The organism is Pseudomonas sp. CAN1 (assembly GCF_030462585.1).
Classification (GTDB): Bacteria; Pseudomonadota; Gammaproteobacteria; order Pseudomonadales; family Pseudomonadaceae; genus Pseudomonas.
On record NZ_JASMRU010000002.1, the window covers coordinates 341649 to 395289 of the forward strand.

General features: G+C 65.3%; 61 protein-coding genes, 1 tRNA gene and 1 pseudogene (2 of these 63 only partly in view). 27 read left to right on the forward strand and 36 right to left on the reverse strand.

What is annotated here, in order from left to right; all coding sequences use genetic code 11:
* The 7 genes from QO207_RS04460 to QO207_RS04490 form a co-directional block, all read right to left on the reverse strand.
* Nucleotides 1–269, reverse strand: the 5' end (the start) of a protein-coding gene (locus tag QO207_RS04460) for a hypothetical protein (protein ID WP_301531364.1). The gene continues 340 nt to the left of window position 1, outside the view; only the first 269 of its 609 coding nucleotides appear in the window; its start codon is at nt 267–269; its stop codon lies off the left edge, out of view.
* A gap of 96 nt (nt 270–365) precedes the next feature.
* Nucleotides 366–821, reverse strand: a complete 456-nt coding sequence (locus QO207_RS04465) for a DUF2214 family protein (RefSeq protein WP_301531365.1) — start codon at nt 819–821, stop codon at nt 366–368.
* Nucleotides 822–858: 37 nt separating this feature from the next.
* On the reverse strand, nt 859–1896 hold the full coding sequence (locus tag QO207_RS04470) for a sensor domain-containing diguanylate cyclase (RefSeq protein ID WP_301531366.1): 1038 nt from the start codon (nt 1894–1896) through the stop codon (nt 859–861).
* 17 nt (nt 1897–1913) lie between these two features.
* The gene (locus QO207_RS04475) at nt 1914–3263 is read right to left on the reverse strand and encodes an MATE family efflux transporter (protein ID WP_301531367.1); all 1350 of its coding nucleotides are present in this window, start codon (nt 3261–3263) and stop codon (nt 1914–1916) included.
* A 65-nt stretch (nt 3264–3328) separates the two neighbouring features.
* Nucleotides 3329–3730, reverse strand: a complete 402-nt coding sequence (locus QO207_RS04480; RefSeq protein WP_081515642.1) for a YkgJ family cysteine cluster protein — start codon at nt 3728–3730, stop codon at nt 3329–3331.
* 113 nt (nt 3731–3843) lie between these two features.
* Nucleotides 3844–4392, reverse strand: a complete 549-nt coding sequence (gene idi / locus QO207_RS04485; RefSeq protein ID WP_301531368.1) for an isopentenyl-diphosphate Delta-isomerase — start codon at nt 4390–4392, stop codon at nt 3844–3846.
* A 46-nt stretch (nt 4393–4438) separates the two neighbouring features.
* Nucleotides 4439–4888 (reverse strand): DMT family transporter, encoded by a 450-nt coding sequence (locus QO207_RS04490; protein WP_081515646.1) that lies wholly within the window; start codon nt 4886–4888, stop codon nt 4439–4441.
* A 96-nt stretch (nt 4889–4984) separates the two neighbouring features.
* Here QO207_RS04490 and QO207_RS04495 point away from each other — a divergent pair, with 96 nt between their 5' ends.
* Entirely contained in the window at nt 4985–5416 is a 432-nt protein-coding gene (locus QO207_RS04495; protein ID WP_301531369.1) for an SRPBCC family protein, read from the forward strand.
* Between the two features lie 9 nt (nt 5417–5425).
* Here the strand turns inward: QO207_RS04495 and QO207_RS04500 are convergent, their stop codons facing one another.
* The 3 genes from QO207_RS04500 to QO207_RS04510 all read right to left on the reverse strand — a co-directional run bounded on the left by QO207_RS04500 (nt 5426) and on the right by QO207_RS04510 (nt 8274).
* Nucleotides 5426–5713 (reverse strand): HigA family addiction module antitoxin, encoded by a 288-nt coding sequence (locus tag QO207_RS04500; RefSeq protein WP_301531370.1) that lies wholly within the window; start codon nt 5711–5713, stop codon nt 5426–5428.
* Nucleotides 5714–5746: 33 nt separating this feature from the next.
* A complete protein-coding gene (locus tag QO207_RS04505) occupies nt 5747–6025 on the reverse strand; it encodes a type II toxin-antitoxin system RelE/ParE family toxin (RefSeq protein ID WP_301531371.1) in 279 nt (92 codons plus the stop codon).
* A 224-nt stretch (nt 6026–6249) separates the two neighbouring features.
* The gene (locus tag QO207_RS04510; RefSeq protein ID WP_301531372.1) at nt 6250–8274 is read right to left on the reverse strand and encodes an NADPH-dependent 2,4-dienoyl-CoA reductase; all 2025 of its coding nucleotides are present in this window, start codon (nt 8272–8274) and stop codon (nt 6250–6252) included.
* 191 nt (nt 8275–8465) lie between these two features.
* On the opposite strand from QO207_RS04510, the gene QO207_RS04515 reads away from it, so the two are divergent.
* The 10 genes from QO207_RS04515 to QO207_RS04560 all read left to right on the forward strand — a co-directional run bounded on the left by QO207_RS04515 (nt 8466) and on the right by QO207_RS04560 (nt 19544).
* Complete coding sequence (locus QO207_RS04515; protein ID WP_301531373.1) at nt 8466–8654, forward strand: hypothetical protein; 189 nt, start codon at nt 8466–8468, stop codon at nt 8652–8654.
* 153 nt (nt 8655–8807) lie between these two features.
* Nucleotides 8808–11885 (forward strand): formate dehydrogenase-N subunit alpha, encoded by a 3078-nt coding sequence (fdnG, locus tag QO207_RS04520; RefSeq protein ID WP_301531374.1) that lies wholly within the window; start codon nt 8808–8810, stop codon nt 11883–11885.
* Nucleotides 11886–11893: 8 nt separating this feature from the next.
* Nucleotides 11894–12826, forward strand: a complete 933-nt coding sequence (gene fdxH, locus QO207_RS04525; RefSeq protein WP_192434313.1) for a formate dehydrogenase subunit beta — start codon at nt 11894–11896, stop codon at nt 12824–12826.
* A gap of 84 nt (nt 12827–12910) precedes the next feature.
* The gene (locus QO207_RS04530) at nt 12911–13537 is read left to right on the forward strand and encodes a formate dehydrogenase subunit gamma (protein WP_301531375.1); all 627 of its coding nucleotides are present in this window, start codon (nt 12911–12913) and stop codon (nt 13535–13537) included.
* A 125-nt stretch (nt 13538–13662) separates the two neighbouring features.
* Nucleotides 13663–14595, forward strand: coding sequence for a formate dehydrogenase accessory protein FdhE (gene fdhE, locus QO207_RS04535; RefSeq protein WP_301531376.1), 933 nt, complete (start codon nt 13663–13665; stop codon nt 14593–14595).
* Nucleotides 14596–14782: 187 nt separating this feature from the next.
* On the forward strand, nt 14783–16189 hold the full coding sequence (selA, locus tag QO207_RS04540; RefSeq protein WP_301531377.1) for an L-seryl-tRNA(Sec) selenium transferase: 1407 nt from the start codon (nt 14783–14785) through the stop codon (nt 16187–16189).
* Nucleotides 16186–18108, forward strand: coding sequence for a selenocysteine-specific translation elongation factor (selB, locus tag QO207_RS04545; RefSeq protein ID WP_301531378.1), 1923 nt, complete (start codon nt 16186–16188; stop codon nt 18106–18108). The genes selA and selB overlap by 4 nt, the downstream gene beginning before the upstream one ends.
* Nucleotides 18109–18206: 98 nt before the next feature.
* Nucleotides 18207–18485 (forward strand): antitoxin of toxin-antitoxin stability system, encoded by a 279-nt coding sequence (locus QO207_RS04550; RefSeq protein WP_301531379.1) that lies wholly within the window; start codon nt 18207–18209, stop codon nt 18483–18485.
* Complete coding sequence (locus QO207_RS04555; protein ID WP_301531380.1) at nt 18482–18769, forward strand: type II toxin-antitoxin system RelE/ParE family toxin; 288 nt, start codon at nt 18482–18484, stop codon at nt 18767–18769. The genes QO207_RS04550 and QO207_RS04555 overlap by 4 nt, the downstream gene beginning before the upstream one ends.
* A 139-nt stretch (nt 18770–18908) precedes the next feature.
* A complete protein-coding gene (locus tag QO207_RS04560; RefSeq protein WP_301531381.1) occupies nt 18909–19544 on the forward strand; it encodes a DUF4124 domain-containing protein in 636 nt (211 codons plus the stop codon).
* Nucleotides 19545–19553: 9 nt separating this feature from the next.
* On the opposite strand, the gene QO207_RS04565 is transcribed toward QO207_RS04560, so the two are convergent.
* The 5 genes from QO207_RS04565 to QO207_RS04585 all read right to left on the reverse strand — a co-directional run bounded on the left by QO207_RS04565 (nt 19554) and on the right by QO207_RS04585 (nt 24796).
* Nucleotides 19554–21005, reverse strand: a complete 1452-nt coding sequence (locus tag QO207_RS04565; protein WP_301531382.1) for a carboxylesterase — start codon at nt 21003–21005, stop codon at nt 19554–19556.
* A gap of 65 nt (nt 21006–21070) precedes the next feature.
* Nucleotides 21071–21541, reverse strand: coding sequence for a hypothetical protein (locus QO207_RS04570; RefSeq protein ID WP_301531383.1), 471 nt, complete (start codon nt 21539–21541; stop codon nt 21071–21073).
* A 566-nt stretch (nt 21542–22107) separates the two neighbouring features.
* Nucleotides 22108–23208 carry a hypothetical protein gene (locus tag QO207_RS04575; RefSeq protein ID WP_301531384.1) on the reverse strand — a complete coding sequence of 367 codons (1101 nt, stop codon included), beginning with the start codon at nt 23206–23208 and terminating at the stop codon, nt 22108–22110.
* A 23-nt stretch (nt 23209–23231) separates the two neighbouring features.
* Nucleotides 23232–23969, reverse strand: a complete 738-nt coding sequence (locus QO207_RS04580) for a hypothetical protein (RefSeq protein ID WP_301531385.1) — start codon at nt 23967–23969, stop codon at nt 23232–23234.
* Nucleotides 23970–24550: 581 nt separating this feature from the next.
* Entirely contained in the window at nt 24551–24796 is a 246-nt protein-coding gene (locus tag QO207_RS04585; RefSeq protein WP_301531386.1) for a carbon storage regulator, read from the reverse strand.
* A gap of 146 nt (nt 24797–24942) precedes the next feature.
* Between QO207_RS04585 and QO207_RS04590 the strand changes: the two genes are divergently transcribed.
* Nucleotides 24943–25038: transfer RNA gene (locus QO207_RS04590), tRNA-Sec, on the forward strand.
* A 133-nt stretch (nt 25039–25171) separates the two neighbouring features.
* On the opposite strand, the gene QO207_RS04595 is transcribed toward QO207_RS04590, so the two are convergent.
* Together QO207_RS04595 and QO207_RS04600 are read right to left on the reverse strand one after the other, a co-directional pair.
* Nucleotides 25172–25468 (reverse strand): hypothetical protein, encoded by a 297-nt coding sequence (locus QO207_RS04595; RefSeq protein ID WP_301531387.1) that lies wholly within the window; start codon nt 25466–25468, stop codon nt 25172–25174.
* A gap of 54 nt (nt 25469–25522) precedes the next feature.
* Nucleotides 25523–25738: a DNA-binding protein gene (locus QO207_RS04600; RefSeq protein ID WP_301531388.1), complete on the reverse strand. Its 216-nt coding sequence runs from the start codon at nt 25736–25738 to the stop codon at nt 25523–25525.
* A 103-nt stretch (nt 25739–25841) separates the two neighbouring features.
* Between QO207_RS04600 and QO207_RS04605 the strand changes: the two genes are divergently transcribed.
* Together QO207_RS04605 and QO207_RS04610 are read left to right on the forward strand one after the other, a co-directional pair.
* Nucleotides 25842–26264, forward strand: coding sequence for an Arc family DNA-binding protein (locus QO207_RS04605; protein ID WP_301531389.1), 423 nt, complete (start codon nt 25842–25844; stop codon nt 26262–26264).
* A 274-nt stretch (nt 26265–26538) separates the two neighbouring features.
* Nucleotides 26539–26976, forward strand: coding sequence for a hypothetical protein (locus QO207_RS04610; protein WP_301531390.1), 438 nt, complete (start codon nt 26539–26541; stop codon nt 26974–26976).
* Here QO207_RS04610 and QO207_RS04615 read toward each other — a convergent pair.
* The 14 genes and pseudogenes from QO207_RS04615 to QO207_RS04680 all read right to left on the reverse strand — a co-directional run bounded on the left by QO207_RS04615 (nt 26938) and on the right by QO207_RS04680 (nt 34309).
* The gene (locus QO207_RS04615; RefSeq protein WP_301531391.1) at nt 26938–27360 is read right to left on the reverse strand and encodes a hypothetical protein; all 423 of its coding nucleotides are present in this window, start codon (nt 27358–27360) and stop codon (nt 26938–26940) included. The genes QO207_RS04610 and QO207_RS04615 overlap by 39 nt on opposite strands.
* Nucleotides 27361–27576 carry a DUF6434 domain-containing protein gene (locus tag QO207_RS04620; protein WP_301531392.1) on the reverse strand — a complete coding sequence of 72 codons (216 nt, stop codon included), beginning with the start codon at nt 27574–27576 and terminating at the stop codon, nt 27361–27363.
* 80 nt (nt 27577–27656) lie between these two features.
* Nucleotides 27657–27860, reverse strand: coding sequence for a hypothetical protein (locus QO207_RS04625; RefSeq protein WP_301531393.1), 204 nt, complete (start codon nt 27858–27860; stop codon nt 27657–27659).
* Between the two features lie 72 nt (nt 27861–27932).
* Complete coding sequence (locus QO207_RS04630) at nt 27933–28565, reverse strand: GrpB family protein (protein WP_301531394.1); 633 nt, start codon at nt 28563–28565, stop codon at nt 27933–27935.
* Nucleotides 28566–28751: 186 nt separating this feature from the next.
* Nucleotides 28752–28910 (reverse strand): annotated as a pseudogene (locus QO207_RS04635) (M15 family metallopeptidase); the annotation flags it as partial.
* 108 nt (nt 28911–29018) lie between these two features.
* A complete protein-coding gene (locus QO207_RS04640; RefSeq protein ID WP_301531395.1) occupies nt 29019–29702 on the reverse strand; it encodes a M15 family metallopeptidase in 684 nt (227 codons plus the stop codon).
* Nucleotides 29699–30160, reverse strand: a complete 462-nt coding sequence (locus tag QO207_RS04645; protein ID WP_301531396.1) for a glycine cleavage system protein H — start codon at nt 30158–30160, stop codon at nt 29699–29701. Before QO207_RS04645 ends, QO207_RS04640 begins: the two co-directional genes overlap by 4 nt.
* A complete protein-coding gene (locus QO207_RS04650; protein ID WP_138524658.1) occupies nt 30157–30531 on the reverse strand; it encodes a DsrE family protein in 375 nt (124 codons plus the stop codon). The genes QO207_RS04645 and QO207_RS04650 overlap by 4 nt, the downstream gene beginning before the upstream one ends.
* Nucleotides 30518–30997, reverse strand: coding sequence for a GNAT family N-acetyltransferase (locus QO207_RS04655; RefSeq protein ID WP_301531533.1), 480 nt, complete (start codon nt 30995–30997; stop codon nt 30518–30520). Before QO207_RS04655 ends, QO207_RS04650 begins: the two co-directional genes overlap by 14 nt.
* A gap of 30 nt (nt 30998–31027) precedes the next feature.
* Nucleotides 31028–31588 carry a DUF4136 domain-containing protein gene (locus tag QO207_RS04660; RefSeq protein ID WP_301531397.1) on the reverse strand — a complete coding sequence of 187 codons (561 nt, stop codon included), beginning with the start codon at nt 31586–31588 and terminating at the stop codon, nt 31028–31030.
* A gap of 97 nt (nt 31589–31685) precedes the next feature.
* A complete protein-coding gene (locus QO207_RS04665) occupies nt 31686–32267 on the reverse strand; it encodes a DUF4136 domain-containing protein (protein WP_301531398.1) in 582 nt (193 codons plus the stop codon).
* Between the two features lie 53 nt (nt 32268–32320).
* A complete protein-coding gene (locus tag QO207_RS04670) occupies nt 32321–33091 on the reverse strand; it encodes a methyltransferase domain-containing protein (RefSeq protein ID WP_301531399.1) in 771 nt (256 codons plus the stop codon).
* Nucleotides 33088–33405, reverse strand: coding sequence for a nucleotide pyrophosphohydrolase (locus QO207_RS04675; protein ID WP_024766201.1), 318 nt, complete (start codon nt 33403–33405; stop codon nt 33088–33090). The genes QO207_RS04670 and QO207_RS04675 overlap by 4 nt, the downstream gene beginning before the upstream one ends.
* 46 nt (nt 33406–33451) lie before the next feature.
* The gene (locus QO207_RS04680; RefSeq protein ID WP_301531400.1) at nt 33452–34309 is read right to left on the reverse strand and encodes a MaoC family dehydratase; all 858 of its coding nucleotides are present in this window, start codon (nt 34307–34309) and stop codon (nt 33452–33454) included.
* A 205-nt stretch (nt 34310–34514) separates the two neighbouring features.
* Between QO207_RS04680 and QO207_RS04685 the strand changes: the two genes are divergently transcribed.
* Both QO207_RS04685 and QO207_RS04690 read left to right on the forward strand, forming a co-directional pair.
* Nucleotides 34515–35522 (forward strand): AraC family transcriptional regulator, encoded by a 1008-nt coding sequence (locus QO207_RS04685; protein ID WP_301531401.1) that lies wholly within the window; start codon nt 34515–34517, stop codon nt 35520–35522.
* A 64-nt stretch (nt 35523–35586) separates the two neighbouring features.
* The gene (locus QO207_RS04690; protein ID WP_301531402.1) at nt 35587–35991 is read left to right on the forward strand and encodes an EF-hand domain-containing protein; all 405 of its coding nucleotides are present in this window, start codon (nt 35587–35589) and stop codon (nt 35989–35991) included.
* A 282-nt stretch (nt 35992–36273) separates the two neighbouring features.
* Here the strand turns inward: QO207_RS04690 and QO207_RS04695 are convergent, their stop codons facing one another.
* Entirely contained in the window at nt 36274–37629 is a 1356-nt protein-coding gene (locus QO207_RS04695) for a 3-oxoacyl-ACP reductase (RefSeq protein ID WP_301531403.1), read from the reverse strand.
* Between the two features lie 166 nt (nt 37630–37795).
* Between QO207_RS04695 and QO207_RS04700 the strand changes: the two genes are divergently transcribed.
* Nucleotides 37796–39073 (forward strand): acetyl-CoA C-acetyltransferase, encoded by a 1278-nt coding sequence (locus QO207_RS04700; protein ID WP_301531404.1) that lies wholly within the window; start codon nt 37796–37798, stop codon nt 39071–39073.
* 376 nt (nt 39074–39449) lie between these two features.
* Here the strand turns inward: QO207_RS04700 and QO207_RS04705 are convergent, their stop codons facing one another.
* Entirely contained in the window at nt 39450–39896 is a 447-nt protein-coding gene (locus QO207_RS04705) for an Lrp/AsnC family transcriptional regulator (RefSeq protein ID WP_301531405.1), read from the reverse strand.
* A gap of 165 nt (nt 39897–40061) precedes the next feature.
* On the opposite strand from QO207_RS04705, the gene yedA reads away from it, so the two are divergent.
* The 9 genes from yedA (at nt 40062) to QO207_RS04750 (ending at nt 49123) form a co-directional block, all read left to right on the forward strand.
* Nucleotides 40062–40949, forward strand: coding sequence for a drug/metabolite exporter YedA (yedA, locus tag QO207_RS04710; protein WP_301531534.1), 888 nt, complete (start codon nt 40062–40064; stop codon nt 40947–40949).
* A gap of 171 nt (nt 40950–41120) precedes the next feature.
* A complete protein-coding gene (locus QO207_RS04715) occupies nt 41121–42023 on the forward strand; it encodes an acyl-CoA dehydrogenase family protein (protein WP_301531406.1) in 903 nt (300 codons plus the stop codon).
* A gap of 218 nt (nt 42024–42241) precedes the next feature.
* On the forward strand, nt 42242–43261 hold the full coding sequence (gene tauA, locus QO207_RS04720) for a taurine ABC transporter substrate-binding protein (RefSeq protein WP_301531407.1): 1020 nt from the start codon (nt 42242–42244) through the stop codon (nt 43259–43261).
* A 131-nt stretch (nt 43262–43392) separates the two neighbouring features.
* Nucleotides 43393–44184 carry a taurine ABC transporter ATP-binding protein gene (locus tag QO207_RS04725; RefSeq protein ID WP_301531408.1) on the forward strand — a complete coding sequence of 264 codons (792 nt, stop codon included), beginning with the start codon at nt 43393–43395 and terminating at the stop codon, nt 44182–44184.
* On the forward strand, nt 44174–44992 hold the full coding sequence (locus QO207_RS04730) for an ABC transporter permease subunit (RefSeq protein ID WP_301531409.1): 819 nt from the start codon (nt 44174–44176) through the stop codon (nt 44990–44992). The genes QO207_RS04725 and QO207_RS04730 overlap by 11 nt, the downstream gene beginning before the upstream one ends.
* A gap of 215 nt (nt 44993–45207) precedes the next feature.
* The gene (gene tauD / locus QO207_RS04735; protein WP_301531410.1) at nt 45208–46044 is read left to right on the forward strand and encodes a taurine dioxygenase; all 837 of its coding nucleotides are present in this window, start codon (nt 45208–45210) and stop codon (nt 46042–46044) included.
* 331 nt (nt 46045–46375) lie between these two features.
* The gene (locus QO207_RS04740) at nt 46376–48415 is read left to right on the forward strand and encodes an OPT family oligopeptide transporter (RefSeq protein ID WP_301531411.1); all 2040 of its coding nucleotides are present in this window, start codon (nt 46376–46378) and stop codon (nt 48413–48415) included.
* A 133-nt stretch (nt 48416–48548) separates the two neighbouring features.
* The gene (locus QO207_RS04745) at nt 48549–48764 is read left to right on the forward strand and encodes a ribbon-helix-helix protein, CopG family (protein WP_301531412.1); all 216 of its coding nucleotides are present in this window, start codon (nt 48549–48551) and stop codon (nt 48762–48764) included.
* A complete protein-coding gene (locus QO207_RS04750) occupies nt 48758–49123 on the forward strand; it encodes a type II toxin-antitoxin system VapC family toxin (protein WP_301531413.1) in 366 nt (121 codons plus the stop codon). Before QO207_RS04745 ends, QO207_RS04750 begins: the two co-directional genes overlap by 7 nt.
* Nucleotides 49124–49223: 100 nt before the next feature.
* Here QO207_RS04750 and betT read toward each other — a convergent pair whose 3' ends face one another.
* On the reverse strand, nt 49224–51182 hold the full coding sequence (gene betT, locus QO207_RS04755; RefSeq protein WP_301531535.1) for a choline BCCT transporter BetT: 1959 nt from the start codon (nt 51180–51182) through the stop codon (nt 49224–49226).
* A 769-nt stretch (nt 51183–51951) separates the two neighbouring features.
* On the opposite strand from betT, the gene QO207_RS04760 reads away from it, so the two are divergent.
* A complete protein-coding gene (locus tag QO207_RS04760) occupies nt 51952–52287 on the forward strand; it encodes a hypothetical protein (protein WP_138214175.1) in 336 nt (111 codons plus the stop codon).
* 66 nt (nt 52288–52353) lie between these two features.
* On the opposite strand, the gene QO207_RS04765 is transcribed toward QO207_RS04760, so the two are convergent.
* Both QO207_RS04765 and QO207_RS04770 read right to left on the reverse strand, forming a co-directional pair.
* A complete protein-coding gene (locus QO207_RS04765) occupies nt 52354–53295 on the reverse strand; it encodes a sigma-54-dependent transcriptional regulator (protein WP_301531414.1) in 942 nt (313 codons plus the stop codon).
* Nucleotides 53296–53314: 19 nt separating this feature from the next.
* Nucleotides 53315–53641: the 3' end of a PLP-dependent aspartate aminotransferase family protein gene (locus QO207_RS04770; RefSeq protein ID WP_301531415.1), read on the reverse strand. Its footprint extends 864 nt past the window's final position; only the last 327 of its 1191 coding nucleotides appear in the window; its start codon lies off the right edge, out of view; its stop codon occupies nt 53315–53317.

Genomic DNA, 53641 nt, shown 5'->3' on the forward strand with positions numbered 1-53641 from the left:
TCGCAACCCTTGTCGAGCATGGCGACGGGCACCTGGAAGGTTACGCGGCGGGGCCGCTCGTTATGTCCGGCGGACTCACCGATGCGTCGCGTGGGGATGTCCGCTGTGCCGCTGCCACAGGTAGGGTTGGCCCAGGAATAGTGAGCGTCGCCATTCAGCGACACGTTGCCGGGCAGGTCGGCTTCAAGGGTGAAGTCGTTGCTCGCGCAGCCGGTCAGGGCAGCAGCCGCCAGGAGGGGAAGAAGTCGGTAGAGGGGGCGCGAAAGCATGGGGCGGTCCTGCGGCAGTCGAAACTGCGCAGAAGCATCCGCCGATCAGCAGGGCGCCTGAATCGGGCTCTTCCCGTCTACTTGTAGGAATGCGCCTCAGCCAATCATCCCGAAGCCGCGCGCCATCAGGGTCGCCAGCAGCGGCAGGATCAGCAGTGCCAGCAGCTCCACGCGGATAACCATGATCACCCGCTTCGCCTGGCCCTCGCTGGGTGTCGGCACGCGCCCGGCCTTCAGGTCGTTGCGCCAGTTGAGGAAGGTCATGGTCGGCAGGATCGACAGCAGTGCCACCAGTACGAACAGGCCGATCTTGGCGTGGAAGAGGCTGTTGTGCAGGTAGTAGTCGGCGCCCTTGGCGAACCAGACGACGCGCGCCGCGCCGGTCAGCAGCACCAGGCCGGCGCAGGCGCCGTAGGCCAGGTCGACGATGACCAGGCTGCGAGCCCGCGACAGGTCCAGCGGCAGGCGGAACAACTGGTGCTCCAGCACCAGCAGGGCGAACAGCATGAAGATCGACAGGTAGTGCAGGTACGCGGCGATGGCTTGGGCCATGAGTGGGTCCTCTGCTGGGGCCTTTTTCGGATCAGGCTCAGGCCGGCGGCGCGCTGAAACTCACCCGGTTGCGCCCGGCCTGCTTGGCACTGTAGAGCGCGCCGTCGGCGCGTTCCAGTGCTCGGTCGACATGTTCCTCGCCGGCCAGCAGGGTGCAGCCGATGCTCAGGCTGACCGGCAGAGGCCCGCCAGGAAGCTGCACCGGGTCCTGGCCGATCAGCTCGCGCACGCGCTCGGCCACGCGCTGCAACTCATCGCCATCCTTCACCTTGAGGAGGGCGACGAACTCCTCGCCACCCTGGCGCACCAGCAGGTCGTCCGGCCGCAGCGCAGCGCGCAGGCGGCGGGCGCATTCGCAGAGCACCAGGTCGCCGGCGGCGTGGCCGTGCTTGTCGTTGATCGCCTTGAAGTAGTCGAGGTCGGCGTAGAGCACGCCCAGTTGCACGTGGTTCTCCCGCGCCAGGCGGCATTCGCGGTCCTGGAAGGTGAGCAGGCCGCCACGGTTCCACAGTTGGGTCAGCGGGTCGAGCAGGGCCTTGCGCTGCTCGCGGTCCATCTCCACGCGCAGGTCGCGGTTGCTCTGGATCAGCGTGCGCAGTTGCAGGTAGCCCTCGGCAAGGGTGGCGAGGTCACGGAAGTTGGCCTGCTGCTCCTCGGTCATGATCCGTGGCCGGGGATCGACCATGCACAGTGTGCCGATGGCTTGGCCGTTACCGGCACGCAGCGGGCGCCCGGCGTAGAAGCGGATGTGGGGCGGGCCGAGCACCAGCGGGTTGTCGGCGAAGCGCTGGTCGAGGGTGGCGTCGGGCACCAGCAGGGTGTCCTCGCCGAGAATGGCATAGCCGCAGAAGGACACGTCGCGCTGCGTCTCGCTGGCGTCGAGGCCAACGCGGGCCTTGAACCATTGCCGATCCTGGTCGATCAGGCTGATCAGCACGGTATCGACCTTCACCAGGTCCTGGGTCAGTTGGACGAGGGTATCCAGGTAGTGCTCGGCCGGGGTGTCGAGCAGGTTCATCTCATCCAGGGTCTGCTGACGCAGGGATTCGTCAACGGGAATGGGACAAGCCGGCATGGCGTCTCCTCAACAGGTCAGGGGCTGGCAGGAGCCTGCCAGGCGTCTTGGCGTGTCAGCTTCCACGCGTAGCCGGCGAGGACCAGCGCGCGCAGCAACATGAAGCATAGGAAGGTTAGCCATAAACCGTGATTTCCCAAGCCCTGCAGTGCGAAACCCAGCGGCAGGGCGGCGGCGCAGGCCAGCAGCATGGCGTTGCGCATCTCGCGGGCGCGGGTGGCGCCGATGAACAGGCCGTCGAGCAGGTAGCTCCACATGCCGATCAGCGGCAGGCAGGCGAGGTAGGGCAGGTACTGGTCGGCGGTGGCGCGCACTTCCGGGATGTCGCTCTGCAGTGCGATGAACAGGTGCCCGAAGAAAGTGAAGAAGGCGACGAACAGCAGGCTGGCAATCAGCGACCAGCCGCAGGCGACCACCAGCGAGCGGCGCAGTGCGGTGCGGTCGCGGCCGCCGATGGCATGGCCGCACAGCGCCTCCACCGCGTGGGCGAGTCCGTCGAGGGCGTAGGCGGTGACCATCAGGCCGTTGAGCAGCAGTGCGTTGGCCGCCACGGTGGCGTCGCCCAGGCGCGTGCCCTGCACCGTGAGCAGGAAAAACACGCCCTGCAGCGCCAGGCTGCGGATGAAGATGTCGCGGTTGACCATCAGCAATGGCCGCCAGCTGGCCCAGGCGCGCAGACGCGACCAGTCCGGCAGGCCGGGGAAGCGCAACAGCGCGCCACGGGTCAGCGCCAGGCCGAGCAGCGCACCGCCCCATTCGGCAGTCACCGCGGCCTTCGCCGCGCCGGCTACGCCCCAGCCCAGGCCCAGCACGAACCACAGGCTGAGCACGATGTTGATGAGGTTGGTGGTCAGCAGGATCGCCAGCGGTGCACGGGCGTTCTGCGTACCGAGGAACCAGCCGACCAGCGCGTAGGTGGCCAAGGCTGCCGGCAGGCCGAACAGGCGGATGTGGAAGAACTCGCGGGCCAGCACATCCAGCTCGGGGGACGGGCGCATCAGTGCAAGCGCCGGTCCGGTCAGCGGCACCGCCAGCAGGCTGAGCAGCAGGGCCAGGCCGAGAGCCAGCAGCAGGCCCTGGCCGAGAATCCGCCGCAGCGCGCCGCCATCCTCACGCCCGGCAGCCTGGGCGGCGAAGCCGGTGGTGCCCATGCGCAGGAAGCCCAGTACGCCGACCAGCAAGGTGTAGAGGCCGCCGCCGACTGCCACGGCGCCCAACTGGTGCGCGTGCGGCAGGTGGCCGATCACCGCGCTGTCCACCAGGGTGACCAGCGGCACGGAGACGTTGGAAAGGATCATCGGCGCGGCGAGCGCCCAGACACGACGGTGGGTTGGCGAGTGCCGCCAGGCTTCGAGCAGGGAATTCATGAAGGGCTCCTGAGCTGGCGCGCAGTATAGCGAGCCGGGAGCCCCGTGCTTTCAGCCAGCCGTGATCAGGCGGTCTTCTTGCGGTAGGCGCAGTAGCCGGGGCGCGGGCCGACCTGCGGGTGGTTGCGGCAGGTGTCCGGGCGCTTGGCGTAGACGCTGCACAGGCGCGTCTTGCGGTCGAGGAAGTAGCAGTCGCCGTTGCTGGTGCGGGTCAGGGTGAAGATGCCGCTCTTCTGGTTGAAGCGCTCGACGACGCCTTCCTTGAGCAGGCGCTTGGCGATGTTCTTCGCCGGCTCGTCGCGCTCGAACTCGTCGACCACGCCGATGCGGATCAGGTCGTTGACGTTCACTTCCGCCGGCATGGTGCAGCAGGTGGCGTTGCAGTCCTTGCACAGGCCCGAGGTGTACTTCGCCCAGGTTTCCAGGCGGTCCAGTTCGGCGTTGGCAATCAGCGGTGGTTTTCTCATGGCGGCAGTTCGGTGCGGTGGCGCGAAGGCGCGCATCATAGTGGCCGGCGCGCAGAATTGCGCGGGCTTTCGCGAGCCTTGGGCGGGGAGCCGACGAACTGGAGCGCCGAGGTTCAGTGTGCGGCGAGCGCCTGCAGACCGCCGTGGTCGCTCAGGTAGTCCCGGAAGCTCGGGTAGCAGACGAGGAACCAGGGCGTGAAGCGCTCCGGGTGCGCGGCCATTTCCGCTTCCAGCTCCGGCAGGGCGATGTAGCGGAAGTCGTCGGCTTCCTGCGGATCGGGGTGCGGCGGCTGCTCGTCGATGGCGCCGAACAGGTGGCCGTACTCGTGCTCGGTCATGCCGTTGGCCAGGTCCAGGCGGTAGTTGAATTCGAACAGCTTGTGCAGCTCGACCTGTACACCCATCTCCTCGCGCAGCCGGCGCTCGGCGGCGTGCAGCGCGGATTCGTCCGGATAGGGGTGGCCGCAGCAGGTGTTGCTCCACAGCCCGCCGCAGTGGTACTTGCCCGCTGCGCGGCGTTGCAGCAGCAGTTCGCCGGCGCGGTTGAACAGGTAGACCGAGATGGCGCGGTGGCGCAGGCCCTGGTGATGGGCGGCGTGCTTCTCCATCGTGCCGGTCGGGTTGTCGTGCTCGTCGACCAGGATCACCTGGATATCGCTCATGGAAATCTCCTGCCGGTCGTCACTGTCCCAGTGTAACCGGCGGCGTTCAGCCCTTGCGGATCATCCAGATGCCGACGGCGATGGCGGCCATGCCGGCGATCTTCAGCGTGCTCACCGGTGCTTCCTTGAAGCCGGCCCAGCCGAAGTGGTCCAGCGCCAGCGCCATGCCCAGCTGGCCGGCGAGCACCAGCACCATGAACATCAGCGCACCGACGCGGGGCGCGGCGAAGGCGGCGATGAAGATGAAGAACATCCCCAGGAAGCCGCCGCACCACTGCCACCAGGGCATCCCGCGCATCGCCGCGAGGCTGGGGAATTCGCGGTTGGCCAGGGTCAGCGCGAGCAGGCCGAGCATGCCGACGAAGAAGGAAATCAGCGCGGCGGCCAGCACGCTGGATACCTGCTTGGCCAGTTGGCCGTTGATGCCGGCCTGCAGTGGCAGGCAGGCGCCGGCGATCAGCGGCAGGACGAACAACCACCAGGGTGGCGTAGGCATGGGAAACTCCGGAAATGGTCAGAAGGCAGGGCAGCGAAGGGCTGGCCTGCGGTCGATCGAGAATAGTTAGCCGCGTAGTATGCACCAGAGCGGAGCATGACTCCCGCGCCGATGGAGGCATCGATCATGGTCACCCGCGTTTCCCGCGTCCTCAGCGTGCGTATCGAGCGGCCTCGGGAGACCGCCTACGAGTTCCTCGCCGACCCGCAGAACTTCCCCTACTGGGCGTCCGGGCTGTGCAGCGCCATCGCGCCACTGGAAGGCGACCTCTGGCTGGCGCAGACGCCCCAGGGACCGCTGCGCGTGCGCTTCTCGCCGCGCAACGCGTTTGGCGTACTCGACCACGACGTACTACCCGAGCAGGCGCCAGCGATCCACATCCCGCTGCGACTGGTCGCCAATGGCGACGGCTGCGAGCTGCAACTCACCCTGCTGCGCCAGCCGCAGATGGACGACGCCACCTTCGAGCGCGATGCGCAGTGGGTGGAACGTGACCTGCAGGCAATCAAGGTGTTGCTGGAGGGGTGATCGAGTGAGTTACGCCACGGCCTGCAGGCGGGCAATCGGCGGGTGGGCCTGCTGGCTGACCTGCCAGAGGTCATAGGCCGCCTGCATTGCCAGCCAGTGACGGGCCGTGCCCAGGCCGGCCTGTTCCAGGCGCCAGGCCAGGTCAGCGCTGATAGGTGCGCGGCCGTGAAGCACCCTGGACAGGTGAGGGCGACTTACTCCGAGATGGGCCGCCAGCGCGGTGACGGAGAGGCGTAGTTCCGGCAATACATCCTCAAGGAGGATTTCGCCGGGGTGGGGCGGGTTGTGCATCGCCATGCTTTGCTCCTCCGGTCGGTGGCAATCGAGCCATCAGTGGTAATCGAGATAATCCAGAAGTTCCACGTCGCTGTCGACGAAGCGGAAGATCACTCGCCAGTTGCCTGAGACGCTGACGGACCAGTAGCCGGACAGCGAGCCCTTCAACCCGTGCAGGCGGTAACCGGGCAGGTCCATGTCCCTGGGACCGTTGGCGCTTTCCAGTGCGGCAAGGATGCGCTTGAGCCTGGGCACGTGATCGGCCCTGACTCCGCGCGGATCGCCCAGCTGATAAAGGGCACGTAGCCCCTTGTGGCGGAAGCTTCTGATCATCGCCGGACTGTAATCTAACAGATTACAGTCGCCCAAGCTGAGACGCTTGTCAGAAGGCTCTGTGCACGGGGCTCAATTGTAGGAGTGCCCCCAAGTTGGGATTCCAGCGCTGCTTCAAGCGATCGCGGATGAATCCGCTCCTACCCCCATGTTGAACCTGACGTAGGAGCGGACTTCGTCCGCGATGGGCTCCCGGCCACGCCTGAGCATCATGGATAACGTCGTTACAGCCGCGCCGCCAGCTCCGCACCCTCGCGGATCGCCCGCTTGGCGTCCAGTTCCCGCGCTACGCTGGCGCCGCCGATGACGTGGTAGCGCAGGCTCTGCGCCGCCAGCGTTGGTTGCAGTTCCAGCAGCGGCTCCTGGCCGGCGCAGATCACCACGTTGTCCACCGCCAGGCATTGCACCTGGTCGTCGATGCGCAGGTGCAGGCCGTCATCGTCGATGCGCAGGTACTCCACGCCGCCGAGCATGCGCACGCCGTGGTGCTTGAGGTGCGCGCGGTGCACCCAGCCGCTGGTCTTGCCCAGCCCGGCGCCGGGTTGGCCGACCTTGCGTTGCAGCAGCCAGAGCTGCCGGCCGGGCGCTGCGGCGACCGGCGGGATCAGTCCGCCACCCGTGGCATTGTCCAGGTCGATGCCCCACTGGCCGAGCCATTCGCCCAGCGGTTGTGGCCCGTCGCGCTCGGTCAGCAGGAAGCTGGCGACGTCGAAGCCGATGCCGCCGGCGCCGATCAGCGCGACCTTCTCGCCCACGGCTGCGCCGCGCAGCACATCGAGATAGCTGAGCACCTTGGTGTGGCCGATGCCCGCAATCGACGGCGTGCGCGGCTGGATGCCGGTGGCGACTATCACCTCGTCGTACTCGCCGCTCAGTTCGCCACGCTGGATGCGCCGGCCCAGTTGCACCTCGACGCCCAGCTCGCCCAGGCGCACGGCGAAGTAGCGCAGGGTTTCGTGGAATTCCTCCTTGCCCGGCACGCGCTTGGCCAGGTTGAACTGCCCGCCGATCTCCGCGGCGGCCTCGAACAGCGTCACCCGGTGGCCACGCTCGGCGGCGACGCAGGCAGCGGACAGCCCGGCCGGCCCTGCGCCGATCACCGCGATGCGCTTGTGCACTCGTGCCTTGCGGTAGCGCAGTTCGGTCTCGAAGGCCGCCCGCGGGTTGACCAGGCAGCTGGCGCGGCGGTTGGCGAAGGCGTGGTCGAGGCAGGCCTGGTTGCAGGCGATGCAGGTGTTGATCGACTCCGCACGGCCAGCTGCGGCCTTTTCCACGAATTGCGGATCGGCCAGCAGCGGTCGGGCCATGGACACCAGGTCGGCGTGGCCCGCGGCGAGAAGCTGCTCGGCGACTTCCGGCGTGTTGATGCGGTTGCTGGCGATCACCGGCACGCGCAGTTCGCGGCGCAGGCGCGCGGTGACTTCGGCAAAGGCCGCGCGCGGCACCGAGGTGACGATGGTCGGCACCCGCGATTCGTGCCAGCCGACGCCGGTATTGAGCAGGTCGATGCCAGCGCCTTCCAGGGCTCGCGCAACGGTGCGCACCTCGTCCCAGCTGTTGCCGCCTTCCACCAGGTCCAGCAGCGACAGGCGGTAGCTGATGACGAAGCGCTCGCCCAGCGCGCGGCGGATGCGGCGGACGATCTCCAGCGGCAGGCGCATGCGGTTGCCCAGGTCGCCGCCCCAGCGGTCTTCGCGCTGATTGGTGCGCGGGCAGAGGAACTGGTTCAGCAGGTAGCCTTCGCTGCCCATGACTTCCACACCGTCGTAGCCGGCGGCGTGGGCGAGCTTCGCGCAGCGCACGAAGGCGGCGATGGTGCGCAGGATGCCGCGCTCGGACAGCTCGCGCGGGGCGAACCAGCTGATCGGCGACTTCACCGGCGAGGCCGAGACCACCAGCGGGTGATAGCCGTAGCGCCCGGCGTGGAGAATCTGCAGCAGAATGCGCCCGCCCTCGCGGTGCACCGCCTGGGTCAGGCGCCGGTGCGCCGGCACTTGCAGTCCGCTGGTGAGGCTGCTGCCCAGCGGCAGCAGCCAGCCTTCGCGGTTCGGCGCAAAGCCGCCGGTGATGATCAGCCCGACGCCGCCGCGCGCCCGTTCACGGTAGTAGGCGGCGAGCTTGCCGAAGTCCCACAGGCGGTCTTCCAGCCCGGTGTGCATCGAGCCCATCACCACGCGGTTGCGCAGCTGGATGGCGCCCAGGTCGAGCGGGGCGAGCAGGTGAGGGTAGGGCGAGGCGGCAGACGACATGGAGGCGCTCTTGGGCAATCAGGTCCTGCCACCCTACTGGGCCGGACAGGTGCCGGTTAACGGCCCGGCTGCCGTGCCGTTCGGGCATTTCGGTCAAGCGCTTCGGTTGACAGGCTGGCCACAGGTTCCAGACTGAAACCTATGGCAGGGCCACCAGGCCCCGTTCGCAGGCTGAAGTGACGGAGGTCGTCATGAAAGCGATAAGAAGAAGACACGCGCGCCATTACCTGCTCGCTGCCCTCATCGGCGTGGCCCTGCTCGGGCTGCACGAAACCCTCCAGCCGGATCGACAGCAATCTTCCTGCCGACCCGACGGCGACAGTATCTCCTGCGCCTACCCTCCCATTGCCCATTTAGGGGTACTCGGCAGTCTGTTCTGAGTGACGGACTGACGCGCGTCAATGCGCCGCTGATCCCCCGCGTGCATGGTCTGCCCCGCTCAAAGCTGGCGCATCGCGCCCGCTTGGCTATCTTTTAAGCAGCAAGGGTCCGGCCATGCACCGGACGTACGCTGCCTGATCAGGAGACGCACGATGGATATGAACCGTCGGCAATTTTTCAAGGTCTGCGCCGTGGGCCTTGGAGGATCGAGCCTGGCGGCACTCGGGATGGCACCCCCGGATGCATTCGCCGACCAGATCCGCCATTTCAAGCTTGCGCGCACCGTCGAGACCCGCAACACCTGCCCGTACTGCTCGGTAGGTTGCGGCATCCTGCTGTACAGCCAGGGTGATGCGGCAAAGAACGTCGCGCAGAACATCATCCACATCGAGGGTGATTCCGATCACCCGGTCAACCGCGGCACGCTCTGCCCCAAAGGCGCCGGCCTGCTGGACTTCGTCCACAGCCCGAACCGCCTGAAGTACCCGCAGATTCGCGAAGCGGGCTCTTCCGAGTGGAAGCGCATCGGCTGGGACGAAGCGCTCGATCGCATCGCCAAGCTGGTGAAGGAAGACCGCGACGCCAACTTCATCGAGAAGAACGCCCAGGGCCAGACGGTGAACCGCTGGCTGACCACCGGCTTCCTGGCCGCGTCGGCGTCTTCCAACGAAGCCGGCTACATCACCCACAAGGTGGTGCGTTCCTTAGGCGTACTGGCGTTCGACAACCAAGCGCGTGTCTGACACGGCCCGACGGTGGCAAGTCTTGCCCCGACGTTTGGCCGTGGAGCCATGACCAACCATTGGACCGACATCAAGAATGCCGATCTGATTCTGATCATGGGCGGAAACGCCGCTGAAGCGCACCCGTGCGGCTTCAAGTGGGTGACCGAAGCCAAGGCGCACAACAAGGCGCGCCTGCTGGTGGTCGACCCCAGGTTCACCCGTTCCGCTTCGGTGGCCGACTACTACGCGCCCATCCGCACCGGCACGGACATCGCCTTCCTCGGCGGTCTGATCAACTACCTGCTGGAAAACGACAAGTACCAGAAGGAATACGTGCACAACTACACCGACGTCTCCTTCATCGTGAAGGAAGGCTTCGGCTTCGACGACGGCCTGTTCAACGGCTACGACGCGGAGAAGCGCACCTATCCGGACAAATCCTCCTGGCAGTACGAGCTGGGCGAGGACGGTTTCGCCAAGGTCGACCCGACCCTGACGCACCCGCGCTGCGTGTTCAACCTGATGAAGCAGCACTACAGCCGCTATACGCCGGACGTGGTGAGCAACATCTGTGGCACACCCAAGGACATGATGCTCAAGGTGTGGGAAGAGATTTCCACCACCGCGGCGCCGACCAAGGTCATGACCATCATGTACGCCCTGGGCTGGACCCAGCACTCGGTGGGCGCGCAGATGATCCGCACCGGCGCGATGGTCCAGCTGCTGCTGGGCAACATCGGCATGCCCGGCGGTGGCATGAACGCGCTGCGCGGGCACTCCAACATCCAGGGCCTGACCGACCTGGGGCTGCTGTCCAACTCGCTGCCCGGCTACCTGACCCTGGGCATGGATGCGGAGCAGGACTACAACGCCTACATCACCAAGCGCACCAGCAAACCGTTGCGCCCTGGGCAGTTGTCCTACTGGCAGAATTATCCCAAGTTCCACGTCAGCCTGATGAAGTCCTGGTTCGGCAAGGCCGCCACCAAGGACAACAACTGGTGCTACGACTGGCTGCCGAAACTCGACATGCCCGGCGCCGGCTACGACGTGCTGCGCTACTTCGACATGATGTACCAGGGCAAGGTCAACGGTTACTTCTGCCAGGGCTTCAACCCCATCGCCTCCTTCCCCAACAAGGCCAAGGTCAGCGCTGCGCTGTCCAAGCTGAAGTGGATGGTGGTGATGGACCCGCTGGCCACCGAGACCTCCGAGTTCTGGCGCAATGCCGGCGAGCACAACGACGTCGACACCCAGGCCATCCAGACCACGGTGTTCCGCCTGCCCACCAGCTGCTTCGCCGAGGAAGACGGCTCCATCGTCAACTCCGGGCGCTGGCTGCAGTGGCACTGGAAGGGCGCTGAGCCGCCGGGTGAAGCGCGTACCGACATCGCCATCATGAGCGGCCTGCTGCATCGCCTGCAGGCGGCCTATCGCAAGGATGGCGGCGCCTTCCCCGACCCGATCCTGGGGCTCGACTGGCCGTACCTGCGGCCGGACGAACCGACTCCGGAAGAGGTGGCCAAGGAGTACAACGGCAAGGCACTGGCCGATCTCGTCGACCCGAACAACGGCATGGTCCTGGCGAAAGCCGGCGAGCAGCTTCCGGCTTTCGCGCTGCTGCGCGACGACGGAAGCACCGCCAGCGGCTGCTGGATCTTTGCCGGTTCCTGGACGCAGATGGGCAACCAGATGGCCCGCCGCGACAACAGCGACCCCTACGCCATGGGCCAGACCCTCGGCTGGGCCTGGGCCTGGCCGGCCAACCGGCGCATCCTCTACAACCGTGCCTCCTCCGACGTCAGCGGCAAGCCGTGGGACCCGGTGAAGAAGCGCCTGGTGTGGTGGAACGGCAAGGCCTGGGGCGGCACCGACGTGCCCGACTACAAGGCCGATGTACCGCCGGAAGCGGGGATGAACCCGTTCATCATGAACCCCGAAGGCGTGGCGCGTTTCTTCGCCGTCGACAAGATGGCCGAGGGTCCGTTCCCCGAGCACTACGAGCCGTTCGAGACGCCGATCGGCGTCAACCCGCTGCACAAGAACCCGCAGGCGATCAGCAGCCCGGCGGCGCGGGTGTTCAAGAACGACATGGAGCTGTTCGGCACGGCGAAGGAGTTCCCCTACGCCGCCACCACCTACCGGCTCACCGAGCACTTCCACTTCTGGACCAAGCATTGCCGTCTGAATGCCATCGTCCAGCCGGAACAGTTCGTCGAGATCGGCGAGGCACTGGCGAAGGAACTCGGCATCAAGGCCGGCGACCGCGTGAAGGTTTCCTCCAACCGCGGCTTCATCAAGGCGGTGGCGGTGGTGACCAAGCGCATCCGGCCGCTACAGGTCAACGGCCAGACCGTGCACCACGTGGGCATCCCCTTGCACTGGGGCTTCTCGGGTGTGGCGCGCAACGGCTACCTGACCAACACCCTGACCCCCTTCGTGGGCGACGGGAATACGCAGACGCCGGAGTTCAAGTCCTTCCTCGTCAACGTGGAAAAGGCGTGAGGTGAAGCATGAGTAGTCAAGACATCTACGCCCGCTCCGCCACGACCTTGCCGTCCCCCTCGGTGCGGCACGAGCAGGAAGTGGCCAAGCTGATCGACGTGTCCAAGTGCATCGGCTGCAAGGCCTGCCAGGTCGCCTGCTCGGAGTGGAACGAGCTGCGCGACGAGGTGGGCCACAACCACGGCACCTACGACAACCCCATCGACCTCACGGACCAGTCCTGGACGGTCATGCGCTTCACCGAGCATGAGAACCCGGCCGGCAACCTGGAGTGGCTGATCCGCAAGGACGGCTGCATGCACTGCGAGGAACCGGGTTGCCTGAAGGCCTGCCCGAGCCCCGGCGCGATCGTGAAGTACGCCAACGGCATCGTCGACTTCAACCAGGACCACTGCATCGGCTGCGGCTACTGCATCACCGGCTGCCCGTTCAACATCCCGCGCATCTCGCAGAAGGACCACAAGGCATACAAGTGCACCCTGTGTTCCGACCGCGTGGCGGTGGGCATGGAACCGGCCTGCGTGAAGACCTGCCCGACCGGCGCCATCGTCTTCGGCACCAAGGAAGACATGAAGGAGCACGCTGCCGAGCGCATCGAAGACCTGAAGTCCCGCGGCTTCGAGAACGCCGGCCTGTATGACCCCCAAGGCGTGGGCGGCACGCACGTCATGTACGTGCTGCACCACAACGACCAGCCCTCGCTGTACGCCGGCCTGCCCGACAAGCCGGCCATCAGCCCGATGGTCAGCCTGTGGAAAGGTCTCACCAAACCGCTGGGCCTGCTGGCCATGGCGGGCGTGGTGCTGGCCGGGTTCTTCCACTACACCCGCATCGGCCCCAACCGGGTCGAAGAGGACGAGGAAGACGGGCCCGACCCGCAGGCGCCGGTGCACAAGGTCGACCCTTCGGTGCATGACTATGATCCGCGTACTCCACGCTGAGCCCACACGCCGAACTGCCCCCTCTCCCTTCAGGGAGAGGGCTGGGGAGAGGGCGCTCGCAAGCTCTCCCAGGAGCCCGACGACATGAAAAAAGATATCCAGCGTTACAACGCCAACGAACGGAGCAACCACTGGATGGTGGCCATTCTGTTCTTCCTCGCCGGCCTCTCGGGGCTGGCGCTGTTCCACCCGGCCATGTTCTGGCTGGCCAACCTGTTCGGCGGCGGGCCGTGGACGCGCGTATTGCACCCCTTCCTCGGGGTGGCGATGTTCCTGTTCTTCCTCGGCCTGGTGATCCGCTTCGCCCACCACAACCTGGTGGAAAAGCGCGACGTGCAGTGGCTCAAACAATGGAAAGACGTGGTCACCAACCGCGAGGAAAACCTCCCGGAAGTCGGCCGCTACAACGCCGGCCAGAAGCTGCTGTTCTGGACCCTGCTGCTGTGCATGCTGGTACTGCTGGTGACCGGTTTCGTGATGTGGCGTGCGTACTTCAGCCACTTCTTCGGCATCGACATCATCCGCATCGCCTCGCTGCTGCATGCCTTCGCCGCCTTCGTGCTCATCTGCAGCATTCTGGTGCACATCTACGCCGGCATCTGGGTGAAGGGCTCGATGGGCGCCATGCTCTACGGCTGGGTCAGCCGCGGCTGGGCGCGCAAGCACCATGCCGCCTGGCTGAAGGACGTGGACAAGGGCAAGGGGCACTGACGCCCGACGTAATCGCCGGCTGGCACTGACCTGCCAGCCGGCACGGACAGTCCCCTCTCCCTCCGGGAGAGGGCTAGGGTGAGGGGCTCTCAAGGCCCCGAACCTCCATCAACAAGGAGTCCTGCGTGTCAGGCCGAATTCTCGAACCCGGGCAGATTGAAGCTGCCGCCAACATCCCCCCGCTGTTCAACCTGCCGTCCCCCGATCTGTTCTCCCGCCGCGCCGCGCGCCTGCGTGAACTGGCACCGGGCAATCCCCTGCAGGGCTACCTCGAACTGATCGCTGGCGTCTGCGAAACACAGCAGTCGCTGCTCGACCAAAAGCTGTTCCTGCCCACGCCGGACGCCGCCGCGCTGGCCCGCAGCCGCGAGCACCACATTCCGCCGCTAGCCTACGAAATGCTGGTGCGCGAAGGCGCGTGGCTGCCGTTGCTGGATGCCTTCCTCGACGCTTATGAACTCACCGCCAATCCCGCCGTGGTCGAAGCGCTGAAGTCCCTGCGCAGCGCCGATTCCGGCCAGCGCAAGGCCTGGGCGCTGGGCCTGCTCAACGGCCAGTTCGATCTGCTGCCGCCGGCGCTGGTGCCCTTCCTCGGCGCCGTGCTGCAGGTCGCCTTCAGCCAGTGGCTGCTGCAACTGCCCGCCGACACCCTGGCAGAAACCGGCAGCCAGACTCTCTGCCCGGCCTGCGGCGCGCCGCCGGTGGCGGGGATGATCCGCAGCCAGGGCAAGCACGCCGGGCTGCGTTACCTGTCCTGCTCGCTGTGCTCCTGCGAATGGCACTACGTGCGCGTGAAGTGCAGCCACTGTGCCGAGAGCAAGGGCCTGGCCTACTACTCGCTGCAGCACGAGGGCGTGGCCAGCGACCAGGCGCCGCTCAAGGCCGAGACCTGCCCCGGCTGCCAGTCCTACCTCAAGCAGTTCTACCAGCAGCACGACAAGCACGCCGAGGCCCAGGCGGACGACCTGGCCAGCCTCGCGCTGGACATCCGCCTCGCCGAGGACGGCTACCTGCGCACCGCACCGAACCTCCTGCTCGCACCCGGTGGCGGCGGCTAGACCCGCCCTTCGTAGGGCGGATAACGCGGCACGCGTTATCCGCCGTTGGCTTCGCGCCGATGCAGCCGGCGGATAACCGCAAGCGGTTATGCACCCTACGAACGCAGCACTTCCGCTGCCACCCTGGTCTCCTACACTGACTCCAGCCATCGCCTCCAGCACACTGTTCCCAGCAGAAGGTTCGTCCATGACCTCGGTACGCCTGCCCTCCATCGACCGCCTGCTGCGCAGCCCGGCCTGCCAGCCGCTGCAGCAACGCTATGGCCGCGAGGCCCTGCTCAAGACCCTGCGCGACCTGCTCGACGAACTGCGCGATCCCGCGCGCCACGGCCAACTGGCCGCTATCGAGCTGGAAGAGTCCGTGTTGGCCGGCCGCGCGGGCGAGCGCCTCGCCGCGCACCACGCCAGCCGTGTGCGCCGGGTGTTCAACCTCACCGGCACCGTGCTGCACACCAACCTCGGCCGCGCCTTGCTGCCCGAGGAAGCCATCGAAGCGATCACACTGGCCGCGCGCTACCCGCTCAACCTCGAATTCGACCTCGCCACCGGCAAGCGTGGCGACCGCGACGACCTCATCACCGGGCTGATCCGCGAGCTGACCGGCGCCGAGGCCGTCACCGTGGTCAACAACAACGCCGCCGCGGTGCTGCTGGCACTCAACAGCCTGGGCGCGCGCAAGGAAGGCATCATTTCCCGCGGCGAGCTGATCGAGATCGGTGGCGCCTTCCGCATCCCCGACATCATGTCCCGCGCCGGCGTGAAACTGGTCGAGGTCGGCACCACCAACCGCACCCACGCCAAGGATTACGAAGCCGTCATCGGCCCGCGCTCCGGCCTGCTGATGCGCGTGCACACCAGCAACTACAGCGTGCAGGGCTTCACCGCCAGCGTCGCCACCCCGCAGCTGGCGCAGATCGCCCACGCCCACGGCCTGCCGCTGCTGGAAGACCTGGGCAGCGGCACCCTGGTCGACCTCACCCGCTGGGGCTTGCCCAAGGAACCAACGGTGCAGGAAGCCCTGCGCGACGGCGCCGACATCGTCACCTTCAGCGGCGACAAGCTGCTCGGCGGCCCGCAGGCCGGGCTGATTCTTGGCAGCAAGGAACTGATTGGGCGGATCAAGAAGAACCCGCTGAAGCGCGCCCTGCGCGTGGACAAGCTCACCCTCGCCGCGCTGGAAGCCGTGCTCAACCTCTACCGCGACCCCGACCGCCTCGCCGAACGTCTCACCAGCCTGCGCCTGCTCAGCCGCCCGCAGGCCGATATCCGCGTCCAGGCCCATCGCCTCGCTCCCGCTCTCGCAACGCTGCTGGGCGAGAGCTGGAACGTTAGCGCCGTGGACGCCCTGGGCATGATCGGCAGCGGCGCCCAGCCGGTTGCGCGCCTGCCCAGCGCCGCGTTGTGCCTGCGCCCGAACCAGCCGAAACGCCAGCGTGGCCGCGCGCTGCTGGCCCTGGAAGAACGCCTGCGCTGCTTGCCGATCCCGGTGCTCGGTCGCATCGACGACGACGCGCTCTGGCTTGACCTGCGCCAACTCGACGACGAACCCGGCTTCGTCGCGCAACTGCCGCTGCTGGCCGAGGGCGACGCGTGATAGTCGGAACCGCCGGCCACATCGACCACGGCAAGACTTCGCTGCTGCGTGCCCTCACCGGCATAGAAGGCGACCGCCGTCCGGCCGAGCGCGAGCGCGGCATCACCATCGACCTCGGCTACGTCTATGCCGACCTTGGCGACGGCGCGCTCACCGGCTTCATCGACGTGCCGGGCCACGAACGCTTCGTCCACAACATGCTCGCCGGCGCCAGCGGCATCGACCTGGTGCTGCTGGTCGTGGCCGCTGATGACGGCGTGATGCCGCAGACCCGCGAGCACCTTGCCATCGTCCAGTTGCTCGGCATCCGCCGCGCCATCGTGGCGCTGACCAAGGCCGATCGCGTTTCGAGCGAGCGGGTAGAACAGGCCAGCGCTGAAGTGCGTGAACTGCTGGCCGACGGTCCGTTCGCCGATGCTCCGATCTTCCCGGTGTCCAGCGTCAGCGGCGCGGGAATCGATGCGTTGCGTGAAGCACTCACCGTCGCGGCTGGCGAAACCCGCGAGCGGGCTGCCAATGGTGGCTTCCGCTTGGCGATTGACCGCGCCTTCAGCGTCAGCGGAACGGGCGTCGTCGTCACCGGAACGGCCTTTGCCGGCACGGTGAACGTCGGTGACGAATTGCTGCTCGGCAACGCTGGCCGCCGCGTTCGCGTGCGCGGCCTGCACGCACAGAACCGCGAGGCGCAGCAGGCCCACGCCGGCCAGCGCGTGGCGCTGAACATCGCCGGCGAACGTCTCAATCTCGACCAGATTCACCGGGGCGACTGGCTGATCGCGGCCGAACTCCATGCGCCCACCACGCGCATCGATATCGACCTGAACCTACTGCCCGGCGAAACCCGCGCCTTCGCCCACTGGACGCCAGTGCATGTGCACCTCGGCGCGCAGGACGTCACCGGTCGCGTCGCCCTGCTCGAAGGCGAACGCCTGCAACCCGGCGAGCGCGCCTTCGCGCAGCTGGTGCTGAATGCACCCAGCCACGCCGTGCATGGCGACCACCTGGTGCTACGCGACCAGTCCGCGCAACGCACCCTCGGCGGCGGCCGCGTGCTCGATCCCTTCGCACCCGCGCGCAACCGGCGCAGCCCGGAGCGCCTGGAGCAACTGCGTGCCCTGCAGGGCGAAGGCCTGGAAAGCGCCTTGCCAACCCTGCTCGCCCACGCCAGCAATGGCCTTGATCCCGCACTGCTGGCGCGGCAGTTCAACCGCCCCCGCGAGGGCTGGCAACTGCCCGCAGAGCTGGTCGAGATCAGCACGCGCCTGGGCCCGCGACTGTTTGCGGCGGAGCGCTGGACGGCGCTACAGGAACAGTTGCTGGCCGAGCTGCAATCCTTCCACGAGGAAGCGCCCGACGAGCTCGGCCCCGACCGCGACCGCCTGCGCCGCTACGCCCTGCCGCAGCTGGAGCGGCCAATCTTCATCGCCCTGCTGGAAACCCTGCTGGCAGACCATCGCATCGACAGCAGCGGCCCCTGGCTGCATTTGCCGGACCACCGCGTGCAACTGGGCGAAGCCGATGAAAAGCTGCGCGAGCGCCTCTGGCCACTGCTCCTGGCGGGCGCCTTCGATCCACCCTGGGTGCGCGACCTCGCCCGCGAACTGGGCGCGGAAGAAGGCGACGTGCGCCTGCTGGTGCGCAAACTCGCCCGCCTCGGGCAACTGCACCAGGTGGTGAAGGACCTGTTCTACCCCGAGGCCACCCTGCGCCAACTCGCCCGCCACGCACTGAGCCTGCGCGACGAAGCCGGCATCATCCGCGCCGCCGCCTTCCGCGACCGCATCGGCATCGGCCGCAAGCGCTGCATCCAGCTGCTGGAGTACTTCGACCGCATCGGCTTCACCCGGCGCTTCGGCAACGAGCGGCGGATCCGGGAAGATTCGGCGTTGGCGCTGGCGCCCCCGGAAGAAGCTTCCTGACACTCGGTCGGAAGCGGATTTCGCGGCACAGAGGGAATCGCCTACAGTAGATTGGGTGTATACGAGGTATATACCTTTTCATTACCAGGTGATTCCCCATGAGCAAAGAAGCCGTATTCACCATGAAGCTCGAAGCGGAATTGCGCGCCGAATTCATGGCCGCTGCCGAGTCGGCGCACCGCCCGGCTTCCCAGGTCATGCGCGAGCTGATGCGCGAGTTCATCCGCCAGCAGCGCCAGACGCAGGACTACGACGAGTATCTGCAGGCCAAGGTCGAGGCGGCGCGGACCTCGATGGCAGCCGGGGACGGGCAGCCTGACGAAGAAGTTGAGGCGACTTTTGCGGCGCTCCGCTCAAGGGCGACCGAGCGTAGATGAAGGTCTTCTGGACGCGAGAAGCCCGGCAGGATCGTTTCGATATCTGGGAATATCTCGCTTCCGAAAACCTCGACGCCGCCGTGCGGATGGACTCTCTGTTCAGCGCGGCTGCCGCCAAGCTCAGACAGTTCCCGTTGATGGGTAAGCCCGGACGAGTCGCGGGAACCCGCGAATTGATTCCCCATGAAAGCTACCGGATCGTCTATCAGGTCGAAGCAGATGTCCTGTGGATTCTTGCGCTGGTGCATACCGCCAGGTTGTGGCCGCCGTTGCCGGAAGGCTGAAACCTGAAGGCAGGCCCTGCCGCAAATCGCCGCACTGTGGCACCTTCTGCACGCCGGTGAGTCAGAAGGGGCGACCGCCATCATCGGCCGCCGGATGCCTCTGGTGGGTGAGCCCGGTCGTCATCCCAGGGAGTCGGGCATGCGCTTCGTCGCTGTGCTGTTGTTGAGTTCAATTTCCGCCATCGCCCAGGCCGCCACGCTGAACAAGTGTGACGACGGCCAGGGTCATATCACCTTCACCCAGCAGGCCTGCGCCGACGGTACCGGCGGCCAGCAGATCAAGGTGGTGCCGACCTCCGAGGGCATGCTGCTCGGGCCTGCGCCCGTGGCCGAGCCTGCTCCCGAGTACGACACTGCCCAGCCACCAATTGCCGGGTCTGCAAAGGGTTCCGCAGCGCGAGCGCCATCGGCGAATGGCTACTCGGTGGTCGGCGCTGATCCCGCATCGTCCTGCGGCCCGTTCACCGAGAAGGACATCCGTGCCGCTCAGGTTCGCAAGCAGGTGCTGGCCGGCATGCAGGCCTCGGATGTGGAGGGCGCCTGGGGCAGCCCCAGCCGCAAGGGCGGTCGCGAGTGGGTGTACCAGATCGACGACTGCATGGCGTGGTTCGTCGAGATCGACGCCAACGGCTGCGTCACCGGCACCAGCAAGCGCGACAGCCCGGTCGGGCTGCGCTGCGACGACCGGATGTTCAAGCAGCGCCTGGAGAGCGAGCGGCAGAAGGGCAGTGAGTCGGCCAGTCCATCCGCACCCACCTCTCAGGGCCTGCGCTGACGCCGCCCGCTAGCGCGGCAGCACCTGGTCGACCCGCTGCACCAGATAGCCGTAGAACGGGTTGGAGGTCACGCGCTGGAACAGGTCCAGCCCGACGATCAGTACGCCGCGTTCGCCACGGGGAGTGAGGGTGCCCAGGTGGATGCCGTAGTTCTCCCGCGTATCGGGGTGCTGGCCGTAGAGCGCGTCGTCGGGCGGGAAGGGCAGGGCCACGTGGGACAGCGAGAAAAGGTCCGCCGGGTAGCTCGTTGGCAAAGGCTGGCTGTCCTGCTGCAGGCTGTGCGCCGGCGTATGCAGTGCGGCCACCTGGCTGGATTGCGCGCTGTTCGAGACCACCGTCAGGCCATAGCTGCGCTCGCGCTCGGGCAGCAGGCGCGCGCCGAGCTGGGCCATGTCCGGCCGCAGCAGCGGGCCATAGTTCAACGAACGGTTGAGGTCGAACAGCACCAGCTCGCTGCCGTTGTCCGGCAACCGGTCGTAAAGATTGCTGATCACCGCCGGCGTGCTCACCGTGCTGTCGGCCAGGGACTGGAAGGTGAGGATTGGCGGCAGGCGCGCGAGGCTGCCGCTGCGATTGCCAGCCTCCAGGCCCTTCTGCACCGCGTCGGTCAGCTCCACCGTCTGCCGCGCAGCGGCCACCGGGAAGGAGTTGTACTTGAACGGGTTGAACTCCGGCAGCACGTTGAGCCACGCCGCCTTGGCGAAGGCCGGCAGCAGTGCCGGCAATCCCGCCAGCCCGGCGAACTGCGCGTAGCGGGTCACGCCGATCATCGGCGAGATCAGCACCAGTTGCTGCGGCATGGGCAGGCTCGCATCGTCCAGCGCATCCAGGCTGTACTTCATCGCCAGCGCGCCGCCGTTGGAGAAGCCTACCATCAGCAGTGGTGCGCCCTTGGGCAACTGCTTGCCGGCTTCGCGCACGGCCAGTCGGGTGGCGGCCATCCAGTCTTCCCAGTCCGCACTCGTCAGCCCGGCCGGCACCGTGCCGTGGCCCGGCATGCGGATGGCGATCACCACGAAGCCCTGCTGACGCAGGTGCTCGCCCAGGTGGCGCAGGCTGTAGGGCGAATCGGTCAGCCCGTGCAGCAGCACCGCTGCACCGCGCACCGCGCCGTCGGGGCGCATTTCGTAGGAACGGTTCCAGTCGGTGGCGAAGTGGCCGGGGTAGACCTGGCTCTGGTCGAAGTAGCGGTTGTAGGCCACGCGCTCGAAGGGCTGCAGGCTGCCGGCCATTTCCTTGCGCATGGCCTGCATCAGCTTGTCTTCGGCGGCGAGGTAACCGGCCCAGTCAGTGCGGTCGATGGCATCGCTGTGCAGATCATCCGGCACCCAGGTGTGCCACGGCTCCAGCGGCGGAATATCGCGCAGCGCCGCCACCCGCAGCCCCAGGGCCAGCACCGCGATGGCGAGGACGATGATCACCAGCCAGAGCAGTGCCCTGGTGAGTCTTGCATTGAGCATGGGATTCCCTTGTTGGCGTGCAGGACAAGCATAGAGCCCCTGGCGCTACAAAGTCCGTTCACGGGTCAAAGGGCCGAAACCGCCTCGAAGTAGTCAGGGTTGCCGATGCCCACCTGAGCCCAGACCGGACGTGTCTCGTTGCCCTGGCGGTCGTACTGCTCGTCCGCATCCCATAGCGTGATGATCTGCCCCGGAAACAGGTACTCGCTGTCATTGAACTCGTGCGCGCCGGAGTCGTCTGCCGAAGCGATCAGCGAGAACAGCTCGCCGGCCGCCAGCGCAAACACATCGACGCCCTGGTAGCGCACGAGGTACTGCTCGCTTTGAGACAGGCCGATGAACCAGATGAACCCCTGCTCGTCGCACTCGGTCTGGATCGCGGCCTGACAGAAGTAATCCGTCGGCCCGTTGGATGACTCAAGTGGAAAACTGATGGTGGCCAGCGCATCCCGCGCCATGGCTCGCGTGTCGCCGAGACAGGCCGGGCCGATGCCCTGATGTGGGGAAATATCGAGTATTGGTGGAGTGGGCTTCATGCCTTGGAACTCCCTGTGTACCGTTAGCGAGGTTAGAGCATGTGCAGCCAGCTCGTCGCTTTCTGGCCAATAAATGACCTATTGATGTTGATTGGCCGGAGTGTCATGGCTGGGCCGCGCGGGATTTATGGAGCGAACCAGCGCCGACTGCGATACATGGAAAATAAATCTGTCCCCTTTTCGCTTCCATGTGCAGCAGACCATGAGGCAGGTTGAGCAAAACTCCATAGGTGTCCAAGCAGAAATGCAGCAGCGAATGATGGCCGAGAAAGAGGCCAGGGAATATCGGCACGCTGAGCAACTCACCCAAGCAAGGGCAGAACAAGCCTGAGCGGAACAGGAAATGCGCTTCAGATCATCCAAGTGCCAGTTCTGGTGGCAGCAGCATGATCAAAATCCCTCGGAGCGAACGGCCCAGAAAAGGGCTGAAGCGTGCGGCGATTGATGCAGACTCCCGTTCGTTCGCAGGGATGAGTCAGAGAGCGTAGGAAATAATTTCATCCCTTTTTTATTCGAGCTCAAACGAGAGAGGTTCAAAAATTTAAATATCATGCCTTTCAGAAAAGTTAGAATGGAATGATGCTGCTAAATGAGAACTCTCCTTTGTATTTATATATTTTACGCAAACTATCGCTCCCAATTTTCAGGGCCTCTTTGTCACCATTCAAGAACTCAACAATATCGTCATCTTCGCTGACTTCGATAAGAGCGCTATCATTAGTGGCCCAAGCATCTATATCATCCGAGCTTATTCTCTTTCGGCGATTTGCAAAAAGAAATTTGTTGATTTTTGGGAGGAACTCAGCCTTGAAGTCACTAAGCAGCAATTTTCTCTTTCCGCTATTTCTTAGAGCATCCTTGTAAAACTCATCACACTGTTCTCCAAATATAGTGCAGTTTGTCTCGTGAAGCTTTGAGTATGAACTAATTTTTTCCTCTAAAGCCGCCTCGGTTACAAATCTGATTCTAGTAGAGGTTTGCTCTCCATTTAGTATGTACTTTGATAAGTAAATCTCTGAGCTCAGCTCATTCGCCTTAGGCTCATTTTCATCTGAAAAGTGAAGCTTGATTAGCTTGCCAGACAGTGCGGATATTAAGTTAAACTGATAAACAACATTTTTTCTTTCCCTCTTTGCCACTGATCGCAACTCGTATGCCTGTGCCTTCATTAAAGAGTTTATCGATGAAAAAATTGCTTTGTCATTCTGTGGCGAACCATTCGATAATTGCATTTCCTGAAATGCAAATATTTCCGCAGATGGAAGATCTGAAAGATCATTTCCCAGTTCAGTCACCCTGGTGGAGTATATCTCCGGCCAACTGGCTTGCGCAGTTTGATACCCCACCCCTTTATGGCTGCTATAGCCATGGTACGGAAACCAATCAGTGTTGGGGTCACGCTCATTTAGGTCTCTTGCAAGAAGAGCCCAAGCTCGGTCTTCTGACTTCTTGCAGCTAATTACCAAAGCAGTATAAACCGAGAAGTCTTCCAGCTTAGAACGCTTATAAGCAAGAATGTCGATCTCTCTAACAGTGCCTTCAATATCATCCACGTAGTATCTGTTGCTTATTATATTCCAGCCGCTCTCTCTTAATAGGTTTGTGACTCGAAACTCAAATTCAAATCCAGTTTTCTTTATACCGTCCTCGAACTTCTTCAAGCTCATAATGCCGTCTCCATTGGTAGTGCTTATTTCTTATCGGTGATGGCTGAAATTCCTTTAACTTGAAACCAGTTCCTTTGGGGGATAAGGACGGATTTAAAGTTGTTTTTCTTTGAGTCCACCCGTTCCAAGGAAGACAACAGAGTCTGCATTGCCTCCTGAAGGCCTTCTTCTTTATATGCTATGGATTGAGATGCGCCAGTAATGCAAGAGGTAATTGGATGCTTTATCGTATCCAGATATAGCTCAAATACCTCGCGCGGCACAGCCATTCCATATATCCGCCAAGCATATTTTCTACCCAAATATGTCCCGTCCTTGGCACTATGAGTCGTGCGCTCATTAGACTTTCTTAGCTCAATATCTCGTATCTCTTGGCCGTGAATTCTGGCTACATAAAAACTACTTTCAGGATCTACACTCTCCGCTTCGGCTATTGCGGAAGGGTCCACCCAATTAACTCCATTCTCCACACGGTAAGCGAAATTATAGCGTTCTCCCTCCTTTAGCACGGCCTCCCCATTTGCTATAAACTGGTATTTAGTATTTGTGGAGGCAGGAGTGAAGGAATGCAGATGCTTACCTTCTGGGTGTGATTCAATTTTATAGTTTGTAACAACAACAGTTGGAGTGGTTAAGAGATGTCTTGATTTCATTTTTTCTACTCCCCAAGAGTTAATGCGCTGCGAGAATATTAAGAAATCCACCATGCCATGGCAATATGGTATCGCTGGTGTGGGCGGCGCATAGCTAACGTCTCGCATTGCTGGTTATCCAGCTAAGCAGACACCTAGCTAGACACCATTAGAAAGAGCATCTCCATTGGCATCACAAGAGTCTCATAGGCTCAGACAGCGATTAATAGTAGAGGCCTAAGTAGTCGAAATCACTAGCCGAACCTTGCCTACAATGTCCTGATTGGATCTCTGAAAGGCCCGATTTCACTGGCGTTGACCAAAAAAGCCCATCAACGAACACGGCGAAAAATGAGTTCGATTCTCACCGCCTTCGGAAAGAAAGCGGAAAGAAAGCGGAAAGAAAGCGGAAAGAAAGGGGACAGATTTATTTTTCCTGCTCTGAACGTCCGCTTCTGGCCGTTAGGTGTCCTCTGCGGATGGCTGCTATGGGTCGGTAGCTGCCTGAGGCAGCGGTTCGTCTTGGGGGATTTGGACCTTCCCGACGGGGGGGCGTCGAACTCTTGAAGCTGCTACTCCGGAGCGTAGCAATGTGTTCGGATGAGTGGCTTTTCGCGGACGAAAAGCTCGTTCTATTCCCGTCCGGACCTTTGTATTCGACAGGGAGGGGCTTCGTGGAGGGAGGATGCTATAGGGGTGCAGTCGGTCTATCAGAGTGGGTTGTTCTTCGCGCGGCGATACTGAGGCGCGTCTGTCGGCAGCAGTTCCTCGCGCAAAACTCGGATACAAGGTGGTGCGGCGATGACAAGTTTCACTTGCTGCTCCCACACCCCGCCGATTCTGATGATCAGCTTTTGGCTGCGCAGTTGGCGGATGAGTTCTTCGTCGGAGCATTCCGGATCGGCGAAGAGGTGGATGGCTTCGAGGATATTGCGGCTCAACAACAGGTTGCCCATGGGGACTCCTTTGCTCGGTAGCTGGTGGGAAATGGCTGATTCATCGGTTGCTGCGGCATCGGTGCGCTGGCATCCATCACTGCAATAGTGGCAACATCCCGACTCCCGCTTTCGCCGCTGCACTCGCGCAGCCGGCTTCTGACCAGGGAAGGCAATCACGCCCGGTGGCGTGGCCGGGCTTCAAACCCGGTGGGGGACGGCAGCCGTTCCTGGGTGAGTTCGACTCTCACTGCCTTCCGCCAATTTCCTTTGCTTCGGTCCGCGCGGGTTTGCGCGTGCGTACCCGAGTGCGGAGCGATTCGAAGTACTCATTGTCGGCGGGTGCCGCAGGCCCCGAGGTTACGCCCGCGATCAAAAGGTCTCTGGCAGGCCGCTTCAGCACATCATGATCCCGTCCCGCGGGATCAGGTTTTTGCAGGCTTCAACCTCTCCCGGTTCGAGCACCTTCAGCGATTGGATGTTGTGCCAGAACATCTCCTGCGGATAAGGACGGCGGAGCGTCTGGTCCATCACCAGGAAGTAGGGGCGGCTGATGATCTGGTCCAGCGGAGGCACCACGCCGACGATCTGGATGCAATGCAGTTCCGGGGTTGGGTCGGCGTCGCAGGTGGTGGATACCAGTGCGTATTCGCCGAGCAGGGATATGGGATTCGCCGAGCCGTATTGGTACATGTGGATTCTCCTGAGGGCGAGCCACTGGTTTTCAGTGTGTGAAATTGCCGAATTTCAACTGGTCCATTTCTGTACCAGTAGCCAGCGCCTCAAAAGAGCGCTGTTGACCATGCGTCGATCACCGATGCGCACAGTGGGTAGCTGCCCATCCACTGCCCACGCCAGTGCGAGCTGAAACTCGATACCGTTTCGCTCCGACCAATGCTCAATGGTTTCCAAGTCCTGGCGACTGTTAGGAGGCGTGTTGGAGTGCGTGTGATCCGGTTCCATGTTGCTCTCCGGAGGTCGTTTAGGACCACCGTGATCCATTTTTCCCGGATGGGATCACGGTGGTTCCATTGTTGTCAAGACCACCGTGGTCCATCATCCGGCAATGAGCAGAGATGACCCCCAATTCAAACTCCGGATGCCGATTGAGCTGCGCTCGCAGGTCGATCAGGCGGCACTCGCATCTGGTCGATCTTTAAACGCCGAACTGGTTGCCCGGCTGGAAGCGAGCTTCCTCACGGCAGCACCCAGCGACACGCTGGTTTCTGCCGCGAGGGCGCGGGAACTGATGGCGCTCGCTCGTGAAGCGCTTCCAACGATCATCAGGAATCGAGCCATCAGCGCGATCAATCGGGCAGTGTCGCTGGGACATAGCGTGGCCAGCGTTTCTCTGCACGATCTCTCGCTGGCAGAAGGACTGTCGGAAAATGAGCGTTCAGAGATGACTCTGCCGCTAACTCACGAGCTTAAAGCTGTGGGATACGAGGTGGCATGGGATGGGGCTTCGGCGATTCTGATTCGCTTCTGAGGTAGTCAGTGGCAATGGGGAGAGTCGAAGAGCGTCTCCGAGTTCTTGTTCGTCATCTTGGCCCGTCACATTTGGCCAAACTGACCACTATCAATAATCGTCGCCGCTGGCAGACGGTCGCGACGGATATGAAGGTGAAGCCGCGAGTGGAGGATCTTGAAGAAGTCCTCGCTGCCTTTCCGCAGTATGAGCTCTGGCTTTGGAAAGGGCAGACGGACCCGGCCAATGGACAGGTCGCTCCCGAGGGGCTGCAGTAGTCACGACGAGGTGCGCCATGGTCAGACTGGACCTGTTCACCGAGGATCATCTGGAACTCAGCGACCTGTGGCGCTGGGAGGATGGCCGGCGTGATCAGTCCTTTCTTGTACCGCTGGAGAGCGTTAGCGATGCGTTGCCCGGCGCCAGGCTGCTGTTGGTGCGCGCCATCCTGAGACTCGCCGGTGGCAAGCAGCTGCAAGGGCTGCTGGCCTACGACCCTGCCGGGAAAGACGTCTATGCGCTGCAGGTGCTGATCGGCGGCGAGAGTTTTTCCTTCAACAAGTACCTGCCGGAAGCCTCCTTCGAGGAGGTGCTGGGGCTGGCCGATCACCTGGGGATCGGCACCGGCGCGGTCCTGCCGGTGCGCTACAGCGTCGTGCGCGAGGCGCTGCCGATTCGCGATGGCAGCTTCACGCTATGGCTGGAAGCTGGAGTCAATGCTGACGGCTGTTGAGGTCAAGCGCGCCTCGTCTAAAAGATTGCCGCCGTAGTAGTTCAGAAGGTCACGCATGGCAGAAGTCAGTGTCTCCTCGGAGGCAATCCGCCAGAACGTCTTCTCTCCCAGGACTAGAGTCGCCCGCTGAATAATCGCCTGTGCTGCATTGTGATGGCCTGAGCGAAGCCAATGCCGCACCAATTGCCGGTTTTCATTGGCCGGAAGCTGTGCGGCCTGGAAGAGATCGAGCGCGTACCGGTAGTTCAGCAGCCAGAGTTGCCTGAGGAACTCTGTCCTGTCGGCAAGCGGAATACCGACGAGCCATTGGCGCACAAGTTTGTCTTGCTTGCCGAGGCCGGTGCGATGGCAAACCTGCTCGGGGGTGAATGTCGGTTGATGCATTCAGCACTTCCCTTGCTTGCGACGGCACCACTCATCCACCACTGCCCCCATGTCCGCCGGCGCGCCGCTGCGTATCCAGGCCATGAAGTCACGGTCGAAGCGAAAGGCTTCGCCGCAGTGTTCCTGCAGGAAGCGGCGGACGTTCTGGGTGTTGCGGTAGTGGGCGTCGAGCGGGGTCAGGCGGGTGATCGGGTCGCTGTGCCAGTCGAAGGCCATGGCATCCATTCCTTGGAAAGTGAGCACCCGTTATAGCGCAATCGGCAGCCGCTGGCGCGGCGTGCCGAGGTGTTGCGGTGTTACTGGCCCCAGAGCATCTGCTGTTGCTGTGCCGAGTAGTCGTCACTCTGCAGGCGTACGCGGGTGGGCTGGCGTTCGAGGTTGTCTTCACCGAAGGATTCGCGCACCGGCGATTCAATGGCGCTGAAATGACTGAAGTGCGGGGAGTCGGCGCAGCCGACCAGGGTGAAGCAGGCGAAGGTAACCACGGAGAGCTTGAGCATGGGACGTCCTCCTGAATGGCGAGCCCCGAGCTTCGGCCCGGTGGATTAACGTCCGATTAACGTCAGCCGGCCTCAACCGCCTCTGTCCTGCCCGTGGATTTCGCCGCCGTGGGGTTCGTCGCCTTCGCGGTCGCGGTGGTGTTCCGGTGGGTTGAGGGCGCGGCCGAGGATCTGCGCGACCACTTCGTCCTTGCCGGCGGTGTAGGCATCGCGGTCGGTGGGGTAGCGCCGGGCCATTTCATGTTTGACCTCGGCATAGAGCCGGGCGTCTTCCGGGTGGTTGCGCAGCCAGTCGCGGAACAGCAGGCGCCGCGAGGCTTCGCCCAGGTCCATGACGTGGATGTGGTGGGTACGCCCGCTGCCGAAGGGCGGCATACCTTTGACGAAGAACATGCGCGTGGTGTCGGGGTTTTCGCTCCAGTACTGGTAGCCCAGTTGCTGCAGCGGTTCGATCAGGCGGTGCGGGTCGATTTCCGCCGGGGGCAGCAGGAGGATGTCGATGATCGGCTTGGCGTCCAGGCCGGGCACGGCGGTGCTGCCGATGTGTTCGATGCCCAGGCCGGGCAGGGCGAGTGCATCGGCGATGGCGCGGGCTTCCTCGGCGAAGCGCTGTGGCCAGGCGGGATCGGCGGCGACGACTTCGACGCGGTCGTCATCGGCGTTGCTCCAGCGTTGGCCGTCGAACTCGGGGGCTTGCGGGGACATGGGGGCTCCAGTGTTGCGGTGGGCGGGGCGAGGGTTGGAGGAGGGTTTCACGGTGGCGGTTCCGCGAATGTCAGGTGCGGCGAAAGAACCTGTAGGAGCGAGCTTGCTCGCGAACGGGTTTAGCCGGCGGCATCGGCGTTGGGCGGTTCGCGAGCAAGCTCGCTCCTACGAAAAGCGCGCTCATGCTCATTGAATCGGGAAATCGAAGTAGGTTTCCGGGTAGGGCTCGGCCTTCAGCGTGTAGTGCCACCACTCGGCGCTGTAGGGCTCGAAGCCGTGGCGCAGCATGGGTTGGAGGAGGGTTTCACGGTGGCGGTTCCGCGAATGTCGGGTGCGGCGAAAGAACCTGTAGGAGCGAGGGGGACGCCATCGTTATTGCTCGCGAACGGAATTAGCCGGCGGAATCGGGGGTAAGCGGTTCGCGAGCAAGCTCGCTCCTACGAAGAGCCCCGCTCACTGAATCGGGAAGTCGAAGTAGGTTTCCGGGTAGGGCTCGGCTTTCAGCGTGTAGTGCCACCACTCGGCGCTGTAGGGCTCGAAGCCGTGGCGCAGCATGGCTTGGCGCAGGGTTTCGCGGTTGCGCGTCTGCTGCACGCTGATCAGCGCGCTGCCGTGGTGGGAGAGGGGGCCGAAGAAGTCGAAGTGGCCGCCCATGTCGAGTTCCGCGCCGGTGCTGGCGTCGACCAGGGTGAGGTCGACGGTGCTGCCGCGCGAGTGCCCAGAGTGCTTGGCGATGTAGCCGTCGCGGAACAGCGCGGGCTTGTCCAGGTCGGGGTAATAGAGGGTCTTCTGGCGAATGTCCTGCGGGTCGGCAGCCCAGCGACGGAAGTCGTCGACGGCGCGCTGCGGTCGGTAGCCGTCGAAGATTTTCAGCGCCAGCCCGCTCAAGGCGACATCCTGTTCCATGGCGGCCAGGGCGGTGGCGGCCTCACGGGTGAGGATCACGCGGGGAACCAGATAGCCATCGATGGGGCGGCCGACGAAATTGTCGCTGCCGGCGTAGCGCACGTCATAGCGTGCGGACTTCAGCATCTGGTCGAGGTAGACGAAGCCTTCCTGCGTGGGCTGGTCGGCGCGAAGCGGCAAGCTGATGAGCAGGCAGAGCAGCAGCGCGAGCTGCGTGCCTGCCCGGATCATGGGCGCAGGGCCTGGACCCCGTCGTCGTCGGGGTCGAAGTTGTCCAGGTGCATGCGCCGGGCGAAGGCTTCCAGCGCGGCTTCGCCCTGCAGGAAGCGGCCACGGGCGGCGGCCCAGTCGTCGGGCTTCAGGCGCACCATCCAGCCTTCGCCGTAGCAGTCCTGGTTGATCAGGCCGGGGCGGCGCACCACGGCTTCGTTGCTGGCGAGGACGGTGCCGTCCAGCGGGCTGCGCGCCGAGGAGGCGGCCTTGGCGAACTCCACCACGCCGAAGCTGCGGTCGCACTCGATGTGCCAGCCGTCGCGCTTGGGGGTGAAGGCGAATATCTGCCCGTAGACCGCACATCCGTAAGCCGTCAGGCCAAGGGTGACGGCGCCGCCCGGCTCTTCGCGCAGCCAGAGGTTGTGCTCGGGGGCGTAAAGCAGCTCGTCGGGGAACTCCAGGCCGTGCAGCTTCACAGCGTCAGTACCCGGTCGTATTCGAGGATCATGCGCGCCAGCTCGCCGCCGCTGGCGATCTCGTCGACTTCCTCGATGAGCCGGCTTTCGTCGATGGCCACGCCCGGTGCGCGGCACATCAGCAGGCGCGCGCCGGCTTCCTTGGCCTGCTGGATGAAGTGGCTGATGGGCTCGCCGTCTTCGGCGGCGTAGAGATTGTCGGCGATGTCCTGGAAGGCCAGGCGCGTGCCTTCACCGCTGAGGAACAGGGTGACCTTGGCATCCATGCACGCCAGCAGTGTGGCGGTGTAGAAGGGCGCGGCGCAGCGCGCCGGGGTGCTCGGGCCGCTGCTGACGATGATCAGCACACGCTGGGGCTCAGGCGTGGACAAGGGCTTTCTCCAGTTGGACCAGGGCGACGCGGCGGCCCTGCGGGTCGGCGCGCTCGACGATGCCCTGCGGCTTGTAGCCCAGGCGTGCGTAGAGCAGCAGGCCGGCGGCGTTGGCGTTGAAGCAGGACACTTTCATCAGGCGTGCCTTGTACTGCTCGCGGGCGAGATTCTCCATGACCTCGATCAGGTACTGCGCCACCCCGTGCCGGCGCGCCCAGGGCGCGACCATCATGTTGCCCAGCGCGCAGAACTCGTTGGGCTGCCACTGGTAGAAGTTGGCGAAGCCGGCGACCCGGCCATCGAGCAGGGCAACCGTGCTTCCGCGCCGTTCGGCGATGGCGGCAGCGAGCTGGGCCACGGTCAGCGGCCATTGCGCCTTGGGGTAGCAATAGAAGAGTTCGTCGGCGTCCTGGGGGAAGCCCACCACCTCGCCGAGGTCGTCGGCGAGGGCGGGGCGGGATTGCAGGGCAGGTTGATTCACGCGCGCTCCCTGGTGTCAGTGCGGCGGGTACTGGGCGATGATCTTCTGCACCGTCTCGCGGATCGCCGCTTCGCGTTCGGCGGGCGTCGGCGGGCTGCTGCGCATGATCTGTTCGCCGCTGCCGCGCCAGACCAGCTTGCCGTCCTTGCCGTCGAGCATGTCGACCTGGATGGTGGCGACCTTGTAGGTGACGGTGCGGCTTTCGGCCATGGGCGGCGGGCCCCAGTAGCCTCCCCAGTAACCGCCCCAGTAGCCACCGGTGTAGGTGGTCACTTCGTCCTGGCGCTGGTCGACGATCAGGTAGGCGCGGATGCGCACGTCGCCCGGATTGCCGCCCTGGGCCTGGCGCAGGCCGCGCTGGTCGAACTGGTCGGCGATGGCGGCGTTGATGCGCTGCTCGGTGAGGTCGCTCTTGATCCGCGGATCATCCGGGCGGTACTCGAAGGCCGGCTGCGCCCAGCTCCAGGTCTGGTAGCGGGAGAAGTCGCGGGTGGTGTCGTAGTCGCGGCTGACGCTGGTGGTCTCGCAGGCGGCGAGGCCCAGCATCAGGCCCAGAAGCAGTAAACGGCGGATCATGGCTGGATTACTCCTGACAGAGTTTCCATCCAAGCGCAGAGTCCGCGCAAAGGCAAGCGGCAGACGGGTTGCGCGGGTTACCGGAAGTGAATGGCGGTCAGCCCGGCGGGTAACCGTCCATGGCCTTGCGTGCGGCTTCACGCAGGGCGCGGGCCTGGTCGCTGCGGTTGTCGCCATTGTCGTACTCGGCGCTGCCGCTCCACACCTGCTGGTTGCTGCGGGCGTCGAACAGGGCGATGCGCACCACGCTGACGGTGACCACGTAGGTACGGGTGACGGGGTAGGACGCGCCTCCGTACCAGGGATCGCCCCAGCCGCCGTAGTAGCCGCCGCCGTAGTAGTCGGTGGTCTGCCGGGTGCGCTGTTCGCTGGAGAGGTGCGCGCTGACGTGCAGGTCCGCCGGGGCGTTCGTGCGTGCCGGGCGTAGGCCGCGCTGGTCGAGGGCTTCGCTGACGGCGTCCTGCAACGGGCCGCCGAAGCCGGTGCCGTCGGTCCAGTTCCACGAACGGTACTGCCCGTAGTCCAGCGGCGCGGCCGGGTAGCTGCCGGGGTCGAGGCCGGGGTTGGTGGCTTGCGCCGGGGCCGGCGGGATCGGCAGCGAGGTGTTGCTGTAGGGGTTCTGGCTCTGGCAGGCGGCCAGGGCGGCGAACAGCGGCAGGATCAGCAGGTAACGCGGCATGACGGACTCCGGCACGCTGGTCGTGGGTGGCGTGCGCACTGGCAACTATGCACCTAATCCTGCGGCCGGCACAGCCAGTGCAGGTAGCGGCCGAGGCCGGCGAAGGCGGGGTGTCGACGGTATTGCAGTTCCATCTCCACCAGGTCCAGCGGCTCGGCCTTGTGCTGGAACTCCACCGGCATGTAGTCGTGGAACACCCGCACGCCGCTGCGCGCCTCGATGTTCCAGTGGCCGGCCATGGCGGCTTCGAGTACGCGCGGGTCGAGCGGTTCCTGCGGGGTCAGGCTCTGGCCTTCACCGGAGAAACGGTTCTTGCGCAGCTTACGGAAGTGGCCCTTGAGCAGGTTGCGGTAGATCAGTGCATCGCGGTTGTAGAAGGCCAGGGACAGCCAGCCGTCGGCGCGGGTCAGCTGGTGCAGCACGGGGAGGATTGCCAGCGGCTCGGCCAGCCATTCCAGCACGGCGTGGCAGATCACCAGGTCATAGGGTTCGTTGAGCTGGCCGAGCAGGTCCTGCCACGGTGCGGCGATGAAGGTAGCCTGAAGGCCCGCTTCCTCGAAGCGCTGACGTGCGCCTTCGAGCATCGGCGCGGCGGGTTCGGCGAGGGTCACGTCGTGGCCGCGCCCGGCCAGCCACAGCGACATGTGGCCCAGCCCGGCGCCGATATCCAGCACCCGCAGCGGGCGGTCGGGCAGCGTTTCGGCGAGGTCGGCCTGCAGTACGGCGAGGCGGATGGCGCCCTTGGCGCCGCCGTAGATCTTCTCGGCAAAGCGCGTGGCCAGTTCGTCGAAATGGCGGTCGCCGGTCTTCGGGGAATCGCTCACTTGGCGCCCCCTTCGATGAAGCGCCGCTCGCTGTCGGCCAGCTTGGCTAGCACCGCCTGGTTCATGTCGATGCCCAGTTCGGCGCACATCAGCAGCAGGTAGAGGACGATGTCACCGACTTCCTGGCCGGCGTGGGCGAGTTTCTCCGGCGGCAACTGGCGCGATTCGTCCTCGCGCAGCCACTGGAAGATTTCCACCAGCTCGGCCATTTCCACGCTGGCGGCCATGGCCAGGTTCTTCGGGCTGTGGAAGCGACTCCAGTCGTTGTGGTCGCGGATGGCGTGCAGGCGCGCGGTGATGGCTTCGAGGTTCATGCAGATGGGGCTCCAACGTGAGCCCCATAGCTTCAAGCCTGGCGCTTCAAACGTCCAGCGGGCTCCAGCTGCCGGCCATGTGCGGCAGGTCGTCCTTGCCGCGCAGGCTGAACTGCCCGGAGGGTGCCGGGTCGCTGGCCAGCAGGGTCACCGAGGAGGGCAGCAGCACCGGTTTCTGGAAGCGCACCTCGACCTTGTAGCCGGCCATCGGCAGGCGTTCGCCCAGCGCGGCCAGGCTGCGTGCCTTGTTCCACAGGCCGTGGGCGATGGCGCGGGGGAAGCCGAACAGCCGGGCGCTGAATGCGGCCAGGTGGATCGGGTTGTAGTCACCGGCCACGCGGGCGTAGCGCCGGCCGATGTCTGCCGGGCAGTTCCACTGGTCCAGCGGCTTGAGCGGCAGCTCGGCGACTTCCTCGCGGGGCGCCGGCTTGCCGTCCAGGCGCATGCCGCGGAAGAGGATGCGGCTGTCGCCTTCCCAGAGCAGGCCGAGCTGATCGTGCAACTGGGTGATGATGCTGAAGGTCACGCCCTTCTCGTGCGGCTGCAGGTCGTCCACTCGTACGCTGACGTTGAACGGCCCCAGGCCGCCGAGCGGGCGCAACACGCTGATACGGTTTTCCAGGTGCACCAGGCCCAGCAGCGGGAAGGGGAAGCGCGCGTCCGTCAGCAGGCCCATCTGCAGGCCGAAGGCGAGGATGTGCGGGTAAGTCGGCGGCAACAGGTGGTTGTCGGTGAAGCCGCAGACCTTGCGATAGCGCTCCAGGTGCTTCGGGTCGACCGTGACCGGGCAGCGCAGGCCGCGTGTCGGCAGGCTGCGGCCACGCACGCCGCGGCGCACGGCGGCGCGGGCGAACAGGCCGGTGAGGGCGGGTGGGGCAGACAGGTCGAGCCAATCGCGGGACATCGGGTATCTCCTGGCGGGTATTCAGTCAGCTTAGCCGGCGGTCAGGCGCGGGCATTGGCCGTGGCAACGCGGTGCGCGGCAGGCAAGTCAATGTGACCGTCGGATTGCTCGGATATTTCCCGCACGCTGGTTCCTGATTCTCTTGAGGGGCGATAGGAAAGCTGCCTAAGATGGGCCCGCCTCATGGATAACTAGAAAAAACACCATGCGTGATCTGACCGACGATGTGGCGCTGATGCGCCCGGTGATCGACGCCCTGCGCGCCAGCGGAGCCGACCCCGACCGCGTGCTGGCTCGCGTCGGCCTGCCTGCTGGCAGCCTGCCTGCCGGACGATTCCCCCACAGCGCCCAGAACCTGTTCTGGAAGGCGGCCGCCGAAGAGTGCGGCGAAGAGCACGTCGGCCTTTATCTGGCCGGCCACCTGCCCGCATTCCACGGCCTGCTGCTGGAATACCTGTTCCTTTCCAGCGCCACCTTCGGCGAAGGCCTGCGCCACGCCCTGCGCTACGTGCGCCTGCTTTCCGACACCCTCAACGCCCGCCTGGAAGTGGAAGGCGAGAAGGCCGTGCTGCTGCTCGGGCATACCGCCGGGACCAACCGGCACTTCCCCGAAATGCTTGCCGGTGCGGTGGTGCGCCTGTTCCACGCGCTCACCGAAGGCGACTTCAAGCCCCAGCAGGTGCAGTTGATGCACGAAGAAGGCGCGCCTGCCGAGCGTTATCGCGAGGTGTATGGCTGCCCCGCGGTTCTGGGTGCAGATCGCTATGCCCTGGTATTCGATGCCGAAGTGCTGGAAAAGCCCTCGCGCCACGCCGCGCCCGAGCTGCTGCGCATGCACGAATCCCTGGCGCGCCGGCAATTGGCGGAAGTGGAGCGCCTGGATCTGGTGCGCAAGGTGCGCGAGCTGATTGGTTTGCTGCTGGTGGATGGCGGCGCGACGCTGGAGCAGGTCGCCGCCCGTCTCGACATGCCGGCCCGCCGCCTGCGCGAGCGCCTGGCGATGGCCGGTGTGCGCTTCAACGACCTGGTCACCGATTACCGCTGCCGCCTGGCCAAGGAGCTGCTGCTCAAGACCGACGAGCGCATTGAGGTGATCGTCGAACGCACCGGCTTCTCCGAGCCGAGCACCTTCTACCGCGCCTTCAAACGCTGGGTCGGCGAGACCCCGGTGGAGTTCCGCCGCCGCGGCCGCCCGCAACCGCCGGCGGAGTGATCGAACCGTTTCGAGCGCGCCTGTGGATAGGCTTTGCCGGTCTTCCCTTTCGAAGGAATTGCCGATGCAAAGCCGAATCCGCCAGCCCCTGCTGCTGTCCACCGTCCTGCTGCTGAGCGTTCAGCACGCCGTTGCCGGGGAAATGGAACAGACGGCTTTCTCCCGCCTGGACCGCGATGGCAGCGGCTACATCGAGGCCGAAGACCTGTCGGCCATGCGCGTGCGCATGTTCCACCGGCTGGATAGCGACCAGGACGGCCTGCTCACCCGCGAGGAAGTGACGCCGCGCGATCCCCGCGTGCAGATGTCGCCCAATGCCATCGCCTGGCCGGACCGGGACGGAGACGGCAAGGTCAGCCTGGCGGAGTTCATGACCCAGGAACCGGCGCTGATCGTGCGCGCGGATCGCGATGGTGATCATCGGGTGAGTGCGGAGGAGTTTCGTGAACTGGTGGCGGCGCGGGGGTGAACCTTTGCCCCGCGTTTCTGTGGCAACGGCACGGGGCTAACCCTGTAGAAGCGCCCCATGGGGCCGCTCCTACAGGGGAAAGCGGTCAGTTCGTAGGATGGGTGGAGCCTAGGCGATACCCATGCTGCACAGGGGGGCGATGGGTATCGCTCCGCTCCACGCCATCCTACGGGACTGATTGGAACGAATCGGTGTGTAGGGCGAATAACGCGTCAGCGTTATCCGCCATGAAGGGAATGGCGGATAACCTGTTCCAGGTTATGCGCCCTACGATCCTGAAGGTTAAGCGCCCAGCAGACTCTGCCCACAAACCCGCAGCACCTGCCCGCTCACCGCGCCCGAACCCGGCTGGGCGAACCACGCCACGGCCTCGGCGACGTCCTGTGGCAGGCCGCCCTGGCCCATGGAGTTCATCCGTCGGCCGGCCTCGCGGATGGTCAGCGGGATGGCGGCGGTCATCTGGGTTTCGATGAAGCCCGGCGCCACCGCGTTGATGCTGATGCCCTTCTTGCCCAGCGCCGGCGCCCAGGCCTGCGCCAGGCCGATCAGGCCGGCCTTGCTCACCGCATAGTTGGTCTGGCCCATGTTGCCGGCGATACCGCTGATGGAGGCGAGCAGCACCACGCGGCCGTCGTCGTGCAGCTTGCCGGCGTCCAGCAGGGCCTGGGTCAGCACCTGCGGGGCTTTCAAGTTCACGTCGATCACCGAGTTCCAGAAGGCTTCGCTCATCTTGGCGACGGTCTTGTCGCGGGTGATGCCGGCGTTGTGCACCACGATGTCGACGCCATCGGGCAGCGCCTCGACCAGTTGAGCGCCGGCATCGGCGGCGCAGATGTCCAGCGCCACGCCACGGCCGCCCAGTCGCGCGGCCAGCGCATCGAGGGCTTCCTTGGCCGGCGGCACGTCCAGCAGCACCACTTCGGCGCCGTCACGGGCGAGGGTCTCGGCGATGGCTGCGCCGATGCCGCGGGCGGCGCCGGTCACCAGCGCGCGCTTGCCCACCAGCGGGCGGCTCCAGTCCTGCACCTGCTTGTCGTAGGCGGAGAGGCGCACCACCTGCCCGGAGACATAGGCGCTCTTGGGCGAGAGGAAGAAGCGCAGCGCGCCTTCGAGCTGGTCTTCGGCGCCCTTGCCGACGTACACCAGCTGCACATTGCCGCCCCGGCGGATTTCCTTGCCCAGGGAGCGGCTGAAGCCTTCCAGGCTGCGCTGCACGCTGGCGGCGATGGGGTCCTTCACCGATTCCGGCGCGCGGCCGAGGATCACCACGTGTGGGCATTTATCCAGGCCCTTGAGAGCGCCCTGGAAGAAGGTGCGCAGCTCGATGGTCTGCTCGAAGCGAGTCAGGCCGCTGGCGTCGAAAACGATGGCCTTGAGCTTCGGCCCATGCTCGGCGGTCCAGCGCGGCAGGCCGTACTGGCCTTCGCTGAAGGAGAGCACCGTGTCGGTCAGACGCTCGGCGAAGGGCAGCACCGCCTCGTTCAGGTTGCCCTCGCCGCCGAGCAGCAGCGCCCCGTCCACCGGTCGCGTGCGCCCGGCGCTCCAGCGCTCCAGGCGGACCGGCGCGGGCAGGCCGAGGGCTCCGACCAGGCGGCGGCCGACGTTGGAGTTGGCGAAGGCGATGTAGCGATCGGTCATGGAACGGGCTCCTGCACAGGGTCTCTAAAGTGCTGACCACTCTACGCAGCGGCGGGTTCGGCGCAATTGACCGCGCTGACCTGCGCAACGGCGGGGCGGCCAATGCGACACAAGCGGCTAAGGTTAGCCTTGACCGCACTTCAACGCTCATTCTCAGGAGCCCTGCATGACCCAACTGCGCCGGGTCGCCATCGTCGGCGGCAACCGTATTCCCTTCGCCCGCTCCAACACCGTGTATGCCACGGCGAGCAACCAGGAGATGCTGACCTCCGCGCTGGACGGGCTGATCGAGCGCTACAAGCTGCACGGCGAGCGCCTGGGCGAGGTGGTCGCCGGCGCTGTGCTCAAGCATTCCCGCGACTTCAACCTGACCCGCGAGTGCGTGCTGGGCACGCGCCTGGCGCCGGAAACCCCGGCCTACGATATCCAGCAGGCCTGCGGCACCGGCCTGGAAGCGGCGATCCTGGTGGCCAACAAGATCGCCCTCGGGCAGATCGACTGCGGCATCGCCGGCGGCGTGGACACCACCTCCGATGCGCCCATCGGCGTCAACGAAGGGCTGCGCAAGATCCTGCTGGAAGCCAACCGCGGCAAGTCCAACGGCGAGAAGATCAAAAGCCTGCTGAAAATCCGCCCGCGCCACCTGATGCCGCATATTCCGAAGAACGGCGAGCCGCGCACCGGGCTGTCGATGGGCGAACACTGCGAGCTGATGGCGCAGACCTGGGCCATCCCCCGTGACGAGCAGGACAAGCTGGCCTACGAGAGCCACCACAGGTTGGCGGCGGCCTATGACGAGGGCTGGCAGAACGACCTGATGACGCCGTTCCGCGGCCTGGTGCGCGACCAGAACCTGCGCCCGGACATCAACCTGGAGAAGATCGGCACCTTGAAGCCGGTATTCGAGCGTGGCTCACGCGGCACGCTGACGGCGGCCAACTCCACGCCGCTGACCGATGGCGCTTCGGTGGTGCTGCTGGCCAGCGAGGAGTGGGCGAAGGAGCGCGGCTTGCCGATCCTGGCGTACTTCAAGGACGGTGAGGCGGCGGCGGTGGACTTTGTCGGCGGCCACGAGGGCCTGCTGATGGCGCCGGTCTACGCGGTGCCGCGCCTGCTGGCGCGCAACGGCCTGACCCTGCAGGACTTCGACTTCTACGAAATCCACGAAGCCTTCGCCGCCCAGGTGCTGTGTACGCTCAAGGCCTGGGAAGACCCGGAATACTGCAAGACCCGCCTGGGCCTCGACGCGCCGCTGGGCTCCATCGACCGCAGCAAGCTCAACGTCAAGGGCAGCTCGCTGGCCGCCGGCCACCCGTTCGCCGCCACCGGCGGGCGCATCGTCGCCAACCTGGCCAAGCTGCTGGACGGCGCCGGCAAGGGGCGCGGGCTGATCTCCATCTGTGCGGCCGGCGGCCAGGGTGTGACCGCGATCATCGAACGGTAATCCAATACACCGGGGCCGATGCATTTCGGCCCCGCGATGTAGCAACTCCGTGACTTCAGGCGGCACCGCGCGAGCGGCGCCGCCTTTTTTTATCCGCAGGATCTGTAGGAGCGAACCGCCTCTGGCTTCGGAGCCGGCCGGTGTTCGCGAGCAAGCTCGCTCCTACGAAGAGCAAGGCGTATGGCGGATAACGCTGGCGCGTTATGCGCCCTACGGAATGGCAGCGGACGGGAAGATAGGGGCTCTCGTAGGAGCGGACCTTGTCCGCGAAAGCCTGCCGGCACCGACCTGGCGGTCGGGTCGCGGATAAGATCCGCTCCTACAGGGGACGGCTGCCAATTGGGCCTGGGGCGCAATTTCCTTCTAGATGCGCCCTTCAGCCGCCCTGCAACATGCCCGGGTGCACACGCCGCGAGAAGGGCGTGGAAAGCACCAGCGAGGTCTTGCTGGTACCGAACTGGGCAAGCCGGTCGATCAGCTCTTCCAGCTCCTGGGTGCAGCTGACCGCGACCTTGAGCATCACGCAGGCTTCGCCGGTGATGCGGTAGCAGTCGATGATCTGCGGGATTTCCAGCAGCGGGTCGAGCATGCTCTTGCTGCGGTGATCGTTGAGGCGCATCTCGATCAGGCACTGGATCGAGCGGCCCATCTTCGACAGGTCTACGCTGGCGTGGTACCCGGTGATTACCCCTTCGGCCTCCAGGCGCGCCACGCGGTCGGCGACGGCGGGAGGGGAGAGGTTGATGCGCCGGGCCAGTTCGGCGAAAGACAGCCGGCCGTCTTCGAGCAGGGCGGCGAGCAGCGCGCGGTCGTACTTGTCCATGCAATGACTCCGGTTTTGATTCGACGGCAAGCCTTGTGAAAATCCATCGAATGAAAAGTGTTATGCCCGTAATGGCGTTGTCTGTGCCTTATCCGGGGCGATTGACCTGCATAAAATGAATCGCCCTGCCTGCCTTGTCGAGCCCCACCCATGACTACCCTGCCCATGCCCAGAGCCCGCGTCTCACTGACCCTGATTGCTGCCTTCTTCGCCCTCTACTTCATCTGGGGTTCGACCTACCTGGTGATCCGCATCGGCGTCGAATCCTGGCCGCCGATGTTGATGGCCGGCTGCCGCTTCATCATTGCCGGGGCGATCCTGTTCGTCTGGATGCTCTCGCGCGGCGCGCCCATGCCGACGTTCAAGCAATGCCTGTCGGCGGGCGCCATCGGCATCCTTTTGCTCAGCTGCGGCAATGGCGGGGTGACGGTGGCCGAGCACTGGGGCGTGGCTTCGGGCGTGGCGGCGCTGGCGGTGGCGACCGTGCCGCTGTTCACTCTGGTGTTCGGGCGTTTCTTCGGCAACAAGACCAACGCGCTGGAGTGGGCCGGCATAGCCCTGGGCCTGTTCGGCATCGTGCTGCTCAACCTCGGCTCGAACCTGCAGGGCAGCCCGGCAGGCGCGGCGCTGATCCTCTTCGCGGCGGCGACCTGGGCCTTCGGTTCGATCTGGAGCCGGCGCCTGGACCTGCCCGCCGGCGCCATGGCCAGCGCGGTGGAAATGCTGGTGGGCGGTGGCGTGCTGCTGCTGGGCAGCTTCCTCACGGGCGAGGGCATGGAGCAGATGCCCACGGCCGCCGGCTGGGGCGCCCTGGCTTACCTGGTGGTGTTCGGCTCGATCATCGCCTTCAGCGCCTACATGTACCTGCTGGCCAACGTGCGCCCGGCGGCGGCCACCAGCTACGCCTACGTCAACCCGGCAGTGGCGGTGATGCTCGGCGTGGTGTTCGCCGGCGAGCACATCGGCTTAGCCGAATCCCTGGCGATGGCGGTGATCATCAGCGCCGTGGTGCTGATCGGCCTGCCGCAGTGGCGGCGCAAGGAAGCCCTCTGACTCGCGGCATGAGCTAAGCCCGAAAGGTTATTTCGCGCGCCTCGCGCGATTCGCTAGGGTATGCAACGGCCTCCATTCGGAGGCCGTTCCTCTTGGATTCTCTCTTCCCTTTCAGTACACCCGCGCGCCATACGCCCAGGCCACTGATCCACCCTTCGAGCCGAGGTGTGCATGAGTCTGGTGGTGCCGCTTTCCACGCTTTCCGAACTGCCTCCCACCCAGCGCTGGAGCGATGCCTTGCGCGCGTCCAGCCTGCTGGCCCTGTCGGTGCCCCGCGAGTACGGCGGGCGCGGCGCCGGCTGGGACGAGGTGCTGCAGACCTTGCGCGATCTCTCCGAGCGCGACGGCACCCTGGCGCGGCTGTTCGCCCTGCATCACCTGCAACTGACCAGCGTGTTGCTGCTGGGTAGCAGCGAGCAGCGCGAGCGCCTGCTGCCGCTCAGCGTGGAGCGCGAATGGTTGTGGGGCGAGGCGGTGGATCACCAGGAACGCCGCCTGCTGGCGCGCGAGCATCGGCGCGGCGGTTTCCTGCTGCAGGGCGGGCGCCACGATTGCTTCGGCGCCGAGGCGGTGGACTGGCTGCTGATCTCGGCGCGCCATGCGCCCAGCGAGGGTTTGCTGATCGCCGCGCTGCCGGCGGATCGCAGCGGGCTGGATCTTTTCGAGCCCAACGGCGGCGGCCTGCTGCATTGCCACGAGGTGCGCCTGCATCCCGAAGACATCCTGTTGCCGCCCGGCCTGCCATGGACGCCCCGTGCACAACTGCGCGGCAGCCTCTCCGGGCTGCTGCAGGCGAACATCGCCCTGGGCCTTGCTGTGCAGGCCTTCGAGAACCTGCCGGCGCGGGCGGCGGCGGGGGAGTTGCAGCGCTTGCTGGCGCTGGGGCTGCGGCTGTCCGAGCAGTCGGCGGTGGCTTTCGAAGCGGCCCAGGCGGCGGGTAACGCATTGAGCTTCAGCCGCAGCGCGGCGTTGGCGACCCTGGTGGCGGAAACCGCCGCGGTGGCGCAACAGGCGGTGCAGGTCGGCTTGCGCCAGGAGGGTACTCGCGCCCGGGTGCTCGCCGGCGCCACCTGAGGCGCCGTATCACGGGCCCTGTAGCGGAATCGAGACAAGCGCTGGTGCTCATAAGTTAAGAACTAAAAATTATTTATTCTGAGTTTTTTATATCGGTAATCTAGCTCTACCGGACCGCCGGACCAGGTTCCACCCACAAGCTTCACCCCATCGAACCCCGTCCCGTGGTCCGTCCCCTCTGTGAGGCCGGCACCGCCGTCATCTTCAGAGGAAACACCATGAACAAACCTCGTTTTGTACGCCGTGCCGTGGCCGGCGTCGCTGTTGCGGCTGCCCTGTCCTTCCAGAGTGCCGCGTTCGCCGACATCGTCCTGGGCTACCAGACCGGCATCGACCCGACCAAGGTCCCGCAGGCCGATGGCACCTATGAAAAGGTCATCGGCGAGAAGCTCGACTGGCGCCGCTTCAACAGCGGCCCGGAAGTGGTCGCCGCCATCGCCTCGGGCGATGTGCAACTGGGCAACCTCGGTTCCAGCCCGCTGGCCGCTGCCACCTCGCGCGGCCTGCCGATCGTCGCCTTCATCGTCTCCGCGCAGATCAACGCCGCCGAGGCCCTGGTGGTGCGCAACGGCAGCAAGATCGAGAAGCCCGAAGACCTGATCGGCAAGACCATCGCCACGCCCTTCGTTTCCACCTCGCACTACAGCCTGCTGGGCGCGCTCAAGCACTGGAAGATCGACCCCACCAAGGTGAAGATCGTCAACCTCAACCCCACCGAGATCGCAGCCGCCTGGCGTCGTGGCGACATCGATGGCGCCTTCGTCTGGTCGCCCGCCCTGGGCGAGATCAAGAAATCCGGCAAGGTGCTGACCGACGCCGCCGAAGTCGGCCAGTGGGGCGCACCGACCTTCGAGGTCTGGGTGGCCCGCAAGGACTTCGCCGAGAAGCACCCGGAAGTCATCGCCAAGTTCGCCCGCGTGAGCCTGGATTCCTTCGCTGACTACAACGCCCACAAGGCCGAGTGGACCGCCGACTCCGAGCAGGTCAAGAAGATCGCCCGCCTGACCGGTGCCGATCCGAAGGACGTGCCCGAACTGCTGGCCGGCTCCGCCTTCCCCGAATCCCAGGCGCAGCTGTCGTCCGCCCTGCTGGGCGGCGGCACCGCCAAGGACATCGCCGGTACCGCCGAATTCCTGAAAGAGCAGAAGCGCGTGCCTTCGGTGCTCAAGGACTACTCGCCCTACGTCAGCGCTGACTACGTGCGCCAGGCGGAGAGCGTGCAGGTCGGGCAGCGCTGAGCAGTTGCTCTTCGTAGGAGCGAGCTTGCTCGCGAACACCGGCTGGCACTGAAGCTCGGGCTGGTTCGCGAGCAAGCTCGCTCCTACAAAAGCGCACCACGTATTTCTTCTCACCCTACGGAGGGCAGAACATGAGCCGTCTGACGGCCGAGGCAGTCAGCCTCACTTTCCAGCAGCGCGGACGCGAGCGCGTCGTGCTGCAGGACCTCACTCTCAGCCTGGCCAAGGGCGAGTCCCTAGTGGTGCTCGGCCCGTCCGGCTGCGGCAAGTCCAGCCTGCTCAACGTGCTGGCGGGCTTCCAGGCGCCGGACAGCGGCCGCGTGCAGATCGACGGTCGCACCCTCAGCGGCCCCGGCGGCGAGCGCGGCGTGGTGTTCCAGGACGACGCGCTGATGCCCTGGCTGAGCGCGCTGGACAACGTCGCGCTGGGCCTGCGCATCCGTGGCGTTGGTGCTGCCGAGCGCAATGCCCGCGCCCATGAAGTCCTCAAGCTGGTGGGCCTGGGCGAGCACGCGGACTACCGCATCTCGCAGCTCTCCGGCGGCCAGCGGCAGCGCCTGGGTTTGGCCCGCGCGCTGGCGGTGGAGCCGGACTTCCTGCTGCTCGACGAACCCTTCGGTGCCCTCGATGCGCTGACCCGCGAGCGCATGCAGGTGCTGACCCTGGATCTGTGGCGCAAGACCGGCAAGGGCCTGTTCCTGATTACCCACAGCGTCGATGAAGCGCTGTTCCTCGCCACCGACCTGGTGGTGATGGACGGCCCGCCGGCGCGCATCGTCAAGCGCCTGCCGCTGGACTTCGCTCGCCGCTACGCCGCTGGCGAGCCGGTGCGCTCGATCAAGTCCGACCCGGAATTCGCGCGCCTGCGCCAACTCCTTCTCGACGAGTTCTTGGAAGAACCGGAGGCCGAACATGCCCACTGATACCCTCGCCGGCAAACTCCCGGCCGCCGCGCCGACCGCCCGCAGCGTGCCGCGCGACTACCGTCGCTGGGCTGCGGCCGGCAGCGTCGGCTCGATCTTCGTGCTCTGGTGGCTGGCCACGCACCTGGGCTGGGTCGACACCCTGTTCCTGCCCGCGCCGGAGCAACTGGTGGAAGCCTTCCAGCGCCTGCTCGCCGAAGGTTACGTCGACGCATCGCTGTGGCAACACATCGGCACCAGCCTGCTGCGCGTGCTGCTGGCGCTGGGTGCGGCGGTGCTGACGGCCATCCCGCTGGGCATCCTGATGGGTCTCAACCCGCTGGTGGGCGCGGCCTTCGATCCGCTGGTGGAGTTCTACCGCCCGGTGCCGCCGCTGGCCTACCTGCCGCTGATCGTCATCTGGTTCGGCATCGGCGAGCTGTCCAAGGTGCTGCTGATCTACCTCGCTCTGTTCGCGCCGCTGCTGATCGCCACGGCAGCCGGCGTGCGCCGCGTGGACAAGTCGCGCATCCAGGCCGTGCGCTGCCTGGGCGCCAGCCGCCTGCAGGTGGTGCGCCACGTGATCCTGCCCAGCGCGCTGCCGGATGTCCTCACCGGCCTGCGCATCGCCCTGGGCGTGGGCTGGTCGACCCTGGTCGCCGCCGAGCTGATCGCCGCCAACCGCGGCCTCGGCTTCATGGTGCAGTCCGCCGCGCAGTTCCTCGCCACCGATGTGGTGGTGCTGGGCATCCTGCTGATCGCCGCCATCGCACTGAGCTTCGAGCTGGGCCTGCGCTGGTTGCAGAAGCGGTTTGCTTCCTGGGAGTGACCTTCCGAAACCGAGCAAGGACCCTCTCCCTAACCCTCTCCCTGAAGGGAGAGGGGACTGGCCGGAGCGGCTCCATGATCACCGCTCACTGACGATTTTCCGTGGCTGAAGGACTGAGCCGTCCTGCCCGAACATGCGGAACAAGCCCCCTCTCCCTTCAGGGAGAGGGCTGGGGAGAGGGGCTCTCCCCGTGAACCTCACGAGAGAACACGAACATGACCACCCTGAGTATCGAACCCCTCAGCCCGGCCCTGGGCGCCATCGTTTCCGGCGTGCGCCTGGCCGACCCGCTGGAAGACGCAGCGCAGCGCCAGATCGAGCAGGCCCTGCTCGCGCACCAGGTGCTGTTCTTCCGCGACCAGCCGCTGACGCCGACCCAGCAGGCGAACTTCGCCGCGCGCTTCGGCGACCTGCACATCCACCCGATTTACCCCAGCTCGCCCGAGCTGCGCGAAGTCATCGTCCTCGATACCGCCGTCACCGACGTGCGCGACAACGCCATCTGGCACACCGACGTGACCTTCCTGGAGACCCCGGCGTTGGGCGCCGTACTGGCCGCCAAACAACTGCCGCCCTACGGTGGCGACACCCTGTGGGCCAGCGGCATCGCGGCCTTCGAGGCGCTGTCGAAACCGCTGCAGCAGTTGCTCGACGGCCTTACCGCGACCCACGACATCAGCAAGTCCTTCCCCCAGGAACGTTTCGGCGCCAGCGACGCCGACCTCGCGCGCCTGGAGGAAGCACGCAAGAAAAACCCGCCGCGCAGCCATCCGGTGATCCGCACGCACCCGGTCACCGGGCGCAAGGCGCTGTTCGTCAGCGACGGCTTCACCACCCGCATCAACGAGCTGGAGCCGGCGGAAAGCCGCGCCATTCTCGACCTGCTGTTCGCCCACTTCGCCCGCCCGGAGTTCACCCTGCGCTGGCGCTGGAAGGAGAACGACGTGGCCTTCTGGGACAACCGCGTGACCCAGCATTACGCGGTGGATGATTACCGCCCGCAGCGCCGGGTGATGCATCGGGCGACCATTCTTGGCGACAAGCCGTTCTGAAAGCTTGCCGTTCTGGTAGGGCGCATAACCCGGAACGGGTTATCCGCCGCAATGGCGGATAACGCCGCAGGCGTTATGCGCCCTGCGGTCCGACAGGCTTTTCGTAGGAGCGAGCTTGCTCGCGAACGGACTCTCCGATGAATCCTGAGTTATGCGGTTCGCGAGCAAGCTCGCTCCTACAGGTCCTGCTTTGCCTGGGAATTTCCCGCCATCCCCGTGACTTGCGGCAACAAAGCCGCACCACAGACCGCATTCGTCGCCATTCTGGGTCGCGGTGGATGGCGCACTGTCCTACGCTTTGGCAGTTTCGCTTCATAAAGAGATTGCCTACATGCAAGAACGGATTCCCGACGAGTCCAACCTCGCCGAGCTGACGGTTCGCGGCCTGATCCTCGGCGCGCTGATCACCGTGGTGTTCACCGCTTCCAACGTCTACCTCGGCCTCAAGGTCGGCCTGACCTTCGCCTCGTCGATTCCCGCTGCGGTCATTTCCATGGCCGTGCTGCGCTACTTCTCCGGCTCCAACATCCTCGAGAACAACATGGTGCAGACCCAGGCCTCGGCGGCCGGCACCCTGTCCTCGATCATCTTCATCCTTCCCGGCCTGCTGATGATCGGCTACTGGAGCGGCTTCCCGTTCTGGCAGACCGCGGCCATCTGCTCCATCGGCGGCATCCTCGGCGTGCTCTACACCATTCCGCTGCGCCGGGTGATGGTGGTACAGAGCAGCCTGCCTTACCCCGAAGGCGTGGCCGCGGCGGAAATCCTCCGTGTCGGCAGCCAGGACGAGGAAGAAGAGAAGGCCGGCAAGCCCGCGAAAGCCGGCGGCCCGGGCCTGCGCGACATCCTCGCCGGTGGCGTGGTCGCCGCCGCGTTCAGCCTGCTCAGCAGTGGTTTCAAGGTGCTTGCCGAAGGCTTCAGCTTCTGGCTCACCGCCGGGCAAGCGGCGTTCCGCCTGTCCACCGGCTTCTCCCTGGCGCTGGTGGGCGCCGGCTACCTGATGGGCATCACCGCCGGCATCGCCATCCTGATCGGCGTGGTCATCGCCTGGGGCGTGGCCGTGCCGCTGCTCTCGGTGAACAGCGTGCTGGCCGCCGGGCAGAGCCTGCCGGAGCTGGCCACCAAGCTGTGGAGCAGCCAGGTGCGCTTCCTCGGCGCCGGCACCATCGGTATTGCCGCGCTGTGGACCCTGGCCACCCTGTTCAAGCCCATGGTGCAGGGCGTCTGGTCGTCGCTGAGCGCCGTGCGCGGGCGCGGTGAAGTGAGCGACCTGCGCACCGAGCAGGACCTGTCGGCAAAGTGGATCGTCACCATCGCCGGTGTGCTGTTGCTGGCGCTGTTCGTGGTGTTCTCCTACTTCCTCGGCGAGGCCGCGCCGGACCTGCGCGGCTTCGGCTTCTGGGGGCTGGTGACGGTCTGCGTGATCTTCGCCTTCTTCTTCGGCTTCCTGATCGCCGCTGCCTGCGGCTACATGGCTGGCCTGGTGGGCTCGTCGAGCAGCCCGATCTCCGGCATCGGCATCATCGCGGTGATCCTGGTGTCGCTGCTGATTCTCGGCGTGGGCTCGCTGGAAAGCGGCTTCCTCGACCAGCAGGGCGGCAAGCTGGCCATCGCCCTGGCGCTGTTCACCACCTCGGTGGTGATCGCCATCGCGGCGATTTCCAACGACAACCTGCAGGACCTGAAGACCGGCTACCTGGTCGGCGCGACCCCGTGGCGCCAGCAGGTGGCGCTGATCGTCGGCTGCCTGGTGGGCGCGCTGGTGATCCCGCCAGTGCTGGAACTGCTGTTCAACGCCTACGGCTTCACCGGCGCCCTGCCGCGTGAAGGCATGGACCCGAACGCCGCGCTGGCTGCGCCGCAGGCGACGCTGATGACGGCGATTGCCAGCGGGATTTTCCACAACGCGCTGAACTGGAACATGATCCTGATCGGCGTGGCGCTGGGCATCGCGCTGATCCTGGTGGACCTGCTGCTGCGCCGCACCGGCAAGGCCAGCCTGCCGGTGCTCGCCGTCGGCCTGGGCATCTACCTGCCGCCGACCATCGGCATGACCCTGGTGGTCGGCGCGGTGATCGGCTGGCTGCTGGAAACCGCGCTGGCCAAGCGCGCGGCGGCGGCCGGCAAGGATGTCGAGAAATTCTCCGATGAGCCCAAGCGCCGCGGTGTATTGCTGGCTTCGGGCCTGATCGTCGGCGAGAGCCTGATGGGCATCCTGCTCGCCGGCATCATCGGCGCCACCGGTTCGGCCACGCCGCTGGCGCTGGTCGGCGACTCCTTCGAAGACACCGCGCAGTGGCTGGGCCTGGTGGTCTTCGTGGCGATCTGCGTGCTGTTCTACCGCAAGGTACTGAGCGGCGTTCGCGGCTGATCCTTCGCCGTGATGTGAAAAAGGCGCCTGCGGGCGCCTTTTTCGTTGTCGGAGCTTTCGGTTGTTCGTCGCCGGGCGGCATCTCGTCTGGTTGGATGATATACGATGCCGATATCAGATTTCGGAGGCTCTCATGCGCACCCTGGTGGATATCCCCGTCGAATACCTGGAACGCCTGAACGACATCAGCGAACGCCAGCAGCAATCCCGCGCCTCGGTCATTCGCGAGGCCATCGCCGAATACCTGGTCAACCACGCACAGGCGGATGCCGACGCGGCTTTCGGCCTGTGGCAGGAGAGTCAGGTGGACGGCCTGGCGTATCAGGAGAAGGTGCGCGAGGAATGGTGAAGGTCCTGTTCGACACCAATATCCTCATCGATTACCTCAACGGCCACGTGCAGGCGCGCGATGAGCTGGCGCTCTACAGCGACCGCGCCATCAGCATCATCACCTGGATGGAAGTGCTGATCGGCGCCACGCCGCAGACCGAAGCGGCCACTCGCGCCTTTCTCTCCAGCTTCACGCTGCTGGCACTGGACGAGCGCATCGCCCAGCGTGCGGTGGAGGTACGCCAGCGCCTGCGGGTGAAGCTGCCGGACGCGATCATCAAGGCCTCGGCGGAAGTCGAAGGCCGGCTGCTGGTGACGCGCAACGTGAAGGATTTCGACGAGCGCGAGCCGGGCGTGCGGTTGCCTTACCAGCTCTGAGGACACTGCCTGTAGGAGCGAGCTTGCTCGCGAACCGCCTTGAGCTTCAGTGCCAGCCGGTGTTCGCGAGCAAGCTCGCTCCTACGAAAAGCGCGCCGGCTCAGCGCACCAGATGCAGGAACTGCAGGTGCCGCTCGTACTGGTCGAGCATGTCGTTGATGATCTGCTCCTTGCTGTAGCCCATCAGGTCGTAGTCCTGGCTGCCTTCGGAGAGGTGCACCTCGGCGCGGAAGTAGCGGCGGTTCTTCAGGTGCAGGCCGCCCATGCCGGCGCGGGCGAAGGACGGGGTGAAGTAGCCGCGCATCGACACCTGGTAGAGGAACGGATGCTGCGCGCCGTGGCCGATCTCCAGGCCGATCTCCAGGTTGCTCAGGTCAAGATCCGAATCCACCTGCAGGCCCTTCTCGCGGAACACCTCGGAGACCTCGGCAATCGCCGGGCTGACCACATCGACCATGAAGCGGTACACCTCGTCGCGGGTGGGGAAGTGCACGGCCTGGGAGATGCGCCGCTTCCAGCCGCCGGGCTTGGCCGAGGGCGGCGGTGCCAGCGAATGGGTGCGCGCGCGCTGGCGCTGGGACTCCAGGTAGAAGGCCTTGTGCAGGCCCCACATCATCAGCAGCAGGATCAGCGAGAACGGCAGCGAGGTGAGCACCACCGCTGACTTGAGCGCATCGATGCTGCCGGCGAACAGCAGGCCGCCGGTGACCAGCGCAGTGGCCACGCCCCAGAACACCCGCAGCCACTTCGGGCCGTCGTCGTCGGCGCTGCCGCCGTGGGCGGAGAGGGTGGAGAGCACCACGGTGCCGGAATCCGCCGAGGTGACGAAGAAGACGAAGCTGACCAGCACCGTCACCGCGATCACCACGCGGCTGGCCGGGTAGTTCTGCAGCATCTGGTAGAGCGCCATGGACGGATCGGCGATGGCCACCCGGCCCAGCTCGCTGAAGCCGTGGTTGAGCACCTGGTCGAGGGCGCTGTTGCCGAAGATCGACATCCAGGCCAGGGTGAAGCCCAGCGGGATGAACAGCACGCCGAAGACGAATTCGCGGATCGTCCGCCCGCGCGAGATGCGCGCGATGAACAGGCCGACGAAGGGCGACCAGGCGATCCACCAGGCCCAGTAGAACACCGTCCAGCCACCCAGCCAGTCGCTGCCGTCCTTGCCGTAGGCGTAGAGGTCGAAGCTCTTGGTCGGCAGGGCGCCGAGGTAGTCGCCGATGTTCTGCACCAGGGTGTTGAGCAGGTGCTGGGTGGGGCCGGCGAACAGCACGAAGAGCAGCAGCGCGCAGGCCAGCAGCATGTTGATGTCCGACAGCAGGCGGATGCCCTTGTCGACGCCGGAGATGGCCACCAGGATGGCCGCGCCCATCATCAGTGCGATCAGGGTCATCTGCACCGGATGGCTGTGGGCGATGCCGAACATGAAGTCCAGGCCGGCGTTGAGCTGCAGCACGCCGAAGCCCATGTCCGCGCCCAGGCCGAACACCGTGGCGATGATGCCGAAGCAGTCCACGGCGTAGCCGATGGGGCCGTTGATGCGCTTGCCGATCAGCGGGTAGAGCGCCGAGCGCAGCGCCAGCGGCAGGTTATGCCGGTAGGCGAAGTAGGCCAGCGCCATCGCCACCAGGGCGAACACGCCCCAGCCGTGCAGGCCCCAATGCAGGAACAGCAGCTGCATGGCCTGGCGCGCCGCTTCCGGGGTGCCGGCTTCGCCTTGTGGTGGCTGGGCGAAGTGGGTCAGCGGTTCGGAGACGCAGAAGAAGAACAGGGTGATGCTGATGCCGGCGGCGAACAGCATGCCAGCCCAGGACAGGTAGCTGAATTCCGGCTCGTCGTGGTCGGCACCGAGTTTGATCTTTCCATAGCCGGAAAGCGCGGTGACCACCACGAAGATCAGGTACAGCGTCATTGCCAGCAGGTAGTACCAGCCGACCGAATCGGCGGCCCAGGACTGCGCGGCGAGCAGCCATTCACCGGCCTTCTGCGGTTGGGCAATGACGGTGAGGGCGAAAACCAGGATCAGCGCGGCCGCACCGTAGAAGACCGGTGGGTTCATGCGCATGGAGGGTGAGGGCGTTACGGACGGGGGGGATTGTGCAACGGACAAAGCGGGCGGGGTCCCTCGGTTTTTCTTGAACAAGCATTCAATGAAAACACGATCAGACCGGGAAAAGCCAATCGGCGGGACCGATGGTCCCGCCGCCGGCCCTGGTCGAGGGCCGAGCGGAGCGGGTACTGCTTACTTGCGGCGGTTCTTTTTCGCCTCACGGATCTCACGGCGTTCCGGGTCGGCCTTGGCGGGCGCGGTCAGGAAGGCGGTGGCGGCGAAGAAGTTAGCAAGAGCGGCGAAGCTGGTCACGATAGTCTCCAATGGCGTCGGGGAAATTGGGTCCCGACTGCCTGATAGCCATTTTCCCTGAAGATTGTGACGAAAAGAAGTGAATGGTCTTGATGTGAGGTATTGAGCTGGTCGATGAGACTGCTTTCACATTGATATTAGGGGATTAGTCCTGTTTTTGACTCTATGCTCAGGTTTCCCTCCTGCCGCCGTGAGGGTCGGCGAGGCCTTTCACTGCGACCATTCGTCGCCTGAGGTGAAACGGTTCAGCGTGGCACGGGGCTTTGCCGCGATAAACGGCTGTCAGCGGCGTGAAACAGCTCCTCGCATAGCACAGTTGGCGAACTAGAGCGGGTTTGAGTCCTGAAACTTGAACAGGTGTGCAGTTTTTCGTGAAAAACTTGTAAATCGGCTATGGCGATTGACTCGCCTATTCCGTTAGTCTCCCCCGGCAGGACAAAAAACCACCAACAGGGAGCATCTCGAGATGGACTTCAAACGCATCGCCATTGCCACTGCACTCTTCGCTTCGCTGGCCGGCTGCCAGACCATGACCACCAACCAGGCCATCGTTCCGCTGCAAGCCGCCACTGCCCAGATGATCGGTCTGGCTTCCTCCGACGAACTGGTCGTCAGCGACGTGAAAGCCGGTCAGCCGGACGCCCTGGGTGGCCAGGAACTCTCCTACGTGGCTACCACCACCAAGGGCCGTATCTTCAACTGCACCTCGCGCATGATGCCGGGCCTGCTGACCGATCCGGCCAAGCTGACCAACCCGTCGTGCACCCCGGTGGTTGCTCACTCGAACACCGCCACCAAGTAATACCCCCAGTTGCATGCTGTCGCCGGTGCGCGGCCCTTCGGGTCGCGCTGGCGACTACAGCGCGGCTCAGCCGCGCTCGTGCTCCAGGCGTTGCAGCAGCGCACGCAGCTGCGCTTCGACGCCAGGCTGGCGCACCAGGCGTTCCAGCGCTCCTTCGCTCAATTTCGTTCCGTCGTCTGCCCCCGCTACGCCGCCTGAAAAATTCAGGTGCTCCGGGCGAATCTCCTCGTCCGGGCTGACCAGCAGGGCGAAGTGGATGACATTCTCCAGCTCACGGATATTGCCCGGCCACGAATAGCCTTCCAGCGCGCGCTGGGTGTCGCTGGCAATCTGCGGCACCGGCAGTTCCAGCCTTTGCGCGTGCACACCGAGGAAGTATTCGGCCAGCGGCTGGATGTCGCCGATGCGTTCGCGCAGTGGTGGCAGCGTGAGGTTGCCGTCATGCAGGTACTGCTGCAGTCCTTCGAGGAATTTCCCGGCTTTCACCGCCTGCCCCAGGTCGATGCTGGTGGCGGCGACCAGGCGCACGTCCACCGGCACCGGCTCGCGTGCGCCGACGCGCAGCACTTCGCGCTCCTGCAGCACGCGCAGCAGCTTCTGTTGCAGCGACAGCGGCAGGTCGGCGATTTCGTCCAGGTACAGGGTGCCGCCGTTGGCTGAGCCGAACCAGCCGGCGCGGCTGCCCACCGGGCCGTTGTGCGCGCCTGGCGCGTAGCCGAACAGCTCGGCGTCGGCGTAGTTGCGGCTCAGGGCGCTGCAGCTCACCGCGACGAACAGGCCGGGGCGCTCGCTGGCGCGGTGGATGTGACGGGCCAGCAGCTCCTTGCCGGTGCCGGTCTCGCCGTGGATCAGCACCGGTTGCGGCAACGGCGCCAGGCGCTCCACCTCGTCGCGCACTTCATGGGAGCGCGGGTCGAAGAACACCAGCGCCTTGGCGCGGATGCTCAACGGGCTCTTGTCGGCGTCGGGGAAGGTCAGCAGCGGTAGCGGCGCGTGGGGTGCATTCATGGGAAATCTCCTTCTGCTCTTACAGCGCGTCCAGCGCCTGCAGGAAGTCACGGACTATGTCCTCGCTGTCCTCGATGCCCACCGAAACCCGGATGGTGCCGTCATGGATGTCCAGCGCGGTCAGGGCCTCGGCGGACAGCGCGCGGTGCGAAGTCTTGCCGGGGTGGGTGATGCTGCTGGCGACACCGGCCAGCGACGGGGCGAAGGCGGCCAGTTGCAACGCGCCGATCAGTGCGTCGACCTGATCGAGGCCGCCCTTCAGGGTGAAGCTCAACATGCCCGAGTGGCCCTTGCGGAACAGCCGCTGCGCCAGTGCATGGTCCGGGTGCGAGGGCAGGCCGGGGTA

What these genes read in the sequence shown, in the direction of transcription:
- QO207_RS04465 (WP_301531365.1), bottom strand. Translation starts at nt 821, where the DNA reads ATGGCCCAAGCCATCGCCGCGTACCTGCACTACCTGTCGATCTTCATG.
- QO207_RS04470 (WP_301531366.1), bottom strand. Translation starts at nt 1,896, where the DNA reads ATGCCGGCTTGTCCCATTCCCGTTGACGAATCCCTGCGTCAGCAGACC.
- QO207_RS04475 (WP_301531367.1), bottom strand. Translation starts at nt 3,263, where the DNA reads ATGAATTCCCTGCTCGAAGCCTGGCGGCACTCGCCAACCCACCGTCGT.
- QO207_RS04480 (WP_081515642.1), bottom strand. Translation starts at nt 3,730, where the DNA reads ATGAGAAAACCACCGCTGATTGCCAACGCCGAACTGGACCGCCTGGAA.
- idi (WP_301531368.1), bottom strand. Translation starts at nt 4,392, where the DNA reads ATGAGCGATATCCAGGTGATCCTGGTCGACGAGCACGACAACCCGACC.
- QO207_RS04490 (WP_081515646.1), bottom strand. Translation starts at nt 4,888, where the DNA reads ATGCCTACGCCACCCTGGTGGTTGTTCGTCCTGCCGCTGATCGCCGGC.
- QO207_RS04495 (WP_301531369.1), top strand. Translation starts at nt 4,985, where the DNA reads ATGACTCCCGCGCCGATGGAGGCATCGATCATGGTCACCCGCGTTTCC.
- QO207_RS04500 (WP_301531370.1), bottom strand. Translation starts at nt 5,713, where the DNA reads ATGGCGATGCACAACCCGCCCCACCCCGGCGAAATCCTCCTTGAGGAT.
- QO207_RS04505 (WP_301531371.1), bottom strand. Translation starts at nt 6,025, where the DNA reads ATGATCAGAAGCTTCCGCCACAAGGGGCTACGTGCCCTTTATCAGCTG.
- QO207_RS04510 (WP_301531372.1), bottom strand. Translation starts at nt 8,274, where the DNA reads ATGTCGTCTGCCGCCTCGCCCTACCCTCACCTGCTCGCCCCGCTCGAC.
- QO207_RS04515 (WP_301531373.1), top strand. Translation starts at nt 8,466, where the DNA reads ATGAAAGCGATAAGAAGAAGACACGCGCGCCATTACCTGCTCGCTGCC.
- fdxH (WP_192434313.1), top strand. Translation starts at nt 11,894, where the DNA reads ATGAGTAGTCAAGACATCTACGCCCGCTCCGCCACGACCTTGCCGTCC.
- QO207_RS04530 (WP_301531375.1), top strand. Translation starts at nt 12,911, where the DNA reads ATGAAAAAAGATATCCAGCGTTACAACGCCAACGAACGGAGCAACCAC.
- selA (WP_301531377.1), top strand. Translation starts at nt 14,783, where the DNA reads ATGACCTCGGTACGCCTGCCCTCCATCGACCGCCTGCTGCGCAGCCCG.
- QO207_RS04550 (WP_301531379.1), top strand. Translation starts at nt 18,207, where the DNA reads ATGAGCAAAGAAGCCGTATTCACCATGAAGCTCGAAGCGGAATTGCGC.
- QO207_RS04555 (WP_301531380.1), top strand. Translation starts at nt 18,482, where the DNA reads ATGAAGGTCTTCTGGACGCGAGAAGCCCGGCAGGATCGTTTCGATATC.
- QO207_RS04560 (WP_301531381.1), top strand. Translation starts at nt 18,909, where the DNA reads ATGCGCTTCGTCGCTGTGCTGTTGTTGAGTTCAATTTCCGCCATCGCC.
- QO207_RS04565 (WP_301531382.1), bottom strand. Translation starts at nt 21,005, where the DNA reads ATGCTCAATGCAAGACTCACCAGGGCACTGCTCTGGCTGGTGATCATC.
- QO207_RS04570 (WP_301531383.1), bottom strand. Translation starts at nt 21,541, where the DNA reads ATGAAGCCCACTCCACCAATACTCGATATTTCCCCACATCAGGGCATC.
- QO207_RS04575 (WP_301531384.1), bottom strand. Translation starts at nt 23,208, where the DNA reads ATGAGCTTGAAGAAGTTCGAGGACGGTATAAAGAAAACTGGATTTGAA.
- QO207_RS04580 (WP_301531385.1), bottom strand. Translation starts at nt 23,969, where the DNA reads ATGCGAGACGTTAGCTATGCGCCGCCCACACCAGCGATACCATATTGC.
- QO207_RS04585 (WP_301531386.1), bottom strand. Translation starts at nt 24,796, where the DNA reads ATGGGCAACCTGTTGTTGAGCCGCAATATCCTCGAAGCCATCCACCTC.
- QO207_RS04595 (WP_301531387.1), bottom strand. Translation starts at nt 25,468, where the DNA reads ATGTACCAATACGGCTCGGCGAATCCCATATCCCTGCTCGGCGAATAC.
- QO207_RS04600 (WP_301531388.1), bottom strand. Translation starts at nt 25,738, where the DNA reads ATGGAACCGGATCACACGCACTCCAACACGCCTCCTAACAGTCGCCAG.
- QO207_RS04605 (WP_301531389.1), top strand. Translation starts at nt 25,842, where the DNA reads ATGAGCAGAGATGACCCCCAATTCAAACTCCGGATGCCGATTGAGCTG.
- QO207_RS04610 (WP_301531390.1), top strand. Translation starts at nt 26,539, where the DNA reads ATGGTCAGACTGGACCTGTTCACCGAGGATCATCTGGAACTCAGCGAC.
- QO207_RS04615 (WP_301531391.1), bottom strand. Translation starts at nt 27,360, where the DNA reads ATGCATCAACCGACATTCACCCCCGAGCAGGTTTGCCATCGCACCGGC.
- QO207_RS04620 (WP_301531392.1), bottom strand. Translation starts at nt 27,576, where the DNA reads ATGGCCTTCGACTGGCACAGCGACCCGATCACCCGCCTGACCCCGCTC.
- QO207_RS04625 (WP_301531393.1), bottom strand. Translation starts at nt 27,860, where the DNA reads ATGCTCAAGCTCTCCGTGGTTACCTTCGCCTGCTTCACCCTGGTCGGC.
- QO207_RS04630 (WP_301531394.1), bottom strand. Translation starts at nt 28,565, where the DNA reads ATGTCCCCGCAAGCCCCCGAGTTCGACGGCCAACGCTGGAGCAACGCC.
- QO207_RS04640 (WP_301531395.1), bottom strand. Translation starts at nt 29,702, where the DNA reads ATGATCCGGGCAGGCACGCAGCTCGCGCTGCTGCTCTGCCTGCTCATC.
- QO207_RS04660 (WP_301531397.1), bottom strand. Translation starts at nt 31,588, where the DNA reads ATGATCCGCCGTTTACTGCTTCTGGGCCTGATGCTGGGCCTCGCCGCC.
- QO207_RS04665 (WP_301531398.1), bottom strand. Translation starts at nt 32,267, where the DNA reads ATGCCGCGTTACCTGCTGATCCTGCCGCTGTTCGCCGCCCTGGCCGCC.
- QO207_RS04675 (WP_024766201.1), bottom strand. Translation starts at nt 33,405, where the DNA reads ATGAACCTCGAAGCCATCACCGCGCGCCTGCACGCCATCCGCGACCAC.
- QO207_RS04680 (WP_301531400.1), bottom strand. Translation starts at nt 34,309, where the DNA reads ATGTCCCGCGATTGGCTCGACCTGTCTGCCCCACCCGCCCTCACCGGC.
- QO207_RS04685 (WP_301531401.1), top strand. Translation starts at nt 34,515, where the DNA reads ATGCGTGATCTGACCGACGATGTGGCGCTGATGCGCCCGGTGATCGAC.
- QO207_RS04690 (WP_301531402.1), top strand. Translation starts at nt 35,587, where the DNA reads ATGCAAAGCCGAATCCGCCAGCCCCTGCTGCTGTCCACCGTCCTGCTG.
- QO207_RS04695 (WP_301531403.1), bottom strand. Translation starts at nt 37,629, where the DNA reads ATGACCGATCGCTACATCGCCTTCGCCAACTCCAACGTCGGCCGCCGC.
- QO207_RS04700 (WP_301531404.1), top strand. Translation starts at nt 37,796, where the DNA reads ATGACCCAACTGCGCCGGGTCGCCATCGTCGGCGGCAACCGTATTCCC.
- QO207_RS04705 (WP_301531405.1), bottom strand. Translation starts at nt 39,896, where the DNA reads ATGGACAAGTACGACCGCGCGCTGCTCGCCGCCCTGCTCGAAGACGGC.
- yedA (WP_301531534.1), top strand. Translation starts at nt 40,062, where the DNA reads ATGCCCAGAGCCCGCGTCTCACTGACCCTGATTGCTGCCTTCTTCGCC.
- QO207_RS04715 (WP_301531406.1), top strand. Translation starts at nt 41,121, where the DNA reads ATGAGTCTGGTGGTGCCGCTTTCCACGCTTTCCGAACTGCCTCCCACC.
- tauA (WP_301531407.1), top strand. Translation starts at nt 42,242, where the DNA reads ATGAACAAACCTCGTTTTGTACGCCGTGCCGTGGCCGGCGTCGCTGTT.
- QO207_RS04725 (WP_301531408.1), top strand. Translation starts at nt 43,393, where the DNA reads ATGAGCCGTCTGACGGCCGAGGCAGTCAGCCTCACTTTCCAGCAGCGC.
- QO207_RS04730 (WP_301531409.1), top strand. Translation starts at nt 44,174, where the DNA reads ATGCCCACTGATACCCTCGCCGGCAAACTCCCGGCCGCCGCGCCGACC.
- tauD (WP_301531410.1), top strand. Translation starts at nt 45,208, where the DNA reads ATGACCACCCTGAGTATCGAACCCCTCAGCCCGGCCCTGGGCGCCATC.
- QO207_RS04740 (WP_301531411.1), top strand. Translation starts at nt 46,376, where the DNA reads ATGCAAGAACGGATTCCCGACGAGTCCAACCTCGCCGAGCTGACGGTT.
- QO207_RS04745 (WP_301531412.1), top strand. Translation starts at nt 48,549, where the DNA reads ATGCGCACCCTGGTGGATATCCCCGTCGAATACCTGGAACGCCTGAAC.
- QO207_RS04750 (WP_301531413.1), top strand. Translation starts at nt 48,758, where the DNA reads ATGGTGAAGGTCCTGTTCGACACCAATATCCTCATCGATTACCTCAAC.
- betT (WP_301531535.1), bottom strand. Translation starts at nt 51,182, where the DNA reads ATGAACCCACCGGTCTTCTACGGTGCGGCCGCGCTGATCCTGGTTTTC.
- QO207_RS04760 (WP_138214175.1), top strand. Translation starts at nt 51,952, where the DNA reads ATGGACTTCAAACGCATCGCCATTGCCACTGCACTCTTCGCTTCGCTG.
- QO207_RS04765 (WP_301531414.1), bottom strand. Translation starts at nt 53,295, where the DNA reads ATGAATGCACCCCACGCGCCGCTACCGCTGCTGACCTTCCCCGACGCC.